This is a genomic window from Streptococcus dentapri, from assembly GCF_042649885.1.
Lineage (GTDB): Bacteria > Bacillota > Bacilli > Lactobacillales > Streptococcaceae > Streptococcus > Streptococcus dentapri.
On record NZ_JBHSAC010000069.1, the window covers coordinates 1 to 45285 of the forward strand.

General features: G+C 40.2%; 38 protein-coding genes. 36 read left to right on the forward strand and 2 right to left on the reverse strand.

The features are described from left to right. From ACFOSE_RS08185 to ACFOSE_RS08285, 21 genes are all read left to right on the forward strand, one after another. The coding region (locus ACFOSE_RS08185) for a TipC family immunity protein (protein ID WP_380432338.1) at positions 1–768 on the forward strand (768 nt) is incomplete at its 5' end. Between the two features lie 24 nt (positions 769–792). Next, positions 793–1461 (forward strand): TipC family immunity protein, encoded by a 669-nt coding sequence (locus ACFOSE_RS08190; protein ID WP_380432340.1) that lies wholly within the window; start codon positions 793–795, stop codon positions 1459–1461. Then, positions 1458–1871, forward strand: a complete 414-nt coding sequence (locus tag ACFOSE_RS08195; protein ID WP_380432341.1) for a hypothetical protein — start codon at positions 1458–1460, stop codon at positions 1869–1871. The genes ACFOSE_RS08190 and ACFOSE_RS08195 overlap by 4 nt, the downstream gene beginning before the upstream one ends. A 1-nt stretch (position 1872) precedes the next feature. Further along, complete coding sequence (locus tag ACFOSE_RS08200) at positions 1873–2595, forward strand: TipC family immunity protein (protein WP_380432343.1); 723 nt, start codon at positions 1873–1875, stop codon at positions 2593–2595. A 1-nt stretch (position 2596) separates the two neighbouring features. Continuing rightward, entirely contained in the window at positions 2597–3307 is a 711-nt protein-coding gene (locus ACFOSE_RS08205) for a TipC family immunity protein (protein WP_380432344.1), read from the forward strand. Positions 3308–3978: 671 nt separating this feature from the next. Further along, a complete protein-coding gene (gene truB / locus ACFOSE_RS08210; RefSeq protein WP_380432345.1) occupies positions 3979–4860 on the forward strand; it encodes a tRNA pseudouridine(55) synthase TruB in 882 nt (293 codons plus the stop codon). Between the two features lie 7 nt (positions 4861–4867). Next, positions 4868–5779, forward strand: a complete 912-nt coding sequence (locus ACFOSE_RS08215) for a bifunctional riboflavin kinase/FAD synthetase (protein ID WP_380432346.1) — start codon at positions 4868–4870, stop codon at positions 5777–5779. Positions 5780–5857: 78 nt separating this feature from the next. Next, positions 5858–6274, forward strand: a complete 417-nt coding sequence (locus ACFOSE_RS08220) for a Spx/MgsR family RNA polymerase-binding regulatory protein (protein WP_380432348.1) — start codon at positions 5858–5860, stop codon at positions 6272–6274. Further along, positions 6267–6545, forward strand: coding sequence for a UPF0223 family protein (locus ACFOSE_RS08225; RefSeq protein WP_380432350.1), 279 nt, complete (start codon positions 6267–6269; stop codon positions 6543–6545). Before ACFOSE_RS08220 ends, ACFOSE_RS08225 begins: the two co-directional genes overlap by 8 nt. Further along, on the forward strand, positions 6535–7299 hold the full coding sequence (locus tag ACFOSE_RS08230; RefSeq protein WP_380432351.1) for an inositol monophosphatase family protein: 765 nt from the start codon (positions 6535–6537) through the stop codon (positions 7297–7299). The genes ACFOSE_RS08225 and ACFOSE_RS08230 overlap by 11 nt, the downstream gene beginning before the upstream one ends. 39 nt (positions 7300–7338) lie before the next feature. Next, positions 7339–8649 (forward strand): RsmF rRNA methyltransferase first C-terminal domain-containing protein, encoded by a 1311-nt coding sequence (locus tag ACFOSE_RS08235; RefSeq protein WP_380432353.1) that lies wholly within the window; start codon positions 7339–7341, stop codon positions 8647–8649. 139 nt (positions 8650–8788) lie between these two features. Further along, positions 8789–9661: a phosphate ABC transporter substrate-binding protein PstS family protein gene (locus ACFOSE_RS08240; protein ID WP_380432354.1), complete on the forward strand. Its 873-nt coding sequence runs from the start codon at positions 8789–8791 to the stop codon at positions 9659–9661. Positions 9662–9670: 9 nt separating this feature from the next. Continuing rightward, positions 9671–10606, forward strand: a complete 936-nt coding sequence (pstC, locus tag ACFOSE_RS08245) for a phosphate ABC transporter permease subunit PstC (protein WP_380432355.1) — start codon at positions 9671–9673, stop codon at positions 10604–10606. After that, positions 10596–11483 (forward strand): phosphate ABC transporter permease PstA, encoded by an 888-nt coding sequence (gene pstA, locus ACFOSE_RS08250; RefSeq protein WP_380432357.1) that lies wholly within the window; start codon positions 10596–10598, stop codon positions 11481–11483. The genes pstC and pstA overlap by 11 nt, the downstream gene beginning before the upstream one ends. Positions 11484–11495: 12 nt before the next feature. Further along, the gene (gene pstB / locus ACFOSE_RS08255) at positions 11496–12299 is read left to right on the forward strand and encodes a phosphate ABC transporter ATP-binding protein PstB (protein ID WP_380432358.1); all 804 of its coding nucleotides are present in this window, start codon (positions 11496–11498) and stop codon (positions 12297–12299) included. 11 nt (positions 12300–12310) lie between these two features. Then, a complete protein-coding gene (gene pstB, locus ACFOSE_RS08260) occupies positions 12311–13069 on the forward strand; it encodes a phosphate ABC transporter ATP-binding protein PstB (RefSeq protein WP_380432360.1) in 759 nt (252 codons plus the stop codon). 36 nt (positions 13070–13105) lie between these two features. Next, a complete protein-coding gene (gene phoU / locus ACFOSE_RS08265) occupies positions 13106–13759 on the forward strand; it encodes a phosphate signaling complex protein PhoU (RefSeq protein WP_380432361.1) in 654 nt (217 codons plus the stop codon). A gap of 180 nt (positions 13760–13939) precedes the next feature. Beyond that, positions 13940–16492, forward strand: coding sequence for a M1 family metallopeptidase (locus tag ACFOSE_RS08270; protein WP_380432363.1), 2553 nt, complete (start codon positions 13940–13942; stop codon positions 16490–16492). A gap of 294 nt (positions 16493–16786) precedes the next feature. Then, complete coding sequence (locus ACFOSE_RS08275) at positions 16787–17461, forward strand: response regulator transcription factor (RefSeq protein ID WP_380432365.1); 675 nt, start codon at positions 16787–16789, stop codon at positions 17459–17461. Continuing rightward, the gene (locus ACFOSE_RS08280) at positions 17451–18836 is read left to right on the forward strand and encodes a sensor histidine kinase (protein WP_380432366.1); all 1386 of its coding nucleotides are present in this window, start codon (positions 17451–17453) and stop codon (positions 18834–18836) included. The genes ACFOSE_RS08275 and ACFOSE_RS08280 overlap by 11 nt, the downstream gene beginning before the upstream one ends. Before the next feature lie 249 nt (positions 18837–19085). Next, complete coding sequence (locus ACFOSE_RS08285; RefSeq protein WP_380432367.1) at positions 19086–23768, forward strand: antigen I/II family LPXTG-anchored adhesin; 4683 nt, start codon at positions 19086–19088, stop codon at positions 23766–23768. Positions 23769–23909: 141 nt separating this feature from the next. On the opposite strand, the gene rpsT is transcribed toward ACFOSE_RS08285, so the two are convergent. Both rpsT and coaA read right to left on the reverse strand, forming a co-directional pair. Then, the gene (gene rpsT / locus ACFOSE_RS08290; RefSeq protein WP_380432369.1) at positions 23910–24158 is read right to left on the reverse strand and encodes a 30S ribosomal protein S20; all 249 of its coding nucleotides are present in this window, start codon (positions 24156–24158) and stop codon (positions 23910–23912) included. 52 nt (positions 24159–24210) lie between these two features. Further along, entirely contained in the window at positions 24211–25131 is a 921-nt protein-coding gene (coaA, locus tag ACFOSE_RS08295; protein WP_380432370.1) for a type I pantothenate kinase, read from the reverse strand. Between the two features lie 65 nt (positions 25132–25196). Between coaA and ACFOSE_RS08300 the strand changes: the two genes are divergently transcribed. The 15 genes from ACFOSE_RS08300 (at position 25197) to nox (ending at position 45180) form a co-directional block, all read left to right on the forward strand. Further along, on the forward strand, positions 25197–25787 hold the full coding sequence (locus ACFOSE_RS08300) for a class I SAM-dependent methyltransferase (protein ID WP_380432372.1): 591 nt from the start codon (positions 25197–25199) through the stop codon (positions 25785–25787). Continuing rightward, entirely contained in the window at positions 25784–27061 is a 1278-nt protein-coding gene (locus ACFOSE_RS08305; RefSeq protein ID WP_380432374.1) for a pyrimidine-nucleoside phosphorylase, read from the forward strand. Before ACFOSE_RS08300 ends, ACFOSE_RS08305 begins: the two co-directional genes overlap by 4 nt. An 8-nt stretch (positions 27062–27069) precedes the next feature. Beyond that, the gene (deoC, locus tag ACFOSE_RS08310; protein ID WP_380432375.1) at positions 27070–27732 is read left to right on the forward strand and encodes a deoxyribose-phosphate aldolase; all 663 of its coding nucleotides are present in this window, start codon (positions 27070–27072) and stop codon (positions 27730–27732) included. Next, positions 27704–28108 carry a cytidine deaminase gene (locus ACFOSE_RS08315; RefSeq protein WP_380432376.1) on the forward strand — a complete coding sequence of 135 codons (405 nt, stop codon included), beginning with the start codon at positions 27704–27706 and terminating at the stop codon, positions 28106–28108. The genes deoC and ACFOSE_RS08315 overlap by 29 nt, the downstream gene beginning before the upstream one ends. Positions 28109–28197: 89 nt before the next feature. Further along, complete coding sequence (locus tag ACFOSE_RS08320; RefSeq protein ID WP_380432377.1) at positions 28198–29250, forward strand: BMP family lipoprotein; 1053 nt, start codon at positions 28198–28200, stop codon at positions 29248–29250. 96 nt (positions 29251–29346) lie between these two features. After that, positions 29347–30882 (forward strand): ABC transporter ATP-binding protein, encoded by a 1536-nt coding sequence (locus ACFOSE_RS08325; RefSeq protein ID WP_380432378.1) that lies wholly within the window; start codon positions 29347–29349, stop codon positions 30880–30882. Beyond that, positions 30875–31936 carry an ABC transporter permease gene (locus ACFOSE_RS08330; protein ID WP_380432380.1) on the forward strand — a complete coding sequence of 354 codons (1062 nt, stop codon included), beginning with the start codon at positions 30875–30877 and terminating at the stop codon, positions 31934–31936. The genes ACFOSE_RS08325 and ACFOSE_RS08330 overlap by 8 nt, the downstream gene beginning before the upstream one ends. 1 nt (position 31937) lies before the next feature. Next, entirely contained in the window at positions 31938–32894 is a 957-nt protein-coding gene (locus ACFOSE_RS08335) for an ABC transporter permease (protein WP_380432381.1), read from the forward strand. A 264-nt stretch (positions 32895–33158) separates the two neighbouring features. Further along, the gene (gene pulA / locus ACFOSE_RS08340) at positions 33159–35345 is read left to right on the forward strand and encodes a type I pullulanase (protein ID WP_380432394.1); all 2187 of its coding nucleotides are present in this window, start codon (positions 33159–33161) and stop codon (positions 35343–35345) included. Between the two features lie 160 nt (positions 35346–35505). After that, entirely contained in the window at positions 35506–37386 is a 1881-nt protein-coding gene (gene glgB, locus ACFOSE_RS08345; protein ID WP_380432382.1) for a 1,4-alpha-glucan branching protein GlgB, read from the forward strand. A 93-nt stretch (positions 37387–37479) separates the two neighbouring features. Beyond that, on the forward strand, positions 37480–38619 hold the full coding sequence (locus ACFOSE_RS08350; RefSeq protein ID WP_380432384.1) for a glucose-1-phosphate adenylyltransferase: 1140 nt from the start codon (positions 37480–37482) through the stop codon (positions 38617–38619). Beyond that, positions 38609–39742, forward strand: a complete 1134-nt coding sequence (gene glgD, locus ACFOSE_RS08355; RefSeq protein WP_380432386.1) for a glucose-1-phosphate adenylyltransferase subunit GlgD — start codon at positions 38609–38611, stop codon at positions 39740–39742. The genes ACFOSE_RS08350 and glgD overlap by 11 nt, the downstream gene beginning before the upstream one ends. Beyond that, entirely contained in the window at positions 39739–41169 is a 1431-nt protein-coding gene (gene glgA, locus ACFOSE_RS08360; RefSeq protein WP_380432387.1) for a glycogen synthase GlgA, read from the forward strand. Before glgD ends, glgA begins: the two co-directional genes overlap by 4 nt. A gap of 28 nt (positions 41170–41197) precedes the next feature. Continuing rightward, positions 41198–43594: a glycogen/starch/alpha-glucan phosphorylase gene (locus ACFOSE_RS08365; RefSeq protein ID WP_380432389.1), complete on the forward strand. Its 2397-nt coding sequence runs from the start codon at positions 41198–41200 to the stop codon at positions 43592–43594. A gap of 203 nt (positions 43595–43797) precedes the next feature. Then, positions 43798–45180 (forward strand): H2O-forming NADH oxidase, encoded by a 1383-nt coding sequence (nox, locus tag ACFOSE_RS08370; protein WP_380432391.1) that lies wholly within the window; start codon positions 43798–43800, stop codon positions 45178–45180. Positions 45181–45285 lie beyond the last annotated feature (105 nt).

A 45285-nucleotide genomic window follows, 5' to 3' on the forward strand; every position in this document is an offset into this window, starting at 1 on the left:
TGGGATTTAGCGGTATACTGTAAGTGGCTCATTAGGACTACCTCCTGTTTGTTTTGTCACTTACAGTATAGTCCTTTTGGGCTTTTTATTGTCGTTGAAAATCAACTAGCACCACGAGTATTAGTTAGTTTATCCATCTTGCTTTTAACTGGTTTTATTGCCTTATATGTCTTAAACTATCAGACCCGTCAAAAAAGTGCCAATATTTTTGATGAGATATATTTTGTTGAATCCTCTAAAACATTAGAAATTTCCCATTTGGGACGAATTGGTTTTTCAAAAGTTGATGGGTTAACATCTTCTGCGGGAGGAACAGATAGTATCGGTAGACCAATTTTTCCAGGTTCTGTCTATAAGAAACATAGTTATTACTCCAATAACCTCAAAAAATTGCGTACTTTGGAAATTTATACCTTTTATAAAGGAGAAGAAGATCAGCTGTATATTTTTATGAGCCAAAATTTAAGTCATGGTGATACGCTAGATATTGCTTATAACTATGATATAAATACGAAAGTTCTATCTCAAAAGGTAATGATAAATTTTAGAGGCAAGAATTATCGAAATTACTCAGAAAATCCTACAGTTGTTTCTAAAACTTTAAAAGCAAATGGTTGGACCCTAGAAAGGGCATCTAAATATGGTGATAAGATATTGAAAGAAAAAGTATTAAAAGATTGGTGTTCTGTTTATGACAGTCACTATAGCCCATCTCATTGGGGAAAAGTGAAGGTTGTGAACACATGGAAAAATGCGGAAGAAGAATGATACCTATGTCAAGAGAATAATGATATGAAACGGCGTTATAAGATACTACTAAGTTTTCTGCTGATTTTGCTTTTTATTGGTTTTATTGCCTTAGCTGTCTTAAACTATCAGACCCGCCAGAAAAGTACCAATATTTTTGATGAGATATATTATACTGAAACCTCACCTTTTGTAAATTTTTCCAGGTTTGGACAAACTCGTCTGGGAACCAAAAAAGATGTAGTAACAATCAAAAGGGCAAAAAATTCAGAGGGAATTGAAGCTGTTGAAGCTGCTAATTTTGTCGAGAACTATCAAAACCTATCCAAACCAACCTCTTCAATTCAATTGGCCTTTTTCGTCCCACCAAAATCTTTATATAAGAATGGCTATTTAACCATCAATATTGGCTATCAAATGAAAGATGGGAATACGATTGATGTTTTATATGGCTATTCTCCCAACAAAAAGATTCTTAAGAGACAGGTTGTTCAAAATTATTGGCGGGATGGTTATTCAGAAAAGAAATCGACGGTTCTTCAAACATTAAGTGCTAATCACTTACACTTAGCAGATGTTTATTCCTATAGTGACAACATTTTAAGGGAAAAAGTATTGAAAGATTGGTGTTCTATTTATAACAGTCACTATAGTCCATCTCACTGGGGCAAGGTGAAGGTTGTTAATACGTGGGAAAGTGCTAAAGAGGAATGATCCCCCATGCAACTGTATATGCTTACTATAAGAAAAATCTACTCTTTGATGGTGAACAAAATAGATATGCGGGATACTACGGCGATTTAACGATTTCAGGGGATATTTCGATGAACAATGGGGACTATCATGCAGATCTAGATGCGGTGAACCTCTATAATCAATTAAAAGGAGGCAAAAATCTTGTCACTTCTATGAATACCTATTTTGACAAAGTAGAATCTGACGATAGTTATCGTGCTGAACAGTTTGTGACCAATATTGGCGATGGTGATTATGACAAAGGTATGAAAATTCTTGAGTCAGAGTATGAAGTCTATACCTTTCAGGCGGGGGAAAATCCCTTGTTCAAAGACTTTATTGACAGTCTTGAAGAGAAGAGTGATGACTTAATAGCGGATGGTAAATGATATGCGTAAGGAATTTAAAATTTTATTAGGCATTGGCAGTATATTGTTTATTCTATCTATGATTTTCTCAGTGCATTATTATACTCATCAGCGTAAAATTCATGACAAAAGTCAAAATATTTTTGATGAAATGTATTATGATGTTTCTCTTTCTTCGACGAAATTTTTTACCTTATGGGAACCGCGTCTAAATAAAATTGATGGTATCAGTACCGATTATCGCGGGAAACTTAATTCAAAAGTACCTGTATTACCTTTAATTCCTAATGTTAAATATACCTACCAAAAACATTATTTGAAACCAAATCAACAAACTGCTGTCCGTATGGCATTTTATTATCCACCAGATACGATGTACAAGAATGGAATAGTTCAATTCTCCACAAATTGGATTTTAGATGATCGTTATAAAATCGGTATTGACTACTACTATAATGTCAAAACTAAAGTCTTGTCTAAGTCTTTTTATATTGTAAAAAAAGATGATATTTTATATACAGCAGCTAATGCTTCTGAAATAGTCAATACACTAAAAGAAAATAATATTTCTAAAACGGATATCTATAGTTATGGGGACTCTATTTTGGAAAAATACTTCTTAAAAAAATGGGTTGCCTCCTACCACAGCTACTTTTCACCAAATACTAGGGGATGGGGAAAAGTAGAAGTCAAGGAAGTTAAAACAACATCAAATGATGATTTAGAGGAGCTGACATCAAAGTGATATGAAACGACCTTATAAGATACTATTAGTTAGTTTATCCATTTTGTTTTTGTCTTATTTAGTTACGCTATTTGTCTTAAACTATCAGACCCGCCAGAAAAGTACCAATATTTTTGATGAGATGTACTATGACGAGACTTCTTTTGCGACTCGAGTTTTCCATCTTGGGGGGACTCATTTTAATTATGTAAAAGATGTTAAAGCTTATTACAGAGGTCGTGGTGATGAGGGAGCTATTCCTATTGAAGCTGCTAATTCTGATTATCGTTATGATAAGTCTTCGTTAGAGAAAGATAGACAGTATCTGGATATTGATTTTTATTACCCCCCTGATACTTTATATGATGATGGTATTGTTAGATTTTCTACAAATTGGGTTTTAGATGGTCACCATGAAATTGGTGTTGACTACTACTATAATGTTACAACAAAAGTTCTGTCTAAATCATATTATATTTATGTGTCTCAGCGTGATGAGATTCTATACACAGGTGAGCAGTCCTCTGAGATTGGTAGCATACTGAAAAAGGAGGGAATTTCTGAAGTAAAGATCTACCATTACGGTGACAAAAATCTGCACAAGATTTTAAAGGACTGGTCTTCTGTCTATCACAGTCGCTTTTCACCAAATATTGAACACTGGGGGAAAGTAGAGGTCAGGGAAGTTCGAACTACTTCAAATGATGATTTAGAGGAGCTGACATCAAAGTGATATGAAACGGCTTTATAAGCTATTATTGGCTATTCTGATGAAGAACGACTACAAGAACTTGAAGAGGCTTACAAAATAAATGTCACTACTGATCGAAAACGATTACAAGAATTATTGGATCAGTTCTATGGTAAAACTGACTTTGCCCATACCAGCGCAACTCTTGCAGCTTACTATAATTTCTGTCTAGTTTAGTGTAACCTATTCAAGAAGTCCAGAAGACCTTGATTTAACTCTTGGGCAATTCTGTGATGTTAAATACCCTTGGGCGTACAACTAGTAAAAGGTGTTGAGGGTGAGATACAGAACATTCTGGGCATGCTGTGTATGTTTTCAAGCAGGAAAATCTAGCCTTGTGTACCGCTCTTTTGAGGATTCGTTGAATTTTAGCGAATTATGTTAAACTAAAGAGTGAATAATATCAGGCGAATATTATTCAAGGTTTAATATCAACTGCGTTTGCTGGGCCAGTTTAATATTCATTTATAAACACAAGGAAGATCTGCTATCGTCAAGGTGGAAAAGGAGTGAGTCCCTCATTGTCAAACATTTGATAAAGAAGAGGAGCAACAAGTGGAGAGGGAAATCAAGAGAGTGATCTGGTAAGACAAACCCTCATATCAGATAATCAGCAGCTTTATTTTATGCTTTAAAAAAGGTATAATAGCAACATGATGAACGGTATTATCAATTTGAAGAAAGAGGCTGGGATGACCAGTCATGATGCAGTTTTCAAACTAAGAAAAATTTTACAAGAAAAGAAAATTGGACATGGTGGTACGCTGGACCCAGATGTTACTGGTGTTCTACCGATTGCAGTTGGCAAGGCGACTAGGGTCATTGAATATATGACGGAGGCTGGTAAAGTCTATGAAGGTGAAATTACACTCGGTTTTTCCACGGCCACTGAAGATGCTAGCGGAGCTGTTTTGAAAATGACACCAGTAGCAGCAACATTAACAGCGCAAGAAGTTGATCAAGCTCTGACCCATTTTCTGGGAGTTATCATACAAATTCCTCCCATGTACTCTGCTGTTAAGGTCAATGGTCGTAAGCTTTATGACTATGCACGTTCTGGTGAGACTGTTGAGCGTCCCCGACGCCAGGTTGTGATTAGCGAATTTGTCAGAACTTCACCTTTGAAGTTTGAGGATGATACTTGTCGTTTTGATTTTAGAGTTTCCTGTAGTAAGGGGACTTATGTTCGTACGCTGGCTGTTGATTTGGGAGCTAGTCTCGGCTATGCTAGCCATATGTCTGCTCTCAAGCGGACAGTTTCAGCAGGTTTGCGGCTAGATCAAGCGCTGACTTTAGCAGAGATTACAGATAAAGTGGCTGGGGAAGATTATTCTTTTTTACTACCGATAGAATATGGTATACGAGACTTACCAAGGGTAGATTTATCAGAAACTGATAAAAGAGAAATTTCTTTCGGCCGTTTTATTGAGCTGGATCGTCAAGAAGAGTTACTCGCCGCCTTTTATGATGGGAGAGCACTAGCTATATTAGAGAAGCGCAAGCGGTTCTATAAGCCACGAAAGCTACTAGTTTGAGGTAAGCATGGAAATCATCACAATAAAAAATCATAGCGATATTTATCAAAAAGAGGATACAGTCCTCGTTTTGGGCTATTTTGATGCTTTGCATAAGGGACATAAGGTTTTGTTTGAACAGGCTAAAAAAATAGCAGAAAAAGAACAGTTAAAGGTGGCTGCTTTAAGTTTTTTTGAATCCCCCAAATTAGCATTCTCTCGTTTTGAACCTGATCTTCTCAATCACCTGACCTATCCCGAAAAGCGTTATAGCAAATTTGAAGAATACGGCGTTGATTACTTATACTTGACTAATTTTACCAGCGACTTTTCCCAAGTCAGTTCGGATGATTTTATCAAAACATATATTAAAAACTTGCGTGCCCAAGCAATTGTTGTCGGCTTCGACTATAAGTTTGGTCATAATCGGACCGATGCTGATTATTTATCGAGAAATTTCAAGGGGCAGGTTGTTACGGTAGATGCAGTTAAGCAAGATGGCGAAAAAATTTCTTCGACCCGTATTCGTCAGCTGATTGCAAAAGGTGAAGTTGCCCAAGCTAATCAGCTTTTAGGCTATGAGTTTTCAACTCGGGGTCTTGTTGTTCACGGTGATGCCCGCGGTCGAACAATTGGTTTTCCAACAGCTAATCTAGCACCGATAGATAGAACTTTCCTGCCAGCTGATGGTGTTTATGTGACAGATGTGTTGGTTAAGGGGCAGCGCTACCGCGCTATGACCAGCATTGGTAAGAATGTAACCTTTGGTGGCAGAGAGCTGAGGCTAGAGGCTAATATTTTTAATTTTGATGGTGATATTTACGGGGAAAAACTTGAACTCATCTGGTTGGATAAAATTCGTCCTATGATTAAATTTAAAGGTATTGATGAGCTGGTCCAACAGCTTTACACAGATCAGAAACTTGCTAAAAGTTGGTAGTGACACCAAAATAGAGCTAGTAATTTTATATTTTTTTGGTATAATGTTCAGCATGAAAGGGGTTTAAGGTTTGACTTTATGATCACACTATTTTTATCGCCTAGCTGCACTAGTTGTCGTAAAGCCCGAGCTTGGCTGACCAACCATGAGGTAGCTTTTCAAGAACACAATATTATTACCAGCCCTCTATCCCAAAAGGAACTGTTGGCTATATTAACTCTGACAGAGAATGGGACAGAAGATATCATCTCTACTCGTTCGAAGGTTTTTCAAAAACTAGATATAGATGTTGAGGAATTATCCATTTCGGCCCTTATTGACTTAATCGCCAAAAATCCTAGCCTGCTTCGCCGTCCAATTATTTTAGATAAAAAACGTATGCAAATTGGTTTTAATGAAGATGAAATTCGTGCCTTTTTGCCACGTGATTATCGCCAACAGGAATTGCGCCAGGCAACAATTAGAGCAGAACTAGAAGGGAATGCTGATGACTAAGAATTATTCCTATCCGCTTGATCCTTCCTGGAGCACTGATGATATTGCAGCAGTGCTTTCTTTTTTGAATCAGGTTGAGGCTGCTTATGAAAGCAGGAGTGAGGCGACTAACCTCTTGCAAAACTATCAAGCATTTAAAAGGGTTGTTCCCAGTAAAATGCAGGAGAAGCAAATAGATCGAGAGTTTGAAGCTAGCAGTGGTTATTCAATCTATCGAGCTGTTCAGGCAGCAAAAGAAAAAGGGAAAGGATGGATTTTTCTTGGAAGCTAAATTTAAATTTGCTCAAGACTTGATTCGACAGGCAGCTGTTTATGTTCGCCAACGGATGACAGAAGATCTTCAAATTGAACAAAAGAGTCAGTTTGATGATTTGGTGACCAATATTGATAAGGATTCTCAGGATTTTATGGTTGAGGCTATTCAAAAGGCTTATCCTGATGATAATATTCTGGGAGAAGAAAGCGAGCTCTACGCCGATTTAAAAGATGGTCACGTTTGGGTCTTAGACCCTATTGATGGAACAGTTAATTTTGTTGCTCAAGGACGTGATTTTGCCATTATGATCGCTTATTACGAGGATGGGGTTGGCCAATTTGGTCTTATCTATGATGTCGTGTGCGATAAATTATACAGTGGAGGGGGAGAGTTTGAAGTATCCTGTAACGGTCGAACCCTATCTCCTTATCAGTCTAGGCCATTGAATCGTCAGCTAATCGGTGCCAACGGTCGCATGTATGCCAGTAATTATCTAGGATTAGCCGATTTTGCTAGTAAAGTATTGGGGGTCCGTGTTCTGGGAAGTGCTGGTATCAGTATGTCACGGGTTCTGGAAGGGCAGCTGCTGGCTTATTTTTCAGCCATTTCTCCTTGGGATTATGCAGCGGCTAGTATCATGGGACAAAAACTGGGCTATGAGCTCTTGACCATGACAGGTGAACCCTTGGATTACGAGAGTCGGCAAGCCGTTATGTTTATTCCAAGAGCAGAAGAAGCGTTAATTAAAAGAGATATTAAAAAGGGTTAGAGGCTATAAACCTCGGCTCTTTTTTGATATAATAAGGATATGACTCTACCTAAAGATTTTATTGAGAAATACCAAGAAATTTTAGGAGCTCAAGCTCAGGAATTTCTAGCAAGTTTTGAACAAGAGCCAGTATCTGCCTTTCGGACTAATCCTCTAAAGAAAGCGCAAAAAGTTTTTCCGGAATCTATCCCTCGAGTCCCGTGGGGACATTATGGTAAGATTTCAGGGAAATCAGCAGACCATGTTACAGGGCTAGTCTATTCACAAGAACCGGCTGCTCAGATGGTTGCTCAGATAGCAGCGCCACAAAAGGGAATGAGAGTCTTGGATTTAGCGGCAGCACCTGGCGGGAAAACAACTCACTTGCTTAGCTATCTTGGCAATACAGGCTTGCTAGTCAGTAATGAAATTTCTAAAAAACGCAGTAAGATTTTAGTGGAGAATGTGGAACGCTTCGGAGCTCAAAATGTACTTGTTACCAATGAATCTCCTCAACGTCTAGCCAAGACTTTTCGAGATTATTTCGATTTAATTGTTCTTGATGCTCCTTGTTCAGGTGAAGGTATGTTTCGTAAGGATCCCGATGCTAGTCGGTACTGGCACAAGAATTACCCCGCTGAATGTGCTAGTCTCCAGCGAGAAATTTTAGTTGAAGCGATGAAAATGCTGGTACCGGGTGGTCGTCTGGTCTACTCAACCTGTACTTGGTCGCCAGAAGAAAACGAAATGGTGGTGTCTTGGCTCTTAGAAACATATGATACCTTGGACTTGATCCCTATCCGCAAAATCAATGGAATGGTTGATGGTATCGGAATACCAGAAGTGGCTAGGATGTACCCTCATCTCTTTAAAGGCGAGGGACAATTCATAGCTCATCTGCAAGATGGACGTCAACTCTCAGCTAAGAGAAATAAAATAAAGTCTGCGACGAGTAGACTTAGTCAAGAACAAAAACGCCTCTGGCAAGATTTTTCTAAGGACAACTTGATAACAGAGCCAAGTGGTACCCTACAGACCTTCGGTGATGAACTCTATTGTCTACCTGCAGAATTACCGGATGTATCTAAACTTAGAATTGCCCGCAATGGCTTGCATCTAGGGACCTTTAAGAAGAAGCGCTTTGAGCCTTCTTTTGCCCTCGGTTTAGCTCTGACTAGCGATCAGGTGAAGCGATCTGTTGCCTTAACAGACCAGCAATTTCGTAGCTATGTTTCTGGTAATCCCCTTGCTTTAAATGTGACCTATCTCAACGGTTGGTATCAGCTTTTAGTAGATGGCAATGGTGTTGGATTCGCAAAGATTGTTGGTTCAACAATCAAGAATTTTTTCCCAAAAGGTTTACGTTTTTGAAGATGTAACAGTTCTATTACAATAAAAAACCTTATATATCCAAAATAGCAGTAATGTGTTATTATTAGAAGTGGAAGTTTGATACTTCCAAGGATAGTTTTATCAACTCAATTTTGAAATTTAAAAACAGGATTCTAATATGAAAAAATGGAATAAAAATCGCTGGTCTCTCTTAGTGATTATAGGAGCGGCTCTCTTGTGTCTATCTGCCTGTGCAAGTTGGATTGACAAGGGTGAAAACATTACCAGTGTCGGATCAACTGCCTTGCAGCCTCTTGTTGAGGGAGCTTCCGATAGTTTCTCTGAAAAAAACAAAGGCAAGACCATTAATGTCCAAGGGGGCGGATCTGGCACAGGTCTGTCTCAGGTGCAGTCGGGTGCGGTCCAAATTGGAAATAGCGATGTTTTTGCTGAAGAAAAAAGTGGAATTGATGCTAGCAAATTAAAGGACCATCAGGTGGCGGCTGTAGGCATTGCTGTGATTGTTAATAAAAAAGTTAGCCAGGAGAATCTCACGATTGAGCAACTTAGAAAGATTTTTACTGGCGAATATACCAACTGGAAACAGTTAGGCGGTGATGATATGGAAATCACTATCATCAATCGTGCAGCCGGTTCAGGTTCGCGTTCTACCTTTGATAGTGTCATTATGGATGGTAAGTCCAGTAAGCAGAGTCAAGAGCAGGATTCAAATGGTATGGTACGTTCAATCGTTTCGCAAACCCCAGGTGCCATTTCCTACCTCGCTTTTCCTTATATTGATAATTCTGTTTCTACGATTAAAATCAATGGTTATGAGCCAACTGCGGCTAATGTAACAACTAATAATTGGGTTCTTTGGTCCTATGAACACATGTATACTAAAGGTGAGGCTAAGGGCCTGACTAAAGAATTTTTAGACTATGTTCTTAGCGATGAAGTGCAAAAAGGTGTCGTTAAAGATATGGGTTATATTTCCATTAACGATATGAAAGTCACTAAAGACGCTGAAGGTAATGTGAGAGCAAAATAAGGAGTTTCCATGAAAAAACAGAATTTGGCAGAGCAACTAACCTCGCCATCTAAAAATTCGCGTCTGGAAAAATTTGGGCGGACAATCACCTTTCTCTGTTTAGCGCTAATTGCCCTTATTGTGGCCATGATTTTAATTTTTGTCGCTCAAAAAGGGTTATCAACTTTCTTTGTTAATGGCGTTAATGTTTTCGATTTTTTGTTTGGAACTAAATGGCAACCCTCGGTTAAAGATTCCCATGGGCAATATATTATGGGAGCTCTGCCAATGATTGCTGGTTCCTTCATCGTTACTATCTTGTCAGCCTTAATTGCAACCCCTTTTGCTATTGGAGCTGCAATTTTTATGACGGAAATTTCACCTAAAAGAGGGGCTAAATTATTGCAGCCGACCATTGAGCTTTTGACGGGGATTCCATCCGTTGTTTATGGTTTCATCGGTCTGCAGGTTGTCGTACCTTTTGTTCGTACCCTGTTTGGTGGTACGGGATTTGGTATTCTATCAGGAGTTTTTGTTCTCTTTGTTATGATTTTACCGACTGTTACTTTTATGACGACAGATAGTCTACGTTCGGTTCCGCGGCATTATCGTGAGGCTAGTCTAGCTATGGGAGCTACTCGGTGGCAAACAATATGGAAGGTGACCTTGCATACCGCTAAACCAGGTATTTTTACGGCGGTTGTCTTTGGTATGGCACGTGCCTTTGGTGAGGCTTTAGCCATCCAGATGGTTGTCGGTAACTCAGCTGTTATGCCAACTTCTCTCTTGACACCTGCCTCAACTCTGACATCTGTTCTTACAATGGGAATTGGAAATACTGTCATGGGAACTGTGCAAAACAACGTCCTCTGGTCATTGGCCTTGGTGCTCTTGATTATGAGTTTAGCCTTCAATATGCTGATGAGATTCATCACTAGGGAGAAAAAAGTAAACTATGAACGCTAAAAAAATTGACAAGCTAATGACGGCCGTCCTCTATGCTATTGCTAGTATTATCGTAGCAGTATTAGCAGCCTTGATTCTCTATATTTTAATCAGTGGTCTACCACATGTCAGCTGGCACTTTCTGACAGGGAAATCATCATCCTATCAAGCCGGTGGCGGTATCGGTATTCAGCTTTATAATTCGCTGTTTTTATTGGTGATTACGCTGATTATCTCTGTTCCTTTATCTATGGGAGCAGGTATCTACCTCTCTGAATATGCTAAAAAGGGACGTTTGACCGATTTTATTCGGACCTGTATTGAGATTTTATCATCACTGCCTTCTGTTGTAGTGGGGCTATTTGGTTACCTGATTTTCGTTGTGCAATTCCAGTATGGCTTTTCTATCATTTCTGGTGCCCTAGCCCTAACTGTCTTTAATCTTCCGCAGATGACGCGGACAGTTGAAGATAGTCTGCGCAATGTTCATCATACACAACGTGAAGCAGGTTTGGCTTTAGGTATTTCACGCTGGGAAACAATCCTTCATGTTGTTATACCAGAAGCTATTCCAAGTATCGTAACAGGTGTTGTCTTAGCGTCTGGTCGGATTTTTGGTGAAGCAGCAGCTCTCATCTACACTGCTGGCCAGTCTGCTCCAGCCTTAGATTGGGGGAACTGGAATCCACTCAGCATCACGAGCCCGATTTCGATTTTCCGTCAATCGGAAACTTTGGCTGTTCATATTTGGAAGGTTAATAGCGAAGGGACAATTCCAGATGCTGCCAAGGTATCAACTGGTAGTGCTGCCGTACTCCTGATTTTTATCTTGATTTTCAACCTATCTGCCCGCTATCTGGGTAAGAAATTACATGCTAGATTGACATCTGCAAAATAAGAGGAGAAAGATATGACTGAATATAATTGGAATGAACGCCATATCATGACCTTTCCCGATAGAGAATTGGCTCTGGAAACAAAAGATTTGCATGTTTATTACGGTCAAAATGAGGCCATCAAGGGGATTGATATGCAGTTTGAAAAAAATAAAATCACTGCCTTCATCGGTCCGTCTGGTTGTGGTAAATCAACATTTTTACGCAGTTTGAATCGAATGAATGATACCATTGATATCGCTAGAGTAACTGGTAAAATTATCTACGAAGGAATTGATATTAATCGGTCGGAAATCAATGTTTATGAAATGCGTAAGCACATCGGTATGGTCTTTCAACGCCCTAATCCATTTGCTAAGTCCATTTATAAAAATATTACTTTTGCCCATGAGCGCTCTGGTGTTAAGGACAAGCAAATTCTCGATGAAATTGTGGAAACTTCCCTTAAGCAGGCTGCTCTCTGGGATCAAGTGAAAGATGACCTTCATAAATCAGCCTTCACACTCTCTGGAGGACAACAACAGCGACTCTGTATCGCGCGAGCTATTTCAGTGAAGCCTGAAATTCTACTGATGGATGAACCCGCTTCGGCTCTCGATCCTATTGCAACTATGCAGTTGGAAGATACCATGACGGAATTGAAAGAGAATTATTCAATTATTATTGTTACACACAATATGCAGCAGGCTGCTCGTGTCAGCGATTACACCGCCTTCTTTTATCTGGGGGACTTGATTGAATATGACAAGACAGCTAAAATTTTCCAAAATGCGCAATGTGAGTCGACTAGCGATTATGTCTCAGGACGATTCGGATAGAAAGGAATCTTATGACAGAACCAATCTTGCAGGTTAAAGATCTGTCGGTTTATTACAATAAGAAAAAGGCCCTTAATAATATCACGATGGATTTCTTACCCAATGAAATTACAACTCTGATTGGTCCATCGGGTTCTGGAAAGTCAACGCTGTTGCGGGCTATAAATCGTATGGGTGACCTCAATCCAGAAGTGACTTTGACGGGAGCTATCACCTATAATGGTCACAATATCTATGGACCACGTACAGACACTGTCGAACTTCGTAAAGAAATCGGTATGGTCTTTCAACAGCCTAATCCTTTTCCAATGACAATTTATGAAAATGTCACTTATGGCTTGCGTATCAAAGGGGTCAAGGACAAGGCTATTCTGGATGAAGCGGTAGAAACATCTTTGATTGGAGCCTCTATCTGGGATGAGGTTAAGGATCGTTTGCATGATTCAGCTCTCGGCCTATCTGGTGGTCAGCAGCAGCGTGTTTGTATAGCTAGGGTTTTAGCGACCAGTCCTAAAATTATCTTGATGGATGAGCCAACTTCGGCTCTTGATCCTATTTCATCTGGGAAAATCGAGGAAACTCTCTATAGCCTAAAAGATGAATACACAATGCTTATCGTAACCCGTTCGATGCAGCAGGCTTCTCGGATTTCAGATAAGACAGGTTTCTTTCTCAATGGTGATTTGATTGAGTATAATTCTACCAAAGAGATGTTCCTCAATCCTGCCCATGAAGAAACAGAAGACTATATTAGTGGTAAATTTGGCTAGTTAAAAGCCTTCCCAATAGACAGGAAAGAAAATCTTATGTTACGTACACAATTTGAAGAAGAATTAGATAAATTACATAATCAATTTTATGCCATGGGAACTGAAGTCAGCGCCCAGATCAGTAAAACTGTTCGTGCTTTCATCAGTCATGACCGTGAACTTGCCAAAGAAGTTATCGATTCTGACGATATTGTCAATAATTATGAGACCAAGTTAGAACAAAAGTCTCTTGAAATCATTGCTTTGCAGCAACCTGTTTCAATTGATTTACGCACGGTTATTACAGTTCTCAAGGCCTCTAGTGATGTCGAACGTATGGGAGACCACGCTTCGGCCATTGCTAAAGCAACCATTCGTATGAAGGGTGAGGAGCGTATTCGTGAAGTTGAAGAATCTATCAATAAAATGGGGCGTGCTGTCCGTGATATGGTAGAGGAGGCTTTGAATGTTTACATTAAATCGGACGAAGCTGGAGCTTACGAAGTGGCTGCCCACGATGAGATTATTGATGAATTATTTGTTGAGACACAAAACATGACAGTAGAAGCGATTCGTGAAAATCCTAATGCAGCCTTTGCCGCTAAGGAATACTTCCAGGTCTTGATGTACTTGGAGAGAATAGGGGATTACGCTCGTAATATTTGTGAGTGGGTTGTCTATCTTGAAACCGGAAAAATCATCGAACTTTGAGATCAGATGTGTTATAATGGGAAATTGAAGTAAGAAGTTTTATCTTTGATAACTTATATTTGCGTCTGTACTAAAGGTATAGAGAGTGGCAGTAACCTTAAATCTTTTTGAGGTTTGTCCACTCTCTTTTAGCGAAAATACAATAAAAGTTTACAACTTTTAAAGGAATTAAGGAGTTTTATGAATTCTGTAGAACACTTTATCGAAAAATTTGTGCCTGAAAATTATAATATTTTTCTGGATATTAACCGAGCAGCTAAAACATTTTCAGGTAATGTTGCTATCAGCGGTGAAGCTCTAGATAGTCAAGTTTCCTTCCACCAAAAAGACCTCTTAGTAACATCTGTACTTTTAGATAATCAGGAAGTTGCTTTCAGTCTTGATGATGAAAAAGAGGCTGTACATCTCGAATTGCCAGAAACTGGTAGTATGACTCTGGTACTGGAATTTTCAGGTCATATTACAGATAATATGACTGGTATTTATCCATCTTACTACACTGTTGACGGAGTTAAGAAAGAAATCATTGCTACGCAATTTGAAAGCCACTTTGCACGCGAGGCCTTCCCTTCCATTGATGAACCAGAGGCTAAGGCAACCTTTGACTTGGCTATTAAATTTGACCAAGAAGAAGGTGAAATCGTTCTTTCTAACATGCCTGAAGTCAATCTTGAACTTCGTCAAGAAACAGGCGTTTGGACTTTTGATACTACCCCACGCATGTCTTCCTATCTATTAGCCTTTGCTCTTGGTGACTTACAGGGCAGGAAAGCCCAAACTAAGAATGGTATTGAAGTAGGTATCTTTGCAACGAAGGCCCATGAGTCAGCATCATTAGATTTTGCCTTGGATATCGCTGTACGTGTCATCGATTTTTATGAGGATTATTACGGTGTTGCTTATCCAATTCCTCATTCTTACCATTTGGCATTACCTGATTTCTCAGCAGGAGCGATGGAAAATTGGGGTCTAGTAACCTATCGCGAGATATATTTGGTTGTTGATGAGAATTCAACAGTCAGCAGCCGCCAACAAGTTGCACTGGTTATTGCCCACGAGTTGGCTCACCAATGGTTTGGTAACCTAGTTACCATGAAATGGTGGGATGATTTATGGCTGAATGAATCCTTCGCCAATATGATGGAATACGTTTCTGTTGATGCTATTGAGCCCAGTTGGAATATCTTTGAAAATTTCCAGACAACTGGTGTCCCATTGGCACTTAAGAGAGACGCGACAGATGGTGTTCAATCAGTTCATGTTGCCGTCAATCATCCCGATGAGATCAATACCCTTTTTGATCCAGCTATTGTCTATGCCAAAGGAAGCCGTCTTATGCATATGCTACGCCGTTGGCTAGGCGATAAAGACTTTGCAGCAGGATTGAAGGTCTACTTTGAGACACATCAATATGGCAATACAGTCGGTCGAGATCTCTGGAATGCTCTATCATCTACATCTGCTAAAGATGTAACCAGCTTTATGGATGCTTGGTTAGAACAACCTGGTTATCCTGTAGTGACGGCTCAAGTTATCGACGATACTCTAGTATTAAGCCAAAAGCAATTTTTTATCGGTGAGCATGAAGACAAGGGACGCCTCTGGCAGATTCCTGTCAACAGCAACTGGTCTGGTCTTCCTGACTCGCTAACAGAAGAAAGGGTTGAGATTCCTAATTATTCCGGCTTAGTGGCCCAAAATCATGGCGCTCTGCGCTTGAATACTGATAATACCGCCCACTATATCACCAATTATCAGGGAGATTTGTTTCAAGATATCCTGTCCGATTTTGCGAATTTGGATAAGATATTTAAATTGCAAATTTTACAAGAGCGACGTTTGCTAGCTGAAAGCGGAGAAATTTCTTATGCAGATTTGGTGGAGCTCTTGGATAGACTGCCAAATGAATCTTCTTTCATGGTTGCAGCAGCAGGTGAGCAAATCATTTCTGGCTTGGAGCGCTTCCTTGATGAAGGGACTGAGACTGAAAGAGCCTTTAAGGAGCTCATTAAAGAAGTGGCAGGACAAAACTTTGCCCGTCTTGGTTTTGAAAAAGGTGAGAATGAAGCTGATGAAGATGAAATGGTACGTCAGTCTGCTATTGGCTTGATGTTGAAAGCTGATGATGCAGACGCTATTGCTCAGGCACATACTATTTTCAGCAATCATGCAGAAAACATTGAAGCCCTTCCAGCCTCTATTCGCTCAGCTGTTTTGGTTAATGAAATGAAGCATGTTGAAACTCCTGCCCTAGTTGAACAATTTCTTGCTGCTTATGTTGCAAGCAACGATGGTAATTTTAAACGTCAATTAGCCCAGGCTCTCTCCTATACAAAGGATGAAGCAACTCTCACCCATCTTTTGAATCAGTGGAAAAATAAAGATGTTATTAAACCGCAAGATTTGTCTACTTGGTACGCTTACTTCCTGAAGCAGCCATTTACACAAATGCTTGTCTGGAATTGGGCTAAGGACAACTGGGATTGGATCAAAACTACTTTAGGTGGTGATATGAGTTTCGACCGCTTTGTTATCTATCCTTCTAATGAGTTTAAAACCGCAGAAGGTTTGGCCGAATACAAGGCTTTCTTTGAGCCTCAATTAGAAGACAAAGCTATTGCCCGCAATATCACCATGGGAATTAAAGAAATTGCTGCTCGTGCTGATTTGATAAAAAAAGACAAGGCAGCTGTAGAAATGGCTATAGACCTAGCAGCTAAGAAGTTGAAGTGAGCTAACTTTGTTAGATTATAAGTAGAAAAAGAGCAACCGGAATCAAAAAATTAGCTATTTGATTCTGGCTGGCTCTTTTTTGTCTTGCTTTTTTCTTATAAAATTAGAGGTGAATGCTTCTTTTTTCTCATGATTTAGTTTATAATACTTGATAATGCTTACCTATCAGGACTTTTCCAGAAAACTTTTTAGAACATTTATTAGCAAATGAAATTTTTTTGTATCTGAGTAAAGCGTTGCTACGACAAGCCACTGGAATTATGATAAGATAGAAAAAGGAAAAGGAGGGTTAATATGATTAAAATTTTATTAGTAGAAGATGACCTCAGCCTGTCTAACTCCATCTATGATTTTTTAGATGATTTTGCAGAAGTTAGTCAGGTCTTTGACGGTGAAGAAGGCCTATTTGAGGCCGAGACAGGTGTTTATGACCTGATTCTTTTAGATTTAATGCTCCCCGAAAGAGATGGTTTTGCGGTCCTCAAGGATCTAAGGGAAAAAGGGATTATAACGCCTGTACTTATTACAACAGCCAAGGAAGATTTAGATGATAAAGGGCATGGTTTTGAATTGGGGGCTGATGACTATCTGACCAAGCCTTTCTATTTGGAAGAGCTAAAGATGCGGATTCAGGCCCTGCTCAAACGCTCAGGTAAACTCAATAGCAGTAACCTCAGCTATGGTAATCTGATATGTGATACTTCCACTAATACTGTGACAGTTGATGGCGAAGTTGTTGAACTTTTGGGCAAGGAGTTTGATCTCTTGGTCTATTTCCTTCAAAATCAAAATGTTATCCTACCCAAAAACCAAATTTTTGACCGTATTTGGGGCTTTGACAGCGATACAACTGTATCTGTTGTCGAAGTCTATGTATCTAAAATCCGTAAAAAACTTAAAGGTACAGATTTTGAAAAGAATCTGCAAACACTACGCAGTGTGGGGTATATCCTAAAGGATGCTGAATAAGTTAAAACAAGGCCTATTTTCGGAAGGTTTCTCAACCTTTGCGCATTTCTTATCCATTTTTACCATCATTTTCGCTGTGATGACTATCTTGATTTTACAAATCATGCAAATCGGAGTCTATTCATCGGTGGATGATAGTATCAATAAAGCAGCTGACAATGCCGATTCCTATATCTATATGAATATGTACAAGGCTAGCTTTTATTCAGCTTTTGATGAACGTGATGCTGCAGATATCTCTATTTTTACAGATGGTGATGATTTTTTAGGAAATGGCGGAACAATAGATGCTCCCATGAATGATACTAACAACTCAGCTGCCAACAAATCGCATGTTGAAGCCAATGGGACTATCGAAACAGTTCTTTATGATCACAATGGAAAAATTCTCAATAGTTCAGAAGTTTTTTCAGGACTTAGCAAGCTAAAAATGGATAAAAATTTGCTTAACAAGATTAATAAAATTAGTCTGAGTGGTAACTTTCAAGAACAAGAACATTATCGATATAAAACGATAGCAGTGAAAGATGAGAATTTTCCAAAAGTAGCCTATGTAACAATTGCTATTAGTGTCAACCAGTTAAATGCTGTCAATCACCGCTATCGCATTATTATCATTTCCGTGATGGCTGTCTTTTGGATTTTATCCATTTTTGCTAGTGTATACTTAGCTAACTGGTCGCGCAAACCGATTTTAGCTGCCTATGAAAAGCAGAAGAACTTTGTAGAAGATGCCAGTCACGAATTAAGGACACCTTTGACAGTCTTGCAAAACCGTCTGGAATCCCTTTTTCGCAAGCCAGATGAAACCATCCTAGATAATTATGAAACCATTGCCTCGAGCTTGGAGGAAGTGCGCAATATGCGTATTCTAACCACCAATCTGCTGAACTTAGCAAGACGGGATGATAAGCTGAAACCTGAAATCGAAGAGATTGGCTCAGACTTTTTTGATACCATCTTTGAAAACTATGAGATGATTGCCGTGGAAAATGGTAAGGTCTTTACCTTTAGCAATGAGACGAATGGGTCTATCAGGTCTGACAAAACCTTGATTAAGCAACTTATGACGATTTTATTTGATAATGCTGTAAAATATACGAATCAAGATGGTGCTATTGACATTAAGGTATTAACCAAGGACAAGAGATTATCAATTATCGTTTCTGATAACGGGTCAGGGATTAGCGATGAGGATAAGGTTAAAATTTTTGATCGCTTTTATCGGATTGATAAAGCTCGAACGCGTCAAACTGGAGGTTTTGGATTGGGCTTATCTTTAGCCAAGCAGATTGTAGAGGCTCTAAAGGGAACAATTACTGTTAGAGATAATCAGCCTAACGGAACTGTGTTTGACATCAAAATCAATATATAAGAAAGTCTAGATAAAACTGGGTCCTGAAAGGGCTCAGTTTTTTCATAAGAATTTATCCAATAGAATTGATAGCGATGTTTACTCTTACGATAGCTAGAAAAAGAACCCAACTTTTTTACAGTTTATGGGCTGATAACTTGAAAAATTAAGATAAAAAGTTTACAATTAAATTGATATTTTGTTTTAAAAATATTTCTATGTTTTACAAGAAAATTGCACTGGAATTTTCATACTTGGGAGGTATTACAAGTGAAGCAAATTTATGGGTTTCGTAAAAGTAAGGCAAGTAAAAGGTTATGTGGGGCACTGTTGGGAGCAGTTGCTTTTATTTCCGTAGCCGGTCAAACTGCTTTAGCAGATGAAACGACGACAAGTTCTGTGGACACAGCCGTTTATGGAACGCAAACAGGGAATCCTGCAACCAATCTACCAGAAGCGCAAGGTAATGCCAGTGTAGAAGCAACTGAAAGTCAGGAACAGGCAGGTCAAAAAAAGGGAGAATTATCTATAACTGTGCCTTCAAGTGAGCTGGATCAAGCAGTTCAGGAAGCTGAGAATGCAGGTGTCAAGGTTGAGCATGATGAAACTGTTGACAAAGGAACGGTAGCCACTGCTGAAGAAGCCGCTCAAAAAGAGACAGAGATCAAAGCTGATTATGCCAGTCAGGCAGAAGCCATTAAAGAAATAACGGATCAGTACAAAACTGATGTTGCCACTAATCAAGCAGAGGTTGACCGTATTAATGCTGAAAATGCGGCCAAAAAGGCTCAGTATGAGCAAGAACAGGCTGCTTATTTGGCAGAGGTTGACCGTATTAATGCCGAGAACGCGGCTAAAAAAGCTGATTATGAGGCAAAGCTGGCTCAATATCAACAAGATTTAGCAGCTATCCAAAAGGCAAATAGCGATGCCCAAGCTGCTTATCAAACGGCTCTGGCTGCTTATCAGACCGAATTAGCCCGAATTCAGGCAGCCAATGCCGCAGCTAAGGCGGCCTATGAGGCAGCAGTGACCGAGAATACGGCCAAGAATGCGGCTATTAGTGCCGAAAATGAAGCGATCAAGCAGCGCAATGCTGCAGCCAAGGCAGATTATGAGGCAGCTGTTAAGAAATACGAGGAAGACCTGGCTGCCGTTCAAAAAGCTAATGCGGACAACGAAGCGGACTATCAAGCCAAGAAAGCTGCTTACGATGCAGAATTAGCCCGAATTCAGGCAGCCAATGCCGCAGCTAAGGCGGCCTATGAGGCAGCAGTGGCCGAGAATACGGCCAAGAATGCGGCTATTAGTGCCGAAAATGAAGCGCTTAAGCAGCGCAATGCTGCAGCCAAGGCAGATTATGAGGCAGCTGTTAAGAAATACGAGGAAGACCTGGCTGCCGTTCAAAAAGCTAATGCGGACAACGAAGCGGACTATCAAGCCAAGAAAGCTGCTTATGATGCAGAATTAGCCCGAGTTCAGGCAGCCAATGTCGCAGCTAAGGCGGCCTATGAGGCAGCAGTGGCCGAGAATACGGCCAAGAATGCGGCTATTAGTGCCGAAAATGAAGCGCTTAAGCAGCGCAATGCTGCAGCCAAGGCAGATTATGAGGCAAAGCTTGCCCAATATCAACAAGACTTAGCTAAATACCAGCAAGATCTAGCAGATTATCCAAGAAAACTACAAGAGTACCAAGATGAACAGGCCGCTATTGCCGCGGCCCTTGCAGAACTTGAAAAGCATAAGAATGAAGATGGTAACTTGACGGAACCATCTGCCCAAAGCTTGGTTTACGATTCGGAACCAAATGCGCAGCTAACTTTGACAACCGATGGAAGTTTCCTTAAAGCATCAGCTGTAGATGAAGCATTTAGTCATGATACTGATCAATATTCCAAAAAGAATATCCAACTTGATAACCTGAATGTCACTTATCTACTGCAAGCTGATGATGTTGCTTCATCAATGGAGCTTTACGGAAATATTGGTGATAAGGCTGGTTGGACGACCAATATTGGTAACAGCACGGAGATTAAGTGGGCTTCAGTTCTCTTAGAGCGTGGTCAGAGCGTGACAGCAACTTACACCAATCTTGAAAAATCTTACTATAACGGTAAGAAGATCTCTAAGGTTGTCTTCAAATATACTCTTGATCCTGATTCTAAATTTCAAAACACTGATAAGGCTTGGCTGGGTATCTTTACGGATCCAACCTTAGGTGTTTTTGCCTCTGCCTTTACAGGTACTGGAGAAAAGAATACATCTATTTTTGTCAAAAATGAATTCACCTTCTATGATGAAGATGGCAATCCTATCAATTTTGACAATGCCCTCATATCTGTGGCTTCACTTAATCGTGAAAACAACTCCATTGAGATGGCTAAGGATTATACCGGTGAGTTTGTTAAGATTTCAGGCTCTTCCGTTGGTGAAAAAGACGGTCAAGTCTATGCGACGGATACTCTTAATTTTAGACAGGGTCAAGGTGGTGCCCGCTGGACCATGTATACCAGAGCTAGCGAGCCGGGATCTGGCTGGGACTCTTCAGATGCCCCCAACTCTTGGTATGGCGCAGGTGCTATCCGCATGTCGGGTCCAAATAACAGTATTACTTTAGGAGCTATTTCAGCAACCCTAGTCTTGCCTGAAGATGCTACTATGGCGGTTAATAGCGAGAAACGTCCAAATATTTGGTATTCTCTAAATGGTAAAATTCGTGCAGTTAATGTACCCAAGGTGACAAAAGAAAATCCAGAACCACCGGTAGCGCCAACAGCTCCAACGGAACCGACTTATGAAGTCGAGCAGCCCTTAGAGCCGGCACCAGTGGAGCCAACTTATGAGGAAGAGCCAACACCGCCTGTTAAGACACCGGATCAACCGGAACCAAGCAAACCGACAGAACCCAACTATGAGGTCGAGCAGCCCTTAGAGCCAGCTCCGGTCGAACCAACTTATGAGGAAGAGCCAACACCTCCTGTTAAGACACCGGATCAACCAGAACCAAGCAAACCAACAGAGCCAAACTATGAAGTCGAACAACCTTTAGAGCCGGCGCCAGTAGAGCCAACCTATGAGGAAGAGCCAACGCCTCCGACTCCAGTCACCCCTAAGGAGGAACCTACTACACCGGAAGAACCAACTTATGAAACCCTTCCGACGCCTCCAACTAATCCAGTTTACCAAAACTTACCAACCCCACCAGCCGTGCCAACGGTTCGTTTCCATTACTATAAACTGGCTATTCAGCCACAGGTCAATAAAGAAATTAAGAACAGCAATGATGTGGACATTGACCAAACATTAGTGGCTAAACAATCTGTAGTGAAATTCCAGCTTAAAACAGCTGACCTTCCAGCTGGCCGTGATGAAACGACTTCATTTGTTTTGGTAGATCCTCTGCCAAGTGGCTATCAGTTTAATCTTGAAGCTACTCAAGCTGCCAGTCCAGGCTTTGATGTCAGCTTTGATAGCAGCAGCAATACGGTAACCTTTAAGGCCACTGCGGAGACGTTGGCTCAGTTCAATGCTGATTTGACAGCAGCTGTAGCCACTATCTATCCGACAATCGTTGGTCAGGTTCTAAATGACGGAGCAACCTATCTCAATAACTTTACCCTCACAGTCAATGACGCTTACGGTATCAAGTCTAACATTGTCCGCGTCACCACCCCTGGTAAGCCAAATGACCCAGACAATCCAAGCAACAACTACATCAAGCCGCATAAGGTTAATAAAAACGAAAACGGCGTGGTGATTGATGGTAAGACAGTTCTTGCCGGCTCGACCAATTTCTATGAATTGACTTGGGATTTGGATCAGTACAAGGGAGATAAATCTTCTAAAGACAATATCCAAAAAGGATTTTTCTACATTGATGATTATCCAGAAGAAGCTCTCGATTTGCGCTCAGATCTGGTGAAGGTTACTGATAGCAATGGAAATGATGTGACTGGATTAAGTGTCGCTGATTATACTAGCTTGGAGACTGCACCTGCATCTGTGCAAACCGCCTTGAAAAATGCTGGTATCGCACCTAAAGGAGCCTTCCAAATCTTTACCGCAGATGATCCTCAAGCCTTTTATGATGCTTATGTAGTGACGGGTATTAATCTGACTATTGTCACACCGATGGTTGTCAAAGCTGAAATGGGTCTCACTGGTGGAAGTTATGAAAACAAGGCCTATCAAATTGACTTCGGTAATGGTTATGAGTCCAATATTGTCGTCAATAATGTGCCTAAGATCACACCTGAGAAAGATGTGACCATTACGCTAGATCCAGCTGATACGACCAATTATGACGGTCAGACGATTGCATTTAATCAGATCTTTAACTATCGTCTGATTGGCGGTATTATTCCAGCCAATCATTCGGATGAGCTCTTTGAGTACAGTTTCTATGATGATTACGATCAGACGGGTGATCAATATACTGGACAATATAAAGCTTTTGCTAAAGCCGATATTACCCTGAAAGACGGTACAGTGATTAAGGCTGGGACAGATCTGACACAATACACAGAATCAGTGGTAGATACTGCTAATGGTTCAATTACCATTAGTTTCAAAGAAGACTTCCTGCGTTCCGTTTCCGTTGATTCGACCTTCCAAGCAGAAGTCTACCTTCAAATGAAACGTATCGCAATAGGTAGCTTTGAAAATACCTATGTTAATACGGTCAATGGTGTCGCTTATGGTTCAAATATGGTTAGAACAAATACACCTGAACCCTCTAAGCCAAGTCATCCAGATTCAGAAACACCAAAAGACGCAAGCACAGTAAAGCAAGATGATCCTAAAGCAGCAGCCTATCAACCAGCTGCCCTTCCAGGCACTAGTCTGCCAGCTACTGGTATGACAGAGCACGCTTATCTACCTTGGCTCGGTCTTATCAGCCTAGTTGCTGGCTTCAGCTTATTAGGTTTGAAACGTAAAGAAGACCAAGGATAAGAGATAAGAATTTAGGCTGTAACAAGTAATTAAGCATAAAAACCGTTAATCTTTAAGATTAGCGGTTTTTATTTCGTGTTAACTTTGAAGTAGTCTAGCTAAAAAACAATAAAAAAACCTCCAAAGGAGGTGAATTTTATATTAGCCAAGTTTAGCTGCAAGACGAGATTTATCGCGGCTTGCTTTGTTTTTGTGAATCAAACCTTTAGAAACAGCTTTGTCGATGCTTGAAGAAGCGGCGCGGAAGAGTTCTTCAGATGGGTTTGCTTCAAATGCTTTGATAGCAGTACGCAAAGCTGATTTTTGAGCTGTATTGCTTTTGTTTTGCTTAACGTTTTTTTCAGCGCGTTTAATCGCAGATTTAATATTTGCCAAAGTTTTCACCTCCATTTTTACTAACCATTCTATTATATAGGAATTACCTAGGTTTGACAAGTCTTAATCACTTTTTCAAGTAAATTTTATCAATCTTATGGTTTTGTGATTTATGTAGAATCAGCTCTGCCCGGTTTCGCGTAGGCTCGATATAGTTTTCCAAATTAACCAAATTAACTGTTTTCCAGATGTTTTTAGAAATGAGCAAGGCCTCGTCCAAGTTCATTTTGGACAGTGCGTGATAGTAGTTCTTGCTATCTTTTTCGGCCAAGGTAAGCAGAGTCTGAAAGCGTTCCAGATACCAAGTTTCAATGTGGGTAACATCAGCATCAATATAGATGGAGAAGTCATAGTAATCGTTCATATAAAGACGATGATTTTGTTGGTTTTGGAAAACATTGATCCCCTCAACGATAAGGAAGTCGGGCGCCGCAATGGTTTGTTCTTGATCAGTAACGATGTCATAGATCTCATGGGAATAGACAGGGATAGTCATTTCCTGTCCATTTTTCATGCCATCCAAGAAATTGATAAGCAATTCCATATTATAACTCTCAGGGAAGCCTTTTTTATCCAAGATTCCCCTATCCGATAAGATTTGGTTGGGATAGAGAAAACCATCAGTAGTGACCATTTCAACTTGACTGTTCTTGAAAGTTCTGGATAAGAGCAACTGTAAGAGCCGACTGGTTGTTGATTTTCCGACGGCAACTGATCCTGAAATGCCTATGATAAAAGGATATTGCTTGGGTTGTTTCTGCAAGAAGATTCCCTTAGCAAAGCTGAGATTCTCTTGGGCATTTTTATAAATCTGAATAAGACTGATTAGGGGCAGGTAGACATCGATAACATCTTGGATATCGATTTTATCATTGAGACTTTTGATAGAGTCTAACTCTGCCTGAGTCAGGGGTGGTTGCTTAGATTGATGCAAACCTTGCCAAGTCTGGCGACTGATTTCTTCAAAATTGATAAATTCATGAGACATACCTCTATTGTAGCACAAAATATGATAAAATGGAGGCATCGTAAAATGAGAGAAAGTAGCACAATATGGCAAAAATGTATTACGCTGAAAATCCTGATGCAGCGCACGATATCCATGATTTAAAGGTCAATTTATTTGGAGAAGATTTCTATTTTTATACCGATGCTGGTGTTTTTTCAAAAAAAATGATTGATTTTGGTAGTCAGCTGCTCTTGACAGCTCTGGCTTGTGAAGCCGGTAAAACTTTATTAGATGTCGGCTGTGGCTATGGTCCTTTAGGGATTAGTTTAGCTAAGTGTCAGGGTGTCCGTGTCACCATGCTTGATGTCAATGGCCGAGCTCTAGACTTAGCTCAGAAAAATGCACAGCGCAATGGTGTTCGAGTGGATATTTTTCAATCCCATGCCTATCAAAAAGTTGAGGGAAATTTCGATTATATTATTAGCAATCCTCCAATTCGAGCTGGTAAACAAGTTGTTCATGAGATTTTGGCTGGGAGCTATGACCATCTCAATCTGGGTGGTAGCTTGACTATTGTCATCCAGAAAAAGCAGGGAGCACCGAGTGCTAAGGCCAAAATGAAAGAAGTTTTTGGCAATGTCGAGGTTTTAAAGAAGGATAAGGGTTACTATATCCTGAGGAGTGAGAAACGATGAGAGCGGTTGATTTAATTCAGAAAAAACGCGATGGCCTTGAGCTGTCAACTGAGGAAATCCAATGGTTGATAGCTGCTTATGCCGCTGGAGATATACCGGATTACCAAATGTCAGCCTTTGCCATGGCGGTTTATTTTCAAAATATGACTATGCGAGAGATACGCGATTTGACCATGGCCATGGTTCGTTCGGGAGATCAGCTGGATCTTTCTCCAATAGCTGGTATTAAGGTTGATAAGCACTCAACCGGTGGTGTTGGTGATAAGATCACTTTGATTCTAGCTCCTTTAGTAACCAGTTTTGGTGTTCCCGTAGCCAAAATGAGTGGTAGAGGACTCGGTCATACCGGTGGTACACTGGATAAATTAGAATCGATCAAGGGCTATCAAATTGAGCTAGATAAGGCTAATTTCATCAAGCAAGTTCAGGATAAAGGGATTGCTGTCATCGGCCAATCCGAGCACTTGGTCAAGGCTGATAAAATGCTCTATGCCCTGCGTGATGTCACAGCTACCGTTGACACCCTGCCCTTGATTGCTAGCTCGGTCATGTCCAAGAAGATTGCGGCGGGTTCCGATGCAATCTTGCTGGATGTTACTGTTGGCGATGGTGCCTTCATGAAAACTATAGAGGATGCTGAGAAGTTATCTCGGATTATGGTTGACCTTGGGAAGGAAGTTGATCGTCAAACAGTCGCAGTTATTACGGATATGAGTCAGCCTTTGGGACAAGCTATCGGTAATCGACTTGAAGTTTTAGAAGCTGTTACTATCATGCAGGGGCAGGGACGCTTAGATATTACCCAGTTCATCTGTGAATTAGCTCAAATTATGCTACGGCTGGGTGGTAAAGAGGTAGATTTAGCTGAAATCAAAGAGCACCTAGTCGGCGGAAAGGCTCTGCATAAATTTGAGGAGCTTGTAGCAGCTCAAGGCGGGGAAGTTGCTGATATTTATCGGCCGGTGGATACTCGGTACTGCTATGAAATTAAGGCAGAGCAGTCTGGTTTTATCAATCAGTTGCCAGCGCTTTATTTCGGTCATTTCGCCATGGAAATTGGAGCAGGTCGTGCGGTGAAAACAGATCAACTAGATTATGATGCTGGTATTGTCTTTGAGAAAAAAGTAGGTGATACCATCTCAGCTGGTGCTTTAGTCGCAAGAATTTATTCAAATCGGGAAATCTCTCAAAAAGGGCTTACAGAATTTGTAAAAAATGTTACAATAAATTACGATAGAGTAAGCCCCAAGGAAGTGCTCAAAGTTATAGATTAGGAGAGAATATGTTGCTCAATAAATATATTGATCATACGCTGTTAAAACCTGAAGCCAGTCAGGAACAAATTGATAAACTGATTGCTGAGGCGAAAGAGTATGATTTCGCCAGCGTCTGTCTCAATCCAATCTGGGTATCTCAAGCTGCTCAGGCTCTGAAAGATTCTAATGTCAAGGTTTGTACAGTTATCGGTTTTCCTCTGGGAGCAACCACTTCGGTCGTTAAAGCTTTTGAAACCAAGGATGCTATTGCTAATGGTGCTGACGAACTCGATATGGTTATCAATATTGGCCAATTAAAATCTGGCAACTTTGACGCAGTGGAATCGGATATCCGTGCAGTTGTTGAAGCTAGTGGCGATAAATTAGTTAAAGTCATTATCGAAACTTGCCTATTGACGGATGATGAAAAGGTCAAAGCCTGCCAACTTGCTGTAAAAGCTGGAGCTGATTTTGTCAAGACTTCAACCGGATTTTCTACAGGTGGCGCCAATCTCCATGATGTCAAGCTAATGCGCCAAACAGTAGGTGATAAGGTCGGTGTCAAGGCTGCCGGGGGTGCCAGAACACGTGAGGCTGCCCAAGCCTTTATTGAAGCCGGAGCGACTCGTATTGGAACCTCATCTGGTTTGGCTATTATGAATGGAGAAACAGCTAGTGGAGACTATTAATTTAGTTCAATTAGCCAAGGAAGCTAGCCGGTCTGCCTATGCCCCTTATTCGCATTTTGCTGTTGGGGCAGCGCTCCTAACCAAATCGGGGGAAGTTTTTCAGGGCTGCAATATCGAAAATGCTAGCTTCGGTCTGACTAATTGTGCCGAACGTACAGCGATTTTCAAAGCTGTTTCAGAAGGTTATCGTGACTTTGATAAACTTGCTATTTATGGTGATACCGAGGAGCCGATTTCACCCTGTGGTTCTTGTCGTCAGGTTATGGCTGAGTTCTTTGATTTAGCTAGTCCGGTTATTTTGGGTGCTTGGGATGGTTCGACAGTCGAGATGACAGTCGGTGAGTTGTTACCATACTCATTTAAGGGCCTGAAATAAGGCTCTCTCAATTTTGGATTAGACCTTCGGGTTTAAGATATATTTTGCAATCTAGTTGCAACTTTTAGAGGAGGAGTTCATTCATGAAGATGAACAAGAAAATTATTGGTCTCGGATTGGCTGCTGTGGCCGTTCTTGCGCTGGGCGCTTGTAGCCGTTCGTCGCAGTCTTCATCCGATAGTTCTGTCAAAGCTGCTATCATAACTGATACTGGTGGCGTTGATGATAAGTCCTTTAACCAGTCTGCTTGGGAAGGCCTTCAAGCTTGGGGTAAGGAAAACAAGCTGACTAAGGATAAGGATTTTACCTATTTCCAATCGGATGACGAGTCTCAGTATGCTAATAACCTTGATTCAGCTCAAAGTAAGGGTTACAATCTCATTTTTGGTATTGGTTATAATCTTCACGATGCGGTTAGCGAGGCAGCGGAAGCTAATTCAAAAACAAACTATGTTATCATTGATGATGTAATCAAAGATCATGATAATGTCGCTAGCGTACTCTTTGCTGACAATGAAGGTGCTTATCTAGCTGGTATTGCGGCAGCTATGCAGTCTAAAACCGGTAAAGTCGGATTCGTTGGTGGTGTCGAATCAGATACTATTACACGTTTTGAAACAGGCTTCAAAGCAGGTGTTGCCTCTGTAGATAAAAATATCAAGGTAGATTCACAATATGTTGGTTCTTACAATGATTCTGCTAAGGGACAAACCATTGCTTCATCAATGTATTCTGACGGTGTTGATGTTATCTACCATGCAGCAGGTGGTTCAGGTAAGGGTGTTTTCTCACAAGCTAAGGAAATCAACGAAGGTTTGGATTCTGACAGTGAAGATAAGGTTTGGGCAATTGGTGTTGACCGTGACCAATCTGAAGAAGGTAACTACACAGCAGCAGATGGTAAAAAATCTAACTTTGTTTTGACTTCAACAATTAAAGAAGTAGGGACAGTCGTTAAAGACATTGCCAATGATCAATTTGATGGTAAGAAGTTTGAAGCTAAGACAACAACTTATGGACTGAAAGATAAGGGTGTTGATATTGTAACAACCAATCTTCCAGAAAATATCAAGAAGGCTGTTGAAGATGCTAAAACATCTATCGTTGATGGAAAAATAAAAGTTGACGATGGTGTCAAATAAGTTTAGCCATTCTAATATTACTCTAAAAAAGGGCGACCTTAGCGGTCGCTTTTTAAGGGCAAAACTGAGGTAAAAATATATTTGAAAGGAACTATTATGGCACAAGAAATTGTCATTGAAATGCATAATATTACCAAAAAGTTTGGTGACTTTGTGGCCAACGATTATATTAATCTAGATGTCAAAGCTGGTGAAATTCATGCTCTGCTTGGTGAAAATGGCGCTGGTAAATCGACATTGATGAATATGCTAGCAGGTCTTTTAGAACCGACAGAAGGGGAGATTTTGTTGAATGGCAAACCTGTTAAATTGGATTCTCCTTCAAAATCTGCTAGCTTGGGTATCGGAATGGTACACCAGCACTTTATGTTGGTTGATGCTTTTACTGTTGCTGAAAATATTATTCTTGGGAGTGAAGTCACTAAGGGAGCTTTTCTAGATTTAAAGAGAGCTACCAAGGAGATTATAGAACTGTCAGAAAAATATGGCTTGGCGGTTGATCCTGATGCTAAGGTTGCAGATATTTCTGTCGGTGCCCAACAGCGCGCTGAGATTCTAAAGACGCTCTATCGCGGTGCAGATATTCTGATTTTTGACGAACCGACTGCTGTCCTAACTCCAGCAGAGATTACAGAATTGTTGGAGATTATGCGCAATTTAGTCAAGGAAGGGAAGTCAATCATTCTGATTACTCATAAACTTGATGAAATTCGCGCGGTTGCTGACCGTGTTACGGTTATCCGTCGTGGTAAATCCATCGAGACAGTTTCTGTTGCTGGTGCAAGTAGCCAGCAACTAGCAGAGATGATGGTGGGTCGTGCAGTTTCTTTCAAGACTGATAAAATAGCCGCTAATCCTAAAAATACAACCCTAGCAATCAAAGATTTGATTGTCAATGAGAATAGAGGTGTACCAGCAGTTAAAGGCTTATCACTAGATGTTCGAGGTGGTGAAATTCTTGGGATAGCTGGTATTGATGGCAATGGTCAAACAGAGCTGATCCAAGCGATTACCGGTCTGCGCAAGCCTAAATCGGGCTCTATCCAAATAAAAGGAACTGATGTTACTCACCTATCACCGCGTCAAATTACTGAAATGAGCGTGGGTCATATCCCTGAGGATCGCCATCGAGATGGCATGATATTGGAAATGACCCTAGCTGAAAACATGGCGCTGCAAACTTATTATAAGGAACCTTTCAGTCACCATGGAATTCTTGACTATGGTTTTATCAACAAAAATGCTAGACGATTGATGGATGAGTTTGATGTTCGTGCGGCCAGTGAGCAAGTTAGCGCTGGTTCCTTGTCAGGAGGAAATCAGCAAAAGGCCGTTATCGCTCGTGAGGTTGATCGTGATCCTGACCTTTTAATTGTCAGTCAGCCTACACGCGGTTTGGATGTCGGTGCGATTGAATATATCCGCAAACGCTTGGTAGCGGAACGTGATAAGGGTAAGGCTGTCTTAGTAGTCAGTTTTGAACTGGATGAAATTTTTGATTTATCTGACCGCATTGCAGTTATTCATGATGGTAAAATTCAGGATATTTTAGATCCGGAAAAAACAGACAAGCAGGAGCTCGGAATCCTGATGGCTGGTGGAAAACTTACGAAGGAGGGCACAAATGTCTAAGAAAACGCAAAATTGGGCTGTACCCCTGATCGCTGTTCTATTAGGATTGTTAGCAGGTGCAATCATCATGCTGATTTTTGGCTATGATCCTTATTGGGCCTATAATGATTTATTCTATACAGCCTTTGGTTCAATTAAAAATGTTGGTGAAATTTTGCGTGCCATGGGACCACTCATTCTTATCGGCCTTGGTTTTGCCGTGGCTTCTAAAGCTGGTTTCTTTAATATCGGTCTACCAGGCCAAGCTCTCAGCGGCTGGGTCATGTCCACTTGGTTTGCCCTTTCGTTTCCAGATTTGCCCAAGCCTATCTCTATCATCTGTACCGTCCTCATCGGCTTGATTGCCGGAGGAATTATTGGGGCTATTCCTGGTATCTTGCGGGCTTATTTGGGAACTAGTGAGGTTATTGTCACTATCATGATGAACTATATCGTGCTCTACGTTACCAAGGCTATCATTTTGGATGGTATTTCTAAGGATGTCATGCGGACGACCACTGCTAGTATCAAGGTGTCCGACTCAGCTTCCTATCAAACCCAGTTCTTATCCAGTATCACAGACAATTCCCGCTTTAATTTAGGTTTTATCTTTGCTTTATTAGCCGTATTCCTCGTTTGGTTCCTGCTCAAGAAAACAAGAACAGGTTATGAGATTACAGCTGTAGGTCTTAATCCTAATGCAGCTGAATACGCTGGGGTGTCTTCAAAACGAATTATCATTTGGTCGATGATCATCTCTGGTGCACTAGCAGGTCTAGGAGGTACAGTAGAAGGTTTAGGAACTTTTGAGAATGTTTATGTCCAAACCAGCTCTCTGCAGATTGGTTGGGACGGTATGGCGGTTGCCTTATTAGCCTCTAACAATCCGATTGCAATTCCTTTTGCTGCCCTCTTGTTTGGTGTCTTATCGGTTGGTAAGTCTGGTATGATTGATGTACCATCAGAAGTTATTGATGTGGTTTCTGCCTTAATTATTTTCTTTGTCGGCAGTAACTATATTATCCGCCGCTATATAAAACCACGTAAAAAAGTAAAAACACAAGGAGGTAAGTAAGATGGGAGTTATTGCAGTTTTAGTTCTACTGGTATCTTCAACCTTAAAATATTCAACGCCTCTCATTTTTACTAGCATTGGCGGAACCTTCTCTGAGCGCAGCGGTGTTATCAATGTTGGCTTGGAAGGTATCATGGTTGTCGGTGCTTTCTCAGGTGTTGTTTTTAATTTAGCTTACGCTGACTCTCTTGGAAAGGCTACTCCTTGGGTTGCCTGTCTTGTTGCGGGTCTCATTGGAATCATCTATTCCTTAATCCATGCGGTGGCAACCGTTAATTTCCGTGCTGATCACATTGTTTCGGGTACAGTTCTTAACTTAATCGCTCCCTCGTTGGCTGTTTTCCTCTGTCGTGTGCTCTATGGTAAGGGAGAAACAGACACTATTTCCCAATCCTTTGGTCGCTTTTCATTTCCATTTTTGAAGGATATACCAATTTTAGGTGATATTTTCTTCAAAAACACCTCCTTAATTGGCTATGTAGCTATTCTTGTTTCCTTTTTAGCTTATGTTATCATCTTCAAGACACGCTTTGGTTTACGCCTGCGTTCGGTTGGTGAGCATCCACAAGCAGCTGATACACTGGGAATCAATGTTTACCTTATGCGTTATGCAGGTGTTATGCTCTCTGGCTTCTTGGGTGGTATCGGCGGCGCTGTGTACTCTCAGGCAATTTCCAATAGTTTTTCGGTTACGACAATTGCAGGCCCCGGTTTCATTGCCTTAGCCGCTATGATTTTTGGCTGTTGGAATCCAATTGGAGCCATGCTTTCGAGTCTCTTCTTTGGACTTTCCCAATCCTTGGCAATTATTGGTCATAAAATTCCAGGTTTGACGCATGTGCCATCGGTTTATTTGGAAATCGCACCTTATGTCATGACCATCTTGGTTCTGGCAGCTTTCTTTGGTAAAGCTGTTGCTCCTAAGGCTGATGGGGTCAACTATATTAAATCAAAATAGGATTTTCTTAAAATTTGTTAATAATGATATCTGTAATGAGGCTGTACAAAAGTACTGCCTCATTTATGTAAGTGAAATAAGAGATTGACAGGAGCAGGAACAGTTTTTTAAAGTGGTGAAAATAAAACTTATGGAGCAAGAGAAAAAAGTTCTTATTTTTTATGAAATCACTTTCTCGCCTCCTTGGCTGTCTATTAGTCTGCAACTATGATAGAATGTTAGTAATAGGAATTTTATTTAAAATAATTGGGAGTTTTAAAAATGATGGAAAATCAATTAACGGTACATTTCCATGCTAAACATGAAAAGTATGATGGTTATAGCATGTGGAAATGGCTGGACGGTTACTGGGGAGAAGATGCCAATTTTGATGATCAGGATGATTTTGGTCTAATCGGGAAGATTACTTATCCATCAGATCATTTTGTTCATCAAGCTCATCTCTTGGTTAAAACAGCGGATTGGTCTTTTCAAACATGTGATTACTCGGTTAGGCGTTTCCTAGGAGATGCTCCAAACAATATTTGGTTGGTTGAAGGAGATAATCATGTTTATTATTCTAAACAAGTTGCTTTAACCAGTCCTTTTTATACAGGTCATGATAACAATGCATTTGATATGGGAATTAGAGCTAATGATTTCGATCACCAATGGGCTTATCAGGGTTGGCTTGGTTTTCGTTATCAAGCGGATAAAACCAGTTTTAAGCTCTGGTCTCCCTTGGCCGATAGGATTTATCTCCTTCTCTATAAGGACGATTATTCCCCAGCCCGTATTATTCCTATGGAAAGAGGTCACGGGGTTAACACAGACCACCATGAACTAAATACACAAGGGGTTTGGTCGGTTACGGTAGATGGGAATTTAAAGGACTGGTCCTATCAGTACCGTGTCTATCACGAGCAGGAATTTTATCAAGATACTAGAGATCCCTATACTATCGCTCTTAGCCTCGATAATCAAAAGTCGGTCATCGTCGCTAATGAGGATTTGCAGCCGGACGGTTTCGTTGTTAAACAGGGGAAAGATGCGCATTGGCGTACAGCCAATGCCTGCTCGGCCGTTATCTGTGAAATGCATCTCAGAGACTTTACAAATGATGAATCATCTGGTGTTTCACCAGAACTAAGGGGTACTTTTCTGGGAGCCTGCCAGCAAGGGGTCCATAATCAACAGGGGAACCCGACAGCTTTTGAGCATATCAAGTCCATGGGTTATTCTTATGTTCAGCTACAACCAGTTTTTGATCATCATAAGACTTACTCACAAGATGGTCAGCTCCTTTATAATTGGGGCTATGATCCCAAAAATTACAATGTTCCAGATGTCCAATTCGCTGCAGATAAAACCAACCCACTGGCACCAATTTTAGAATTTAAACAGATGATTCAAGCCTATCATGATGCCGGTATCGGAGTCATTATGGATGTTGTTTATAATCATACTTATTCGTCTTACAATTCCCCATTCCAGTTATCTACTCCTCATTATTATTACCGCATGCAGGCTGATGGTTCTTTCCAAGATGGTTCTGGTTGTGGCAATGAGACAGCAAGCGAAAAGGAAATGTTCCGAAAATATATGCTGGACTCTATCGAGTATTGGGCAAAAGAATACAATGTTGATGGTTTTCGTTTTGACCTTATGGGACTACATGATGTTGAGACGATGAATATGATTCGTGATCTCCTAGATAGTATTGATCCACAAATTCTCGTATATGGTGAAGGGTGGGATATGGGGACAGGGCTGGCTCCTAGACAAAAAGCTGCCAAACATAATGCTGATCAGATGCCCCGTATTGCTTTTTTTAATGATAATGCACGTGATGCTGTTAAGGGGGCTGAAGTCTATGGCGCTATCAAGGCGGGATTTGTTTCCGGCGCAGCAGTAGAGAAGGAAGTATCGCAAGCCTTAATTGGCAGTCAGGCTTTTGCCCCTTATTCAAGTCCGGGGCAGGTCTTGAATTATGTTGAAGCACATGATAACTATAATCTTAATGATCTTCTAAGCATTTTACATCCAGATGATAGTCTAAAAGATAGAAAAGATAGGGTCTATTTAGCTAATGCGCTCAATCTCTCCATGCAGGGTATCTGCTTTATGCAGTTAGGACAAGAATTTATGCGGACTAAACTGTATCCAACCGGAGAAAATCAAACTCTGACACCCGATGATTTTAAAAGGGCCAGTAATAGCTACAATGCTCCCGATTCTGTCAATGTTATCGATTGGAATTTGGTGTCAGAATATCAAGATTTACTGGAAAGTATTCGGATTTTAATATCTCGTAAACAAACGAAAGAGTTATTTTCTGAAAGACGTTTTGAGGAATTGCATGAAAATGTAAAAATAATAGAAAATAATTATCAATCTGGAGTAGTGAAAATTGCTCTTGGAAATTCTATTTTAATTTTTAATAATAGAAAAAAATCCTTTAAAATGACCTGACAAAAACGTCAGGATATGTTAAAATAAAGATAGTATTTGAAAGCGCTGACATTTTATAATGTTAGTTTGCCCATTGACAATTTGAGCAGCCTTAGTTTTAAGGCTGCTATTTGTTTTATATAAATTGTTTTCTGAAAACAAGTAAAAGGCAGGTGATGATATGACACTAGAAGAAGAACTTTATACTTTTGGGACTGGTGAAAATTTTAAGGTTCAAAATTACTTGGGAGTTCATCGAGAAGACGATGGTCAATATAGCTTTCGTGTCTGGGCCCCACATGCTGAACATGTCCAGGTTATTGGTGATTTTACGGACTGGTTTGAGAATCCCTTGGATATGCAGCTAAATCATGCTGGTGTTTGGGAAGTTGTGACGGATCAAGCTCAGGAAGGTCAGATTTATAAGTATCTGGTTAAGAGACAAGGCGGACAATTAGTTGAAAAGATTGATCCTTGTGCCCTTTATCTTGAGGAGAGACCGGGGACAGGAGCAATCATTAAGACCTTTGAGGAACGTAAATGGAAGGATAGTCTATGGATAGGACGTCGCAAACGTTTTGGTTTTAAGGAACGTCCGGTCAATATTTATGAGGTTCATTCCAATTCTTGGAAACTCGGAGAAAATGGTGAGCCCCTAACTTTCAAGGAATTAACTAAAGAATTGATTCCTTACCTAGTTGAGATGAACTACACTCATGTTGAGTTTATGCCTCTGATGGCTCATCCTCTAGGTATGAGTTGGGGATATCAGCTCATGGGATATTTTGCCTTTGAGCATACTTATGGTAGTCCCGAAGATTTTCAGGATTTTGTAGAAGCCTGTCATCTAAATAATATTGGTGTTATTGTTGACTGGGTACCAGGACACTTTACGCAAAATGATGATGCTCTAGCTTATTTTGATGGGACACCGACCTTTGAATATGCTGATAGCGATCGTGCTCATAACCGTCGCTGGGGAGCTCTTAATTTCGACCTGGGTAAAAATCAGGTACAGTCCTTTTTGATATCCAGTGCTCTGTATTGGATAGAACAGTATCATATTGATGGTATCCGCGTTGATGCTGTCAGCAACATGCTCTATCGTGATTATGATGACGGCCCTTGGACACCTAATGTCTTCGGAGGCAATCGCAATTTGGAAGGTTTTAACTTTTTACAGAAATTAAATAGTGTTGTTCATTATTATCATCCAAATGTCATGATGATTGCAGAGGAATCGACAGCTGGAACACCAATTACTGCTTCAATCAATGATGGTGGTTTGGCCTTTGATTACAAATGGAATATGGGTTGGATGAATGATACCCTCAAATTCTTTAAAGAGGATCCTATTTATCGCCAATACGATTTTAATCTGTTAACGTTCAGTTTTATGTATTCCTTCTCTGAAAACTTTATCTTGCCTTTTTCCCATGATGAAGTTGTTCATGGGAAGAAAAGTCTTATGCACAAAATGTGGGGGGATCGCTACAATCAGTTTGCAGGCTTGCGCTGTCTTTATACTTATCAAATCTGTCACCCAGGTAAAAAGTTGCTCTTTATGGGATCTGAATTTGGACAGTTTTTAGAGTGGAAATATGATTACCAGTTGGAGTGGAGCAACTTAGAAGATGAATTAAACCATCAAATGCAAAGTTTCACTTCTCAGCTTAATCTTTTCTATAAGGACCATCGCCAACTTTGGCAAATTGACGATTCTTACGAGGGTCTCGAAATCATCGATGCAGATAACGCAGCTGAAACGGTTCTATCTTTTATTCGTAAGGATAAAAAAGGTAACCTCTTAGTCTGTGTCTTCAATATGGTCCCTGTTGAAAGAAAGAATTTCACTATTGGTGTGCCAATCCCTGGAATATATGAAGAAGTCTTTAATACAGAACTTGAAGAATTTGGTGGTGTTTGGAAGGAGAAGAATCCTGAAACGAAAACCCAAGCAGGTCTGTGGAAGGATTATCAACAGACACTTACTTTTACCGCCCCTGCTATGGGAGCCAGTATCTGGAGAGTCAAGAGACATCTGAAAGGAAAACGCAACTAATCAAATGAAACACTTGAGATGTCAACAGATAATTTTCACCTTAAAAAAGACGCTAATCAATTGTTAACAAACAGAAAAAAAGGAGTCTATCGAATGAAAAATGAAATGTTAGCACTAATCTTAGCTGGAGGTCAGGGTACCCGTTTGGGCAAACTGACACAAAGTACTGCTAAACCAGCTGTACAATTTGGAGGGCGTTATCGCATCATTGATTTTGCACTCTCTAACTGTGCTAATTCAGGAATCAACAATGTTGGTGTTATTACCCAATACCAACCCTTAGCTCTAAATAATCATATTGGGAATGGCTCTTCTTGGGGGCTAGATGGAATTGACTCTGGAGCGACTATTCTTCAACCTTACTCGGCAACCGAAGGAAATCGTTGGTTCCAAGGAACAAGTCATGCTATTTACCAAAATATTGATTATATTGATAGCATTAACCCAGAGTATGTTCTGATTCTCTCAGGGGACCACATCTACAAGATGGACTATGACGATATGCTTCATACTCATAAAGATAATCTAGCTAGCCTAACGGTGGCTGTTATCGATGTTCCACTCAAGGAAGCTAGTCGTTTTGGGATTATGAATACCGATGCGAGTGACCGCATCGTTGAATTTGAAGAAAAACCTGAAAATCCTAAGTCTACCAAAGCATCCATGGGGATTTATATCTTCGACTGGGCGCGTCTGCGTAAGGTTCTAGTCAACGCTGAAAAGAACAACATTGACATGTCCGACTTTGGTAAGAACGTTATTCCTGCTTATTTAGAAGCTGGTGACCGTGTTTATACTTATAATTTCCAAGGTTACTGGAAAGATGTTGGTACCATCGAATCACTTTGGGAAGCAAACATGGAATATATCGGCGAGGACAATGAACTTCATAGTCGTGACCACGATTGGAAGATCTACTCTAAAAACTTGATTGCACCACCAAATTTTATCACCGAAGAAGCTTCTGTTAAGGATTCTTTGGTTGTAGATGGTTGCTTTGTTTCTGGTAGTGTAGAACATTCTATTTTATCAACCAATGTGCAAGTTAAGGATAATGCCCAGATTAAGGATAGCTTCATCATGAGTGGTGCTACCATTGGTAAAGACGTAAAAATTACGCGGGCCATTATTGGCGAAGGAGCAGTTATTGGTGACGGTGTTGAAATTAATGGCGCAGAAGAAGTTCAAGTTGTAGGACACAATGAAAGAGTGGGGGTACCAAATGAAGATTGATAAATATTCGGCTATTTTAGGGAATGCAGTAGGCTATCATGACATGGGAGGATTGACAGCTAATCGTCCTCTGGCTAGTTTACCTTTCGATGGGAAATACCGCTTGATTGATTTTCAATTGTCCAATTTAGCCAATGCGGGTATTAGAAGTGTTTATGGAATTTTCCGCGGGCAAAATATTCGTTCCATTTTTGACCATATCCGTAGCGGTCGTGAATGGGGGCTCAACACTCTCTTGAGTCACTATTTCCTTGGTTTCTACAATACAGATGTCGAAAGCCAAGTAACAGATAAGGATTACTATAATCAAATTTTAACCTATCTAAAACGGACAGGCTCAAATCAAACGATTTATATGAGCTGTGATATCTTATGTAATATTGATTTGCAACAAGTTATCCATCTTCACAATGTCACTGGACGTGAAATCAGTGTTGTTTATAAAAAAATAGCTTCTAATTCGCTATCTTCAGCAAATGAAATCTTAGAAATTGATGAGTCTGATACTGTAGTAGGTAAAATTGACCCTACTCCTGGTAGTGAGAACGAAAAGATGTCTACCGATATCTATGTAGTTAATACACCTTTTCTCATTGAAAAAATGGAAGAAGAAGCTAAGAAAGATGAGCCTCGTAAACTTCGCTATCTTCTGCGTGATTTAATTGTAGGTCACAATGCTCTGGCATTTGAATATACAGGTTATCTGTCTAATATTTGCTCAGTTCAATCTTATTATGATGCTAATATGGATATGTTGGATGCGCAAAAATTTTACGCACTCTTCTATGGCAATCAAAAAGTCTATACTAAGGTAAAAAATGAAGAAGCTAGCTACTATGCGAGCAACTCCGATGTAAACAATTCTCAATTTGCATCCGGTTCAATCATTAAGGGCAGTGTCCATCATTCGATTGTATCACGCTCTTGTCGGATTGAAGAGGGGGCACGAGTTAGTGAATCTGTTATTTTTCCTAAAGTTCATGTCGGAGACGGCGCTGTTGTTGAACACGCTATTGTTGATAAGGGGGTCATTATTCCTGCAGGAGTAACTCTACGCGGAACAGCTGACAATCCTTTAGTGATTGATAAAGGTCAAGAAATTTCTGGAGATATTATTCAATGAAAATCATGTTTGTAGCAGCAGAGGGAGCTCCTTTTGCTAAAACCGGTGGTTTAGGTGATGTTATTGGTGCTCTACCTAAGTCTTTAGTGAAGAAAGGTCATCAAGTCGCTGTTGTTCTGCCATATTATGATATGGTGGACGCGAAGTTTGGTGATCAAGTTGAAGATTTTATGTATTACTTCACCAATGTCGGCTGGCGTCATCAATATGTTGGTGTGAAAAAGCTGGTGAGAGATGGCATTGAGTTCTATTTTTTGGACAATCAATACTACTTTTATCGCGGTAAGATTTATGGTGATTGGGATGATGGTGAACGCTTTGCCTATTTCCAACTAGCGGCTCTGGAGTTGATGGAAAAAATAGATTTTATTCCAGATATCCTCCATGTGCATGACTATCATACAGGTATGATTCCTTTCTTGCTCAAAGAAAAATACCATTGGATTGAGGCATATCGTAATATTAAAACAGTCTTCACCATTCACAATATTGAATTTCAAGGACAATTTGATCCAGACATGCTGGGAAATCTTTTCGGTGTTGGTTATGAACGCTATGCTGATGGAACTTTGCGCTGGAATGAAGCACTAAATTGGATGAAGGCCGCGGTTCTCTACGCTGACCGTGTCACAACTGTTTCTCCATCTTATGCTGAAGAAATCATGACGCTAGAATTTGGTAAGGGCTTGGATCAGGTGATGCGGATGGAATCTGGCAAAATTTCAGGAATTGTTAATGGTATTGATACGGACCTGTTCAATCCAGAAACGGACCAGTATTTAGAGGCTCCTTTCTCGGCAGCAGATTTATCCGGAAAGGCTGTTGATAAGCTTAAATTACAAGAGCGTCTAGGTCTTCCTGCGAGGTCAGATGTTCCCTTGATTGGTATTGTCTCACGTTTAACTGATCAAAAAGGCTTCTCTTTAGTTGTTAGCGAACTTCAGCATATCCTGCAATTTGATTTGCAGATTGTTGTTTTAGGGACAGGTTATCCTGATTATGAAAATGCCTTTTCTTGGTTTGCTAGTCAGTATCCTGATAAACTGTCTGCTAATATCACTTTTGACCTCGGACTGGCCCAGCAGATATACGGAGCGAGTGATTTGTTCTTGATGCCATCTGCCTTTGAACCATGCGGACTGTCGCAAATGATGGCTATGCGCTATGGCAGTCTTCCAATTGTCCATGAAGTTGGAGGCCTTAGGGATACGGTTATTCCTTATAATGAATTGGATCATACAGGCACTGGTTTTTCTTTCTATGACTTTTCAGGTTATATTATGACCAATACGATAGAATATGCCCTAGAGACATATTTCAACCGTCCAGATGACTGGAAGACATTGCAAAAACAAGCGATGTCTCAGGATTTTTCATGGGATACAGCCAGTCAAGCATATGAATATTTATACAATGAGTTACATTAATTAGATTGAAGGTAAAGAAGGCAATACAATGACACTTACTAAAGACCAATTTATTCGTGATTTTAAAGATACGCTTCATGAAGAACAGTTAATTAAGGTTCCTCAAGCAACTCCGGCGGAACTCTTTGCAACACTAGCAAAAGTCATCCGTAAATACTATACACCGATGTGGTTAGATCGCAACCGAAACTTGACAGAAAACAAGGAAAAAATAGCATATTATTTTTCTATTGAATTTTTGCCCGGACGTATGCTTGAGACAAACCTACTTAACTTAGGGATTTTAGACCTTGTTAAAGAAGGATTTGCTGAGCTCGACATTGATTTTGAAGAAGTCAAAAATACTGAACATGATATGGCTCTTGGGAATGGTGGCTTAGGTCGTCTAGCAGCTGCTTTTATGGATTCTTTGGCAACGACGGGCTACCCAGGATTTGGTAATGGTCTTCGCTATCGTTATGGTCTCTTTAAACAAAAGATTATTGACGGTTATCAGGTAGAATTACCTGACGATTGGTTTGGTACACTGGGGAATGTTTGGGAAATCCGCAAGGATCATGATGCTGTTGAGGTTAGACTCTTTGGTGATGTCTATCTTGAAATGAACGAGGAAGGAAATTTGACTCCTAATTATCACAACAGTCAAGTTCTTCGTGCTGTTCCTTACGATGTTCCACAGATTGGTTTCCAAAATGATGTGGTTAATAATCTGCGTCTGTGGGATGTTGAAATCCCAGAAGAATATGAAGCTGATTATCCAACTGTAGCTTCTCGCCGCGCTATTGAGGACATTACGGCTATTCTCTATCCAGATGATTCTACATTAGAAGGTAAGCAGCTACGTCTTATCCAAGAGTACTTTATGACCAGTGCTGGCCTACAAACCATCATCCAAAATTATCTCAAACAGGGATTGCCTCTTGAAGCTATTTATGAAAAGGTTTCAGTCCATATTAATGACACTCATCCAGCCGTAGCTCCAGCAGAATTTATGCGTCTTTTAGTTGATGAATACGGTTTGGAATGGGACAGTGCTTGGACTGCAACTGTTAAAACAATGAGTTATACCAACCATACGATTTTGTCAGAGGCCTTGGAAAAATGGGATGCTGAGTTATTCAAGAAGGTCTTGCCACGTGTTTATCAAATTATCCTTGAGATTGATAACCGCTTTGTAGCAGATTTAGGACGTGCGGGTTATGATGCAGACGTGGTCAATTACACTCGGATTGTTAAAGATGATCAGATTCATATGGCGAACTTAGCTATTATTGCCGGTCATTCAGTTAACGGTGTTGCAAAGCTGCACACAGAACTTCTGAAAGAAGATACTTTGCGGAGTTTCTACCGTCTTTATCCGGAGAAATTCAATAACAAGACTAATGGAATCGTGCAGCGTCGTTGGACTCAAATTGCTGCACCGGAGTTATCCGGTGCTATTGATCAGGTTATCGGAACAGGTTGGCGAAAAGATATCCACGAGCTAGAAGGTTTAACTACCTATCTTGATGACAAAGAAGTTTTGGATAACTTTTATCAAGTTAAACAGGATGCTAAGGGGCGCCTAGCTTCTTATATTAAAGAGACGACAGGTTTTGATGTATCAACTGATGCTATCTTTGATGTTCAAGTTAAACGACTCCATGCCTATAAGCGCCAACTTTTAAATGTTCTTCATATCATTAAGCTCTATTTAGATTTGAAGGACAATCCTGATAAGGATATGATTCCACGTGTCTTTATATTTGGAGCCAAGGCAGCACCAGGATATCATTTTGCAAAATCAGTTATTAAGATTATCAATGAGCTCGCTAAACTGATTAATAATGATGATAGCCTACAAGGGAAGCTCAAAGTATTCTTCTTGGAAAATTATAATGTCAGCCTAGCAGAATTGATCATTCCTGCAGCAGATGTATCCGAACAAATTTCTTTGGCCTCAAAAGAAGCCTCAGGAACCTCAAATATGAAATTCATGATGACAGGTGCTATTACTCTAGCAACTCTTGATGGAGCTAATATTGAAATTAAAGACGAAGTGGGAGATGATAATATTGTCATCTTTGGTATGGATAAGGATGCCGTCTATGCCCACTACCAAGCTAATGATTACCATTCTCGCGACTTGTATGAGAGCGATGCTACGATTCATCGAGTGGTTGATAGTTTTGTCAATGGGACTATCCCTAATATCCAGAGTGAAGGTATGGAAATTTACGAAGCTCTCATTCAACATAATGATGAATATTTCTTATTAGAAGATTTTCATTCTTATGTGCAAGCTCAAGAAAAAGTTGATGCTCTTTACCGTGATAAGGACAAATGGGCTCGTATGAGTTTGAATAATATTGCAAAATCTCATAAATTCACATCTGATGACACTATTAGTCAGTATGCGGAAGAAATTTGGGAATTGAAAAAGTAAGTGTTCATAGTTTGTGAGAGTCGGGGTAAGCTCGGCTCTTTCTTTTATCTGCCTGTTTTTTTGAGAACAAAGCGGATTAATGCTAGCAATAAAAAAGGTAAATATTTTCTTTAGCTTTCTGAAAAAGATTGAGCAAATTATTTGTAATCGTTTTCACTATATGATATTCTTAATTAATAGAATAATAGAAAGTTGGAAAACTTATGTCAAAAATTGTTGTTGTTGGAGCTAATCATGCAGGGACTTCAAGCGTGAATACCATTCTTGACAACTATGCCGATGAAAATGAAGTAGTAGTATTTGACCAAAATTCGAACATCTCATTTTTGGGATGTGGCATGGCTTTGTGGATAGGCAAACAAATTTCAGGTCCAGATGGTTTATTTTATGCCGATAAAGAACTTTTGGAATCTAAAGGCGCTAAGGTTTACATGAATTCACCTGTAACAGCGATTGACTATGATGCTAAAACTGTCACAGCCCTTGTTGATGATAAAGAACATCTTGAGTCTTATGATAAATTGATTTTGGCTACAGGTTCTACACCGATTTTGCCACCAATTGAAGGTGCGGCAATAAAGGAAGGTAGTTTAGAATTTGAAGCAACTTTAGAAAACCTTCAGTTTGTTAAACTTTTCCAAAATGCCCAACAGGTTATTGATAAACTACAAGACAAGGCACAGCATTTAGATAAAATTGCGGTTGTCGGAGCAGGTTATATCGGTGTCGAATTAGCTGAAGCCTTTAAACGTCTGGGCAAAGAAGTTACTTTAATTGATGTGGTAGAAACCTGTCTGGCAGGTTATTATGATAGTGACCTATCTGATATGATGTGTAAAAATCTTGAAGATAATGGCATTGAGTTGGCTTTTGGTGAAACGGTCAAAGCTATTGAGGGGGATGGAAAAGTCGAGCGTATCGTAACTGATAAGGCTACACGCGACGTCGATATGGTTGTTCTTGCTGTTGGCTTCCGTCCTAATACACAATTAGGAAGTGGCAGATTAGAAACCTTCCGCAATGGGGCCTTTTTGGTAAATAAAAAGCAAGAAACAAGTCTTCCCGATGTTTATGCTATTGGTGACTGTGCAACAGTTTATGATAATGCTATTGATGGTATAAACTACATTGCCCTCGCCTCAAATGCTTTGCGATCAGGCATGGTTGCCGGTCACAATGCAGCTGGATATGAAATGGAATCACTAGGTGTTCAAGGTTCAAATGGTATTTCTATCTTTGGATTAAACATGGTATCCACCGGTCTAACAGAAGAAAAAGCAAAACATTTTGGCTATAAACCCGCAACCGTTGAAATTACAGACGAACAAAAACCTGTCTTTATAGAACATGGAAATTACGATGTTACGCTCAAGATTGTTTATGATAAGGATAGTCGTTTAGTGCTAGGTGCTCAAATGGCTTCTCGTGGTGATATTTCAATGGGAATTCACCTTTTCTCATTGGCTATTCAAGAAGAAGTTACTATTGATCGCTTGGCCTTATTGGATTTGTTCTTTTTACCACACTTTAATCAACCATTAAGCTATATTGCAAAAGCTGCTTTAGCAGCAGAAGCAACTGAATAATCGCTATAAAAAGACAGTTGGAATTTCCAACTGTCTCAGACTGAAGACAAAGCTCTTGGAATTGCATTTCTAAGAGCTTTTTGCTCTGTTTAGGAGTATACTAAA

Coding starts and splice junctions, on each gene's coding strand:
- ACFOSE_RS08190 (WP_380432340.1), top strand. CDS start 793: ATGAAACGGCGTTATAAGATACTACTAAGTTTTCTGCTGATTTTGCTT.
- ACFOSE_RS08195 (WP_380432341.1), top strand. CDS start 1,458: ATGATCCCCCATGCAACTGTATATGCTTACTATAAGAAAAATCTACTC.
- ACFOSE_RS08200 (WP_380432343.1), top strand. CDS start 1,873: ATGCGTAAGGAATTTAAAATTTTATTAGGCATTGGCAGTATATTGTTT.
- ACFOSE_RS08205 (WP_380432344.1), top strand. CDS start 2,597: ATGAAACGACCTTATAAGATACTATTAGTTAGTTTATCCATTTTGTTT.
- truB (WP_380432345.1), top strand. CDS start 3,979: ATGATGAACGGTATTATCAATTTGAAGAAAGAGGCTGGGATGACCAGT.
- ACFOSE_RS08215 (WP_380432346.1), top strand. CDS start 4,868: ATGGAAATCATCACAATAAAAAATCATAGCGATATTTATCAAAAAGAG.
- ACFOSE_RS08220 (WP_380432348.1), top strand. CDS start 5,858: ATGATCACACTATTTTTATCGCCTAGCTGCACTAGTTGTCGTAAAGCC.
- ACFOSE_RS08225 (WP_380432350.1), top strand. CDS start 6,267: ATGACTAAGAATTATTCCTATCCGCTTGATCCTTCCTGGAGCACTGAT.
- ACFOSE_RS08235 (WP_380432353.1), top strand. CDS start 7,339: ATGACTCTACCTAAAGATTTTATTGAGAAATACCAAGAAATTTTAGGA.
- ACFOSE_RS08240 (WP_380432354.1), top strand. CDS start 8,789: ATGAAAAAATGGAATAAAAATCGCTGGTCTCTCTTAGTGATTATAGGA.
- pstC (WP_380432355.1), top strand. CDS start 9,671: ATGAAAAAACAGAATTTGGCAGAGCAACTAACCTCGCCATCTAAAAAT.
- pstA (WP_380432357.1), top strand. CDS start 10,596: ATGAACGCTAAAAAAATTGACAAGCTAATGACGGCCGTCCTCTATGCT.
- pstB (WP_380432358.1), top strand. CDS start 11,496: ATGACTGAATATAATTGGAATGAACGCCATATCATGACCTTTCCCGAT.
- pstB (WP_380432360.1), top strand. CDS start 12,311: ATGACAGAACCAATCTTGCAGGTTAAAGATCTGTCGGTTTATTACAAT.
- phoU (WP_380432361.1), top strand. CDS start 13,106: ATGTTACGTACACAATTTGAAGAAGAATTAGATAAATTACATAATCAA.
- ACFOSE_RS08270 (WP_380432363.1), top strand. CDS start 13,940: ATGAATTCTGTAGAACACTTTATCGAAAAATTTGTGCCTGAAAATTAT.
- ACFOSE_RS08275 (WP_380432365.1), top strand. CDS start 16,787: ATGATTAAAATTTTATTAGTAGAAGATGACCTCAGCCTGTCTAACTCC.
- ACFOSE_RS08280 (WP_380432366.1), top strand. CDS start 17,451: ATGCTGAATAAGTTAAAACAAGGCCTATTTTCGGAAGGTTTCTCAACC.
- rpsT (WP_380432369.1), bottom strand. CDS start 24,158: ATGGAGGTGAAAACTTTGGCAAATATTAAATCTGCGATTAAACGCGCT.
- coaA (WP_380432370.1), bottom strand. CDS start 25,131: ATGTCTCATGAATTTATCAATTTTGAAGAAATCAGTCGCCAGACTTGG.
- ACFOSE_RS08300 (WP_380432372.1), top strand. CDS start 25,197: ATGGCAAAAATGTATTACGCTGAAAATCCTGATGCAGCGCACGATATC.
- ACFOSE_RS08305 (WP_380432374.1), top strand. CDS start 25,784: ATGAGAGCGGTTGATTTAATTCAGAAAAAACGCGATGGCCTTGAGCTG.
- deoC (WP_380432375.1), top strand. CDS start 27,070: ATGTTGCTCAATAAATATATTGATCATACGCTGTTAAAACCTGAAGCC.
- ACFOSE_RS08315 (WP_380432376.1), top strand. CDS start 27,704: ATGGAGAAACAGCTAGTGGAGACTATTAATTTAGTTCAATTAGCCAAG.
- ACFOSE_RS08320 (WP_380432377.1), top strand. CDS start 28,198: ATGAACAAGAAAATTATTGGTCTCGGATTGGCTGCTGTGGCCGTTCTT.
- ACFOSE_RS08325 (WP_380432378.1), top strand. CDS start 29,347: ATGGCACAAGAAATTGTCATTGAAATGCATAATATTACCAAAAAGTTT.
- ACFOSE_RS08330 (WP_380432380.1), top strand. CDS start 30,875: ATGTCTAAGAAAACGCAAAATTGGGCTGTACCCCTGATCGCTGTTCTA.
- ACFOSE_RS08335 (WP_380432381.1), top strand. CDS start 31,938: ATGGGAGTTATTGCAGTTTTAGTTCTACTGGTATCTTCAACCTTAAAA.
- pulA (WP_380432394.1), top strand. CDS start 33,159: ATGGAAAATCAATTAACGGTACATTTCCATGCTAAACATGAAAAGTAT.
- glgB (WP_380432382.1), top strand. CDS start 35,506: ATGACACTAGAAGAAGAACTTTATACTTTTGGGACTGGTGAAAATTTT.
- ACFOSE_RS08350 (WP_380432384.1), top strand. CDS start 37,480: ATGAAAAATGAAATGTTAGCACTAATCTTAGCTGGAGGTCAGGGTACC.
- glgD (WP_380432386.1), top strand. CDS start 38,609: ATGAAGATTGATAAATATTCGGCTATTTTAGGGAATGCAGTAGGCTAT.
- glgA (WP_380432387.1), top strand. CDS start 39,739: ATGAAAATCATGTTTGTAGCAGCAGAGGGAGCTCCTTTTGCTAAAACC.
- ACFOSE_RS08365 (WP_380432389.1), top strand. CDS start 41,198: ATGACACTTACTAAAGACCAATTTATTCGTGATTTTAAAGATACGCTT.
- nox (WP_380432391.1), top strand. CDS start 43,798: ATGTCAAAAATTGTTGTTGTTGGAGCTAATCATGCAGGGACTTCAAGC.